Genomic DNA, 57671 nt, shown 5'->3' with positions numbered 1-57671 from the left:
GGCGCCAGGCGTGGGGATCCGGTTCCCGTCCGACGAAAAATCGCGCCAGCTCAAGGCACGCATCGAGGCCGCACTGGGCGGTTCGATGGCCTCCGACCGTCCCACGCAAACCATCTGAGTTTTCCGCCGTCCCCGTGACGCGGAACTCCGTCGACGGCACCACCTCCCACCAGGGAGTGCGCCGCGCACTTCACCATTTCCGATGTTCACCGATTCCCACTGCCACCTCACGTTCCCCGAGTTCGCGGACCAGATGCCGCAGATTCGTGCCGCCATGGCCGCCGCGCAGGTCGACCGGGCGCTTTGCATCTGCACCAAGCTCGAGGAGTTCGACGACGTGCAGGCGCTGGCCGCCAGCTACGACAACTTCTGGGCCAGCGTCGGCGTGCACCCCGACAACGAGGACATCGCCGAGCCCAGCGTCGAAGACCTGGTGCGGCTGTCGGCCCGGCCCCGCGTGGTCGCCATCGGCGAGACCGGCCTCGACTATTACCAGATGGAGGAACGCAAGGGCGGGCGCAGCATCTCCGACATGGAATGGCAGCGCGACCGCTTTCGCGTGCACATCCGCGCCGCTCAACAGACCCGCAAGCCGCTGATCATCCACACCCGCGAGGCCTCGGCCGATACGCTGGCGATCCTCAAGGAGGAGGGCGAGGACGGCGCCAGCAGGGCGGCCGGCGGCGTGTTCCATTGCTTCACCGAAACCGCCGAGGTGGCGCGCGCGGCGCTCGATCTGGGTTTCTACATCTCGTTCTCCGGCATCCTGACCTTCAAGAAGGCCCAGGATCTGCGCGACGTAGCCGCTTTTGTGCCGCTGGACCGCATGCTGATCGAGACCGACAGCCCTTATCTCGCGCCCGTGCCGTACCGCGGCAAGACCAACAATCCGTCGTACGTGCCGTTCGTGGCACGGCAGATCGCCGAGCTGCGAAAAGTGCCCGTGGAGGCCATCGCCAAGGCCACGAGCGACAACTTCGAAACGTTGTTCAGGGATGTTAAATCATGAAGAACTACATCAAAAAATCGCTTTACCTTATTGTTTTTGCTGCATCTTTTTCAGTGCATGCCGGTTCGTTCGAAGACTTCTTCCGGGCCGTGCGTGGAGACAACGCCAGCGGCGTGCGCACGCTGCTGCAGCGCGGTTTTGATCCGAACACGCGTGACGAGCACGGCCAGACGGGTTTGCTGATCGCATTGCGTGAGCCTTCGCCGAAAGTGATCCAGGTGCTGATCGAGTCGCCTCAGACCAATGTGGACCTGGCCAACGCCAAGGACGAAACCCCGCTGATGCTGGCCGCGATCAAGGGCCAGCAGGACCTGGTCACACAACTGCTGAAGCGCGACGCTGCGGTCAACAAGACGGGTTGGACGCCGCTGCACTACGCCGCGACCAGCGGCCAGTTGACCATCATGAAGGTGCTGCTCGACAACTACGCATTCATCGATGCGCAATCGCCCAATGGCACCACGCCGCTGATGATGGCTGCGATGTACGGCTCGAGCGAGGCGGTGAAGTTGCTGCTGGCCGAAGGCGCGGATACGACGATGAAGAACCAGCTGGGCATGACGGCCGTCGACTTTGCCAACAAGGCGAACCGTCCGGAAGCGGCGTCGTTGATCACTGCGGCGGCGGCAGCCAAAGCCAATGCGCCCAAGGCGATCCCGAAGGACGGCAAATGGTGAGGCCGGCGGGCGCCATGTTGCTGGCGTTTGGACTGGTGGGTTTCGCGTCTGGCGCGATGGCGCAGCATTCGATCTACAAGTGCGTCCAGGGCGGCAAGGTCGCTTATTCGAACGAGCCGTGCCCGGACGCGAAGAAGATCGAGGTCAAGCAGACGAAGGGCGTGAACTACGAAGGCCGGGGTTCGGGGGGCGCGCTGAAGCGTTGATACCGGCTGGGGGTGCCTCGTTGTGCTCATCTGAAATGAACACAATGTGCATTATGTTAAATTCAGAACGCGGAGAATCCTGCGCGAGATAGCCGCCCTGGCCTGCGGCTGCAAGCGGTGGCGGTGATCTGGCGAATGGTTCCGATCAGGACGTGGCCACGTAGTCCGGATATTGCCGGCAGATCTCGTCCACCGCGCTGAGCGTGCCCGACAGGTGCCTGCGCAATGCCGCTTGCGCGGCCGCCGGGTCCTTCGCCTCGATGCCGCGCACGATGGCGCGATGGTCGCGCAGGATCGCCTCGGTCTTGCCGGCGGTGGGCAGGTGCAGGCGGCGCAGCCTGTCGACGTGGCCCGAGACACGCCCTACCAGCTCCCACAGGCTGGCGACGCCGCCGGCCTCGTACATCAGGTGATGGAAGGCGCGGTCGGCGCCGACGAAATCGCCATAGCGCTGTGCTGTCGACAACGCCACCTGCTGCGCGATGACGGCCTTCATCTGCTCGACCAGCCCCGCTGGCGCCTCCAGCGCGAGCTGGTGCACCAGTTCCAGCTCGATCGAGCGGCGCAGGAAATGCGCCTCCCGCGCCGCCGCGATGTCGATGCGGCTGACCAGCGTGGCGTGCTGCGGGAACACGTCCACCAGTCCTTCCTCGTTGAGCCGCAGCAGCGCTTCTCGCACCGGGGTCTGGCTCACGCCGAAGCGATCGGCCAGTTCCTGCCGCGCCAGCACGGTACCCGGCACCAGGTCCAGCGAGAGGATGGCGTCGCGCAGCTTCTCCGTCACCTGCGGCGCGGCGAGGCGGGTGCGGTCGAGTCGAAATTTTGGAAGGGCACTCATCGGGCCGGATTGTGGCATTGACGTACTAATATATTAGTGTTTTAATCCCGCCGGCATTGCCCCGCCGCGCCTCGCGCCCACAGAGACACCCCCATGAAACGCCCCTACGAATCCCTGCGCAGCGCACGCTGGTTCGCACCCGACGACTTCCGCTCCTTCGGCCACCGCTCGCGTGTGCTGCAGATGGGCTACAGCCACGCCGACTGGATGGGTAAGCCGCTCATTGCCATCGTCAACACCTGGAGCGATGCCAACCAGTGCCACTCGCACTTCAAGCAGCGGGTGGACGACGTCAAGCGCGGCATCCTGCAGGCCGGCGGCTTCCCGCTCGAACTGCCGGCCATTTCGCTGTCGGAAAGCATGGTCAAGCCCACCACCATGCTCTATCGCAACTTCCTGGCCATGGAAACGGAAGAGCTGCTGCGCAGCCACCCGGTGGACGGCGCGGTGCTGATGGGCGGCTGCGACAAGACCACGCCCGGCCTCACGATGGGCGCGATCAGCATGGGCATCCCCTTCATCTACCTGCCCGCCGGCCCCATGCTGCGCGGCAACTGGAAGGGCAAGGTGCTGGGCTCGGGCTCCGACGCCTTCAAGTACTGGGACGAGCGCCGCGCCGGCCGGCTGAGCGACCAGGCCTGGGCGGAGATGGAAGCAGGCATCGCGCGCAGCCACGGCACCTGCATGACCATGGGCACCGCGGCCACCATGATGGGCATCGCCGAGGCCGTCGGACTCACCCTGCCGGGCGCCTCCAGCATTCCCGCGGCCGACGCCAACCACATCCGCATGAGCGCCGACTGCGGCCGCCGCATCGTCGACATGGTGTGGGAAGACTGGACGCCCGCGAAGATGCTCACGCGCGCCAGCTTCGAGAATGGCATCGCCTGCGCGATGGCCATGGGCTGCAGCACCAACGCCATCGTCCACCTGATCGCGATGTCGCGCCGCGCCGGCCATGCGGTGAGCCTGGACGCCTTCGACGACTTCAGCCGCCGCGTGCCCGTCATCGCCAACATCCGCCCCAGCGGCGACGCCTACCTGATGGAAGACTTCTTCTACGCCGGCGGCCTGTCGGCGATGCTGGAGCGCATCCGAGGCCACCTGAAGACCGAAGCGCTGACGGTCAACGGCCGCACGCTCGGCGAGAACATCGCGGGCGCCGAGGTCTACAACGACGACGTCATCCGTCCGCTCGCCAACCCCATCTACGCCGAAGGCGCGCTGGCCGTGCTGCGCGGCAACCTTGCGCCCGACGGCGTCGTGATCAAGCCCAGCGCCTGCGCGCCGCACCTGCTGCGGCACACCGGCCGCGCACTGGTGTTCGACGACTATCCGTCGCTCAAGAAGGCGGTCGACGACCCCGAACTCGACGTGACGGCCGACGACATCCTGGTGCTGCGCAACGCCGGCCCGCGCGGCGCCGGCATGCCCGAGTGGGGCATGCTGCCGATTCCCACCAAGCTGCTCAGGCAGGGCGTGACAGACATGCTGCGCCTGTCCGACGCGCGCATGAGCGGCACCAGCTACGGCGGCTGCCTGCTGCACTGCTCGCCCGAGGCGGCCATCGGCGGCCCGCTGGCGCTGGTGAAGACCGGCGACCGCATCACCGTGGACGTGCCCGCACGGCGCATCCACCTCGACGTCGACGACACGGAATTGGCCCGCCGCAAGGCCGCGTGGACGCCGCCGCCGCCCCGCTACGGGCGCGGCTACGGCTGGATGTTCGGCCGCCACATCAAGCAGGCCAACGAAGGCTGCGACTTCGACTTCCTCGAAACCAGCTTCGGCAAGCCGGTGGCCGAACCCGACATCTTCTGACGCGCCCGCCCTCCTCCCCTTTTTCTCATTCTTTCGACAACGGAGACAACACGTGAATCCCGCCACTCGCGACCTGCTCATGAAGGTGAGCACCGCCACCCTGTGCACCGCCCTGTTCAAGCGCGGCCTGCGCAACCAGTTCATCCAGGAGGTGCGACCGCTCGACGCCGGCCTGCCGAACATGGTGGGCGAAGCCTTCACGCTGCGCTACATGCCGGCGCGCGAAGACCTGAATCCGATCAGCGTCTTCCTCGATCGCGACCATCCGCAGCGCAAGGCAGTGGAGCAATGCCCCGAAGGCGCCGTGCTGGTGATCGACAGCCGAAAAGATGCGCGGGCCGCATCGGCCGGCGGCATCCTGGTCACGCGGCTGATGAAGCGCGGCGTGGCCGGGGTGGTGACCGACGGCGGCTTCCGCGACAGCCCCGACATCGCCAAGCTGGGCTTCCCGGCCTATCACCACCGCCCGAGCGCGCCGACCAACCTCACGCTGCACCAGGCCATCGACATCAACGTGCCCATCGGCTGCGGCGACGCGCCGGTGTTCCCTGGCGACGTGATCGTGGGCGACGCGGAAGGCGTGATCGTCATCCCGGCCCACATGGCCGACGAGATCGCCGCCGAGGCGACCGAGATGACCTCCTTCGAGGACTTCGTGCAGGAAAAGGTGCTCGAAGGCCGCTCCATCCTCGGCCTGTATCCGCCCACCGAGGAACAAAGCCGCGCCGACTTCGCGTCCTGGCGCAGCGCCCGTGGCCGCTGAAGCCCTTTCTCTTTCCCCCAATTCCCGAGGAGACAAATCCATGAGATTCATCCGTGGCGCCGCGGCGCTGTTCCTGGCTGCGCTCGTCCCCGTGGCCACCTGGGCCCAGGCCTCCGATTGGCCGGCCGCCAAGCCGATCGTCTACGTCGTGCCCTTCACCGCCGGCGGATCCACCGACATCGTGGCGCGCACGCTGGCCCAGAAGCTGGGCGACAGCCTCAAGCAGTCGGTGGTGGTCGACAACAAGCCCGGCCAGGCCGGCGGCATCGGAGCGGCCTACGTCGCCAAGGCCAAGCCCGATGGCTACACGCTGCTTGGCGGCACCATCAGCACGCACGCCATCAACGCGAGCCTGTACAAGAACCTGCCCTACGACCCAATGAAGGACTTCGAGCCCGTCTCGCTGGTCGCGCGCCTGCCCAACGTGCTGATCGTCAACAGCCAACTCGGCGTGAACTCGGTGGCCGAACTGGTGGCGCTGCTGAAGAAAGACGAGAGCAAGCGCACCTTTGCCTCTTCCGGCGCCGGGACCTCCACCCACCTGGCCGGCGAGATGTTCGGCGACCTCATCGGCGTGAAGCTCACCCACGTGCCGTACAAGGGCACGCCGCCGGCCATGACCGACGTGGCCGCTGGACTGGTGCCCTTCATGTTCGACCAGGTAACGGCCGCACTGCCGCTGGTGAAGAGCGGCAAGCTCAAGCTGCTGGCGGTGACCACGGGCAAGCGCATCGCCCTGGCGCCCGAGTTGCCGACCATGATCGAATCGGGCATTCCAGGCTTCGAGATGTCGTCGTGGCAGGCCGTGTACGCGCCCAAGGGCACACCCAAGCCGATCGTCCAGCGCCTGAATGCCGAGATCGTCAAGGCGCTCAAGCAGCCCGACGTGCAGGCCCGGCTCTCGGACCAGTTGGCGATGGAGATCGTGGGAAGTACGCCGGAAGAACTGCGTGATCACATGGCCAGGGAAATTCCGCGCTGGGCCGCGCTGGTGAAGAAATCGGGCGCCGTGGCCGACTGACGGACCACCCTCTTCCCTCCCCCTCGTGGCGGCCTGCGGCCACGAGCGGGCAACGCGCAAGGCCCTCGCGCACGCCGTGCTAGGCGGCCCCTCACGCTGGGTACCCCAATTGCGCGCGAAGTGCTCCGGACGACGGTTGGCCTGCGCTCACGCCAGTAGTCCTGGTCCTACGGCGTGCCCATCGCTATCGAACTGGACTTTGCCGCCTCTACGGGCCAATATCAATCCGTGGCAAGGAGAAGCAAGTTGCAACGTCCTCTGACACCCTTTGGCGCACCTGTTGCGCCCGTGCCGCGAATCGCGCTGGGAAAAAGGTTCACACATGCGTTTGATGTGATAAATTCACATTTATAACAATGTGAAACATTTCTAAACGCATCACGATGAACGAGCCTTCGCACGCGCGCAAAACCGGCGGCTTCACCCTGATCGAGTTGATGATCACGGTGGCGATCGTGGCCATCCTGGCGGCCATCGCGCTGCCCAGCTACCAGCAGTACGTCATCCGCTCGAAGCGATCGGCGGCGCAGGCGCAGATGATGGACATCGCCAACCGGCAGCAGCAGTTCCTCCTGGCGAACCGCAACTATGCCGACAAGGCTGCGCTGACAGCCAGCGGATACGCACTGCCGGCCGAGGTCAGCAGCAACTACAGCTACGACATCACTCTGTCTACGACCGGTGTCCCCGGCTACACGCTGACGCTGACACCGCTCGGCAGCCAGTCGGGCGACGGCGCGCTCACTCTCAACAGCGAAGGCGTGAAGACGCCGCTTGCGAAATGGTGAGAGGCGCCCGCGGCACCCGTCAGGCGCGCAACCAGCGTGGCGTGAGCTTGCTGGAAGTGATCGTCGCCATCGTCGTGGTGGCTTTCGGGCTGTTCGGCCTCGTGGGACTGCAGGCGCGGCTGCAGGCGTCGGAGATGGAGTCGTACCAGCGCTCGCAGGCGCTGGTCATGCTGAACGACATGGCCAACCGCATCGCGATCAATCGCCGGATGGCCTCGAGCTACGTCACCAGCACCCCGCTGGGCAGCGGCAGCACGTGCCCCGCTGCCACCGGCACGCGCCAGCAGGTAGACACCGCCGAATGGTGCAACGCGCTGCAGGGCGCGGCCGAAACCTCGGGGAGCAGCAAGCTCGGCACGGTGATCGGCGGGCGCGGCTGCGTGCAGGACATGGGCAACAACGAATACCTCGTCACCGTCGCATGGCAGGGCCTGGTGCCAATCTCCGCCCCATCCGCCGGCGTGGGCTGCGGCAAGGACCTGTACGACGCCACCGGCACGCGCTGCGTGAACGACCTGTGCCGCAGGACGGTCACCACGCTCGTACGCATCGGAGCCCTTTCATGACGGCCACCGCGTCGCGCCATCGGCAGCGCGGGCTGACGCTGATCGAACTGATGGTGTCGATCACCATCATGCTCATCGTGATGGCAGCCCTGCTCGCGCTGTTCCTCAACGTGAGCGGCACCCAGCGCGAAATGGAACGCGTAAACCGCCAGATCGAAAGCGGGCGGCTCAGCATCTTCGTCCTGGAGAACGAGCTCTCCCACGCCGGGTTCTGGGAAAACTACATGCCCCAGTTCGACGATCTCACGGTCAATGGCGTGCCGGAGAACGTGCCCACCGGTACACCTCCCGACCCTTGCCTGGCCTATTCCGTCGCCAACTGGACCGACGACTACAAGCGCAAGCTGCTCGACCTCGGGGTGCAGAGCTACGAGACCGTGCCCGCCACCTGCACCGACCTGCTCAAGAACAAGAAGGCCAACACCGACGTCCTGGTCGTGCGGCACGCCGAGACCTGCCTGCCCGGCACGCCCAACTGCGAGGCGGACATCGCCGGCAACCTGTATTTCCAGTCCTCGCTGTGCGGCACGCAGAAGCCCTCGTCATTCGACCTGTCCACCAGCGGCTTCGGCAACATGTTCATGAAGGACTGCACGACGCCTTCGCCCAAGCGCAAGTTCGTTGCCGACATCTACTATGTGCGCGACTACGCCGAGACGGTGGGCGACGGCGTACCGACGCTGGCGCGCTCGCGTTTCGACCTGGCAAGCGGCGTCCTGGCGCAGCAGCCGCCGGTCCCTCTGATAGAGGGAGTCGAGGGGTTCAGGGTGGAGTTCGGCTTGGACACGATCGGCAAGACCAGCGGCGCCGTGAACTACGCCGCAGCGATCAACTGGGCCGACGCCGCCGACCGGATGACCCCTTCCAACCGCGGCGACGGCAGCCCCGATGGCAGTTTCGTGCACTGCAGCGTCGCCGCGCCCTGCACTGCCGACCAACTGGTGAACGTGGTGGCGGTCAAGCTCCATGTGCTCGCGCGCAGCACCGAGGTTTCGCCGGGCCACACCGACACGCGCACCTACAACCTGGGCTCCGCCACGCTGGGCCCGTTCAACGACCACTACAAGCGCCACGCGTTCTCCACCACCGTGCGCCTGACCAACGTGACCGGTCGAAGGGAGACGCCATGACCCATACACCGGCCACGCGCCGCCAGCAGGGCGCGGCGCTGCTCATAGGAATGATCATGCTGCTGCTGATCACCCTCACGGTCACCGCAGCGTTCAACCTCAGCAGCGCCAACCTCAAATCGGTCGGCAACCTGCAGACCCGCAACGAAGCCGTTGCCGCAGCCAACCGCGCCATCGAGGAAGTCGCCACCAGCCTGCTGGCGCCGGGCTCCGACGGCACGCCCTCGCTGACGCCGCCCCAGCGCACCGAGAGCCTGGTCGACATCAACAACGACGGCACCCCCGACTACACGGTCGTGGTCGCCCCGCCGGTGTGCGTGCGCGCAACCAAGGCGGTCGACAGCGGCGGGGGCACGGTGACCGGGCCGAGCGGCATCACGGGCGGGGCTTCCAGCAGCGGCTCGGGCCTGTCCACCCTGCCCGACCAGTACAACTCGGTCTGGGACATCAGCACCACCGTGACCGATGCCGCCAGCGGCACTACCACCGCCGTGCGCCAAGGCGTGCGCGCGCTACTCAACAAGGCGCAGTTCGAGGCGCTGTGCAACGGGCCGACACCATGACAAAGAAATTCTTCGCGCCGCTGTGCGCAGCCGCCCTGCTGGCCTTGCCCCTGAGTGCGGCGCATGCCGAGGACATCGACCTCTTCGTGGGCTACAACCAGGCGGCCGCCCAGGCGCCCAATGTGCTGTTCGTGCTGGACAACACGGCCAACTGGAACCAGCCGTTCACGGCCGAGATCACCGCGCTCGCGAAGGCTTTCGAAAGCCTGCCGTCCAACAAGTTCAAGGTCGGCCTGATGATGTTCACCGAAACGGGCGGTGGCAACTCCAACTCCGACGGCGGCTACGTGCGCGCCGCGGTGCGCACGCTGGACGACGGCACCAAGGTCAAGTATGGCGCGCTCATCCGCAGCCTCGACAAGCTCGACGACAAGTCCAACGGCGGCAAGGCCGGCAAGACCATGGCCGAGGTCTACCGCTACCTGGCCAGCGGCACCCCGATCGCCGGCAACAACAAGCGGAAGGCCGACTACAGCGGCAATGTCTACGGCACCGACGCATCGAAGGCCGTGTACGCGCTGCCGCGCAACGCGCTGGCCGCGATGAGCAGCACCACCTACGTGGGCCCCAGCACCGAAAACTGCGTGGGCACGTACGTCATCTACATCAGCAACGGCGCCGCGCAGGACAACAACAGCGACAGCCAGACTTCCACCGACGCACTGCGCGCCGCGGGCGGCAGCACCACCCCCATCGTGCTGAGCCCCAGCGGCTCGCAAGACAACACGGCCGACGAGTGGGCGCGGTTCCTGCAGACCAGCATGGGCGTCAAGCTGTATACCGTCGAGGCGGCCAAGGCCTCCGGTGGCCAGGGCCCCGGCTGGAGCGCGCTGCTCAAGAGCATGGCCACCCAGAGCAAGGGCGAGTACTACGACATCTCGTCCGATCCCGACCTGGGCGCTTCGCTAGGCGCGGCAATCGACGACATCTTCAGCAAGATCCAGTCGGTCAACAGCGTGTTCTCTTCGGTGAGCCTTCCCGTGAGCGTGAACACGCAGGGCACCTACCTAAACCAGGTGTTCGTCGGCATGTTCCGCCCCGACCAGGACGCACTGCCGCGCTGGAATGGCAACCTCAAGCAATACAAGCTCGGCCTCGACAGCAGCAACCAGCTCGTCCTGCAGGACGCCGCCAGCGCCAACGCGGTGAACAACCAGACCGGCTTCGTCGCCCCTTGCGCCCGCAGCTACTGGACGCCGCTGCCGAGCAACACCGATGCCTACTGGAGCTTCCGTCCCTCCGGCGACTGCCTCGGCAAGGAGGCGGCCGATAGCCCCGACGGCAACGTGGTCGAGAAAGGTGCCCAGGGCTACATGCTGCGCCGCCTTGCGGTGGCCAACCGCAACGTGAAGACCTGCGCCCCCGGCGCCTGCTCGGCGCTCACCAGCTTCGACGACGGCAACAGCTCCATCACCCAGGCGGCCCTGGGCGTGGCGAGCACCACCGATCGCACCAACCTGATCAACTGGGTCCGGGGCGCCGACAACAAGGGCGACGAGCGCACCGACGCCAGCGGCAACCCCCTTACCTCCACCGCCATGCGCCCCTCGGTGCACGGCGACGTGGTGCACTCGCGACCGGTGGCCATCAACTACGGTACCGACGCACAGCCGCAGGTGGTGGTGTTCTACGGCGGCAACGACGGCGTGCTGCGCGCCATCAATGGCAACCGCAGCGCGGCCATCGGCTCGGCGCCAGCGGGCGACGAACTGTGGTCCTTCGTGCCCCCCGAGTTCTACGGCAGCCTCAAGCGGCTGTACGACAACAGCACCCGCATCAACTTCCCCGGCCTGCCGGTGAGCACGGGCTCGGTGGCGCCCAAGCCCTACGGCATGGACGGTGCGGTAGCGGCCTACCGGCAGAGCTCCACCGCCTGGCTGTTCGCAAGCATGCGCCGCGGCGGCCGGTTGATCTATGCATTCGACGTGTCCAATCCTGCGGCGCCCAGCCTCAAGTGGCGCAAGGGCTGCCCGAACCAGGACGACGACACCGGCTGCGACACCGGCATGTCCGGCATCGGCCAGACATGGTCGGCGCCCAAGATCGTCAAGTCGACCGGCTACGGCGGCGGCAACAGCCCGATGCTGGTGTTCGGCGGCGGCTACGACAAGTGCGAGGACGTCGACGCCGCCACGGCCGCCCAGGCCTGCGGCGCAGGCGCCAAGGGCAACCGGGTCTACGTGCTCGACGCCGGCACCGGAACGCAGCTCAACAGCTTCGTCACCGACCGCGCCGTGGTGGGTGAAGTCACTATCATCAACGACAGCCTCGGACTGGCGCGCATCGCCTACGCGGCCGACCTGGGCGGCAACGTCTACCGGATCACCATCGGTGACGCGACGCCCGGCAGCTGGAGCATGACGAAGATCGCCTCGCTCGGCTGCGACACCGTGACCACCTGCACGCCCAACCGCAAATTCATGTTCGGCCCCGACGTCGTCGAGGACAACGGCGTCTACGTGGTCCTGCTGGGCTCAGGCGACCGCGAGAAGCCGCTGCGCTACTACAGCGCCGCGCTCAGCGTGGCCAACCGCTTCTACATGCTGGTGGACAAGCCGTCCGACACCGCATGGCTGAGTTCCGAATCGACAAATTGCAGCAGTACCTCCGTGCTGTGCCACGCCTCCCTGCAGGCCATCGCCACCACGGCGACTCCCACGGCCACCGACCTCGCCAGCAAGAAGGGCTGGTACCTGGCCCTGGCCCCCGGCGAAAAGGTAGTGACCGCCTCGGTGACGGCCTACGGCATCACCACCTTCAACACCCACATACCCACCACGCCGAACACACAGTCCTGCAAGGCCGACCTCGGCACGGCGAATGTCTACAACGTGTCGTATGCCAATGCCGCGCCCCCCGATAGCAGCACCGGCCGCTTCCAGAACGTGGTGGGCGGCGGCCTGGCGCCCTCGCCGGTGGTGGGCCGGATCCAGCTGGACGACGGCAGCATCCGCGACGTGGTGATCGGCGCCCGGCCCGACTCTTTCCTGAGCCCCAAGGGCGCCACCCCGAAGGCGGCGTTCAAGCAGCCCAAGGGCCGGGTCTACTGGTTCATCCAGAAATAGGCGCGCCCGTGATTTCCAAGAGCAGGAGCAACCGCCCCGGCACGGGTTGCCGGGCACCCCGGCAGCGCGGCTTCACGCTGGTCGAGCTGATGGTCACGCTGGCCGTGATGGTGGTGCTGATCGCCATCGCCGTGCCTTCGTTCGACAGCGTGCGCCTGTCGACACGGCTGAATTCCTACGCCACGGCCCTGGTCGCCAGCGGCCAGCTTGCGCGCAGCGAGGCCATCAAGCGCAATGCCGCCGTTACCCTGTGCGTTTCGGCCGACGGCGCCAGCTGCAGCACTTCCGGCCAATGGGAAACCGGCTGGATCGTGCTGAGCGGCACGAAGGTGTTGCTGCAGCAACCCGCCGCCGCCGGCGGCTACCAGCTGCGCGACTCCGGGGGGACGAGTGCCCTTACCTTCCAGGCCACCGGCGTCGGCGCAAGCCCTGCAAGCATCACGATCTGCCGGGCCTCGCCCAGCGCCAGCCAGGCCCGCCAGGTCAACATCAGCGCCACGGGCCGGACCAGTGTCAAACGTTTGGCCGACGGCACTTGCGGCGGAAGCGGCTAAAAGTGGTCCAAAGCTTTCACACGGGTGCTGTTGCGCAGGACAATAGCGTGATACCCGTGGTCGGCGGCCAGCGCCGCTGCCCCTTTTCGAACCGCACCCTCAGGAATAAACGCTCGCCTCCATGGAACACCGGCTGGACTGGGCCCTTGCCGCCTGCGCTCGCATTCTTCGTCCGGTGGTCCGGCTGGCCCTCGCCATGGGGGTCAAGCATCCCCACCTCGAGGAACTGCTGCGCGACCTGCTGATCGAGGAAGCACAGCGAACCTGGCGCAGCCAGGGCGTGCCCAAGCCCAACCTGAGCCAGCTTTCGGTGACCACCGGCCTGAACCGCAAGGCGGTGACCGCCAAGGTCCGGGCCACCGTCGATCCCCTGCCCCACACCGAGCTGTCGGCAGCGGCCAAGACTTTCACGTTGTGGCTGCAGATGCTGACCCAGGACGACTCCTTCCGGCGCCTGCCCATCACCACCGGCAATGCCGCCCCCTCCTTCGAGGCCGTGGCGCGCATGAGCAGCCGCGGCAACGTGCACCATCGCACCATCCTCGACGAACTGGTGCGCCTGAACATGGTGACCGAGGACGAAGGCGTGGTCGAACTCACGACCGACGGCTTCGTGCCCGTGCAAAACCTCCAGTCCATGCTCGCCTTCCTCGGTGACAACGGCCGCGACCATCTGCTGGCAGCCGTGTCCAACACACTGGGCGAGGAGCCCAGGATGCTCGAGCGCGCGGTGTACGCGCGCGGGCTGACGCTGCAGGAATGCGAGCAGATCCAGCGCCTCGTGCGGGAGCGCTGGGCGACCCTGCACCACGAACTGGCGCAGGAAATGACGCGGGCGGTCGACAGCGCCCCCGCCGGTGCCAAGGCGCGCATCCGCGTCGGCATCTACACCTACTACGAAGACGAGAGCGCGCCTGCGCCGTCCCGTCCCCCTGAAAGCGAGCCCACGCCATGAGCACCATCAAGACACCTCGCCGGCTCATGCTCGGTCTTTTGTACGCCGGCCTCGTGGCCCTGCTGCTGTCCTGCGGCGGGGGCGGAGACGGTGCCAGCGGCGGCTCGGTGGCGGGCGTTGGCAGCGGTAGTGCGGCCGGCACGGCGACGGCGGGCGCAGACGCCACGGCCGGAACGGGCACCGGTGCCACCGGCGACGCATCCGGAACGGGCAGCGGCACCGGCGGCGACACAAGCACCGCCGGCAACGGCAGCACCGACGGCTCCGGCGTGGGTTCGGGCGGCACCGGCGTGACTGCCGACGCCGCTGGCATCGGCGCGGCGGACGGCCTGGGCAGCATCATCCTCAACGGGCTGCGCTACGACACCGACAGCGCCGCCATCACCATCGAGGACGCCACCGAACTGCAGATCGGCATCAGCGCACGGGTGGCCGGCAAGGTCGACGCCGACTTCACCAGCGGCGTCGCCACCCAGGTCGTGTCGGCCGCGGAACTGCGGGGTGCGGTCTCGGCCATCGACATCCCCGCCGGCAGCTTCGTCGTGATGGGCACCACCGTGAGCATCGACTCGGCCACCGTCTGGGCCGACGCGAGCGGGCTGGCCGACGTCGTCTCGGGCAACATCGTGCAGGTGTGGGGCCTGCCCGGTGCGCCGGGCACCCTGCGAGCCACCCGGATTCAGGTCGCTCCAACCCTGAGTGCTCCTCTGGTCACGGGCACCGTGGAGAACCTCGATAGCGCGCGCAAGACCTTCAAGCTCGGGCAGCTGACGATCGATTTCGGCGCGGCTGCGTTCACGGGCCTGGACGCATCGTCGCTCGCCAACGGGACCATCGTGCGCGTCCGGGGCACCGCCGCGCCGTTCGCGAACCTGCTCGTAGCCACGAAGGTAGAGGGCTGGTATGCCATTCCGGTGAACAATGGCGTCGCTGTCCAATTGGCGGGCGTCATCACCAACTTCGCCTCGCGCGGCTCGTTCAAGGTACTGGGCACGCCGGTCGACGCGACCAACGCCCTGGTCACGGGCGGGCCCGTGGGCTCGCTCGGCAATGGCGTGAAGGTCGAGGTCGATGGCTTCATGTCCGGCGGCGTGCTCGTGGTGAAGAAACTGCGCATCCGCAACATTCCGGGCACCGGCGGCCCGGCCTCTTTCACGCTGATCGGCGCCATCGGCACGTACAACTCGCCTGCAGATTTCAGGGTCCGCGGCCAGCCCGTGGATGCCAGCGGCCCCGGCACTGTCTTCGAGAACGGAATCGCTGCGAACCTGGCCAACGGCCAGCGCGTGACCGTCGTGGGAGACCGGGTGGTCAACGGTGTGCTGATCGCGCAGCGGGTGACGTTCACGCCTTGACACGCCGAGCGCCCGCGACGATGGGCGCTCTCGATTCATGCCCAGGCCGTCCTGCCTATCGACAAGGCCGGTCGGTTGCTGTACAACAAAACGCCTAAAGTGAAAAAATCACATTTAAGGCGCCAATGCCCTATCTCCGTCGTGACGAACGGCATCCATGCAGCCACGGCTTTCCGCCCGTGGTTTCGTCACGCGTCCTGAGGGGGTTTGCGGGAGGCGGCGCAGTCCAGGTGCTCAGACGGGGAAACCCGCTCGCACCCCATCCCCATGTCTCGAAGCGCACATCCAGTGCGGACAGGAGCATGTATGCCGCTCACCCTCCTCCTTCGGCTTCTTCACGAGAGATTTCCGGTGACGCTCACAGCCGAGCCGGACATCAGGCACGCCGCGGTCCTGCTTGCGACCGGACTTGTCGAAGCCGAATTCCATCTGGATGACCTCGGCTACCAGAAGTACGAGAGTGCCGTGGTGTTCACCATCACGGACGAAGGGCACGCGGAGATCGCCGGCCTTCGCTCAAGCGGGGCTGCAGCGGCCGACGGTCCGAAGTGGCCCCTCATGCCGCTCGACTACCTGCGCAAGATCGGAAACTCGGTCTTCCCGCTGCGCACCGACGATCCGGCCGAAATCAACTCGGTGGCCGTACTGAATGCGGCGGGCATGGTGGAAGCCACGCTTCCCCCGCCCTGCCGCGCCAGGCAGACCCAGCAGAAGTTCAGGCAGGCGGTCATCCTGCGGGTGACTCCCCTGGGGCAGACAGCGCTGGTCGCGCGGCGGACCTGAATCCGCGCGCTCGATAGCGGCTTCGCTGTTTCGCACGGGAGAGGTACCTGCAATCAGCGCGCTTTTTGCTGATCGGTGGGGGCGGCTCCCTCGGCAGTGGTCTGAAAAACCCTCAAGATCCACAATTGAAACCATGCGTAACAAATGTCACGATGTGACTAAAGGTATCAATTTGCATTGTCTTCGACTACGAAAGTAGTAATGTGAAACCTTCACACACATCGCTTGCCCCCTTTTTCCATGCTCACACGCACCACTGCCCCCGACGTCGACGCGAGCGTCGCTGCGGATGCTCTCATGGTGGCCCGCATGCGCCTCGTGCTGTCTTTTGCGGCGCTGCTCGCCGTCGCCGTCGACGCGGGTGACCACCGGCAGCAGGTTTCGGGTGCGGTCTGGCTGGCCTTTTCCGGTTACATCCTGCATAGCCTGCTGGTTTACGTGTGCACCCGCATTGGCCGCCCGTATTTCCAGGGCAAGGCCATCCATTGGTCCGACGTGCTGTGGTTCACGCTGATCGTCTCCGTGACCGACGGCGTCCAGAGCCTTTTCTTCCTGTTCTACTTCTTCGCGATCCTGACCTCCTCGTTCCGCTGGGGCTTCGAGGAAGGCGCCCGTGTAACAGTTGCATCGGTCGCCTCCTTTGCTGCCTGCGGCCTGGCCACCAGCACTGGCGACGAAACGCCGCAGCTGCTGATGCGCGCGACGTTCCTTCTGGCCCTGGGGCACATGATCGTGCACTGGGGCGGCTCCAAGCTGGCCCTGCAGCGGCGCCTGGCACTCCTGGGCGATGTCAGCCAGTTGTCCAACCCGCGGTTCGGCGCGGGCCGCACCATCGCCCGCACGATGGAAAAGACGCTGGCCTTCTTCCGGGCGAGCCACTGCATCCTCCTGACGCGCGACACCTCCACCGGCGACTGGATCCTGCGCACGCTGCGCAAGAACGACGCCTGCGAACACGTCAGCGTCGAGACGATCGGCCGCATCGCCGAGTCGCCGCTCATGGCGCTGGCACCGGACCTCACCGTGGTCAGCAACCGCATGCCCTGGCCCCTGAGCCGCCTGTGGCCACAAAGCCATGCCCTCGAAGCCGGCGCGAGCGGCTGGCGCATCGAGGACGAGGAAGGCGCGCAGCGCTGCGCCGCCGTGGCCGCCATGCTGGAGGCCCGTGGCTTCATCAGCGCTCCGCTGCCGATGCGGCTGGGCGAGGGCCGGGTCTTCGTGTCGTCCAGCGACGGGCTGTTCAACAAGTCCGACGCCCTGTTCCTGGCACACCTCATGGAGCAGATCTTCCCGGTCATCGAGACCATCGAAGTGCTCGACCGGATGGCCTCCGAAGCCGCCTCCGCGGAGCGCCTGAAGATCGCGCTGGACCTGCACGACACGGCCGTACAGCCCTACATCGGCCTGCGGATGGGCCTGTGCGCACTGCTCAAGAAGGCCACCACCGACAACCCGCTGCGCGAGGATCTCGACAAGCTCGCAAGCGTGGCCGACGGCGTAATCGCCGATCTGCGCCGCTATGCCGGCGCGGTCAAGCACGGCGCGAACAGCCCCTGCGGGCTCGTGCTGCCCCACCTGCATCGCCAGGCCGAGCGCATCAAGGGGCTCTACGGCATAGACATCGCCGTCGCCGTCGACGGCCAGGTCCTGCTGGACGACCGCATGACCGCGGAAGTCCTGCAAATGGTCGGCGAAGGGCTGAACAACATTTGCAAGCACACCCACGCGCACCACGGCAGCATCCGCCTCGGCTGCAAGAACGGGCGGCTGCACCTGCGCATCGAGAACGAAGCCTGCGAAGAGGGTTTCACCAAATTCCGCCCCCGTTCCATCACCGAACGCGCCACCGCCCTCGGCGGGCGGGCGCAGGTCCGCCAGTGCGTCAGCGGCGGCACCGCGGTGGTGGTGGAAATTCCCATTTGAAAAAAGACAAGACCAGGAGTCCGTCATGCAACCTGCTGCCCATTCCATCGGCGTTCTGCTCGTTGACGACCACCAGACGATGCTGTGGGGCCTGTCCAGGCTGATCGAGGGGGAGCAACCTCGCATGAAGGTGGTCGGCACCGCCAGCAGCTGCGAAGACGCCGTGGCGACGGCAGCAAGCCTCGCGCCCGACGTCGTTGTGCTCGACCTGGACCTGGACGGCCATTGCGCCATCGACATCCTGCCCAGCCTACTGTCGAACGAGGTGTCGCGCGTCTTCGTGCTCACTGCAGAGCGCGAACAGCGCATGCTCGACCTTGCCGTGCTGCACGGCGCGCGCGGCGTCATGCGCAAGGACGCTTCGGCACAGCAGGTTCTCGAGACCATCGAACGCGTCCACAACGGTGAGCTTTGCGTCGATCCGCAGACCATGGGCCGCGTCTTCTCCCAGCTGACCTCAGCGAAGAAGCCGCCGAAGGCCGACCCCGAAGCCGCCAAGCTGGCCAGCCTGACGCAGAAGGAGCGCGAGATCATCCGCATCGTCGTGGCGGGCAGTGGCGCCTCGAACAAGGCGCTGGCCGCAAAGCTCTTCGTCACCGAGCACACGCTGCGCAACCATCTCACCTCGATCTACCAGAAGCTCGGCGTGACGAACCGCCTCGAGCTGTACATCCACGCGGTGAAGCATCAGCTCGATGCGGCGGCTGTCGCGCACTGAGCCACCGCCGCGCCGGGTTGCCCCCCGGCGCTCAAGACCCGCTCAACATCGGCCCGATCATCCGGATGATGCGGATAACCGCTGGCGTGAGGATGACCATCGAGATGCAGGGGAAAATGCACAGCACCAGCGGGACCAGCATCTTGGTCGGCACCTTGGCCGCCAGTTCTTCCGCGCGCACCTGCCGCTTGTGGCGCAGGTCCTCGGAGAACACGCGCAGCGACTCACCGATGCTGGTGCCGAAGCGGTCCGACTGGGCCAGCATGGTCGCGAAGGTGCCAATCTCCTCCACGCCTGTGCGCAGCGCCAGGTTGCGCAGCGACTTCTCGCGCGTGCTGCCGGCGCGCATTTCGAGGTTGGTCCAGTGCAGTTCCTGTGCGAGGGCCGCGCTCTTGACCTGGATTTCCTCCGTGACCTTGGTCAGGCCGGCGTCCAGGCCTAGCCCGGCCTCGACGCACACGAGCATCAGGTCGGCGGCATCGGGAAAGTTCTCGAATATCTCGCGGCGGCGCGCGCGGATGAGCAGGCGCAGCACCAGGTTGGGCAGGTAGCAGCCGGTCAGCGCCGCCACCGCGAGCCACAGCATCATCACCGTGTCGTCCGCCGAACCCGCCGCCCGCATTCCCAGAAAGGCGAGCGCGGCAAAGCCCAGCGGCAGCAGCGTCTTCATGCCGAAGTAGACGAGATAGGCGTCCGGGTAGCGAATGCCGGCGTTCAGGAACCGCACGCGCAACGGCGACAGGTCGGCGTCGCTGGTGGGCGATGACAACTGAGCGAAGGGACCGACCAGCCGGACGGCGGTTTCGGTCCATGCCGACTTGCCGGCCGACGGCGCCACCGCCTGCAGGCGCTGCTCCGTGCGCGTTGGAGACAACCAGGCCGCCAAGCCGACGATGGCCAGCGACACGGCGAGGAAGACGAGGATGGGAAACAGCATGGTCATGGCTCTTCTCCTTCAGACGCGAATCTTCACGATCTTGCGCAGGATCACGATGCCCACGAGCATCAGTGCCAGCATGTACTTGACGACCGTCTGCCCGATCGGGTCCGTCCACAGCGGTGCCATGAATTCGGGGTTGAACATGTTCATGAGCCCGCCCAGGGCGAAGGGCATGAGGCCCAGGATCCAGGCCGACAGGCGCCCTTCGGACGACAGCACCCGCACCCGCGCGAGCAGCTTGAGCCGGTCGCGGATGAGCCGGCTCAGGTTGCTCAGCACCTCCGTCAGGTTGCCGCCGGAGTCGCGCTGGATCAGCACCGCCACCACGAAGTAGCGCAGGTCGGTGAGCGGCACACGCTCGCTGAGATTGGTCAGCGCCTGCTGCAGCGAGACGCCGAAGTTGACCTCATCGGCAACCATGCGGAACTCGCTGGCGATCGGGTCGGCCATTTCGTCGCCGATCATCTGCACGCCGCTCGCGAACGAGTGCCCGGCGCGCAGGGCGCGTGTCACAAGGTCCAGCGCTTCAGGAAGCTGTTTCTCCATGCGGGCCAGCCTGCGGCTGCGCTGGCGCTGCAGATACATCGCCGGAAGCATCGCCGCGCCGCTCCCGACGACGAGTGCCGGCAGTACCGGCTGGCGAGCCATCCACATCGTCAGGACGAACGCGAACACGCCCAGTGCTCCGCACGCCAGCAGGAAGCTGGAGACCGTCCATTCCAGCCCCGCCTGCAGGATGAAGCGGTCCAGCCGGTGCGCCCGCGGCAGCGTCAGCAGCATGCGCTGCATCCACGGCACCTCGCTGAGCATGCGCTCCTTGGCCAGATGGGCCTGCGACGTGCGGTCGATTGCCGCGGAAAACGCCTGCAGCCGCTTCTCGATCTTGCGCGCCTCGGGCCCCTTGTAGGAGCGCCACAGCAGGTACAGGCCCTCGATCATCATCAGCACGGTCACGAAGACCAGCACGGTGATGGTGATGAGCGTATTGCCGCCCAGGTTGTTGAACATGGCAGTCTCCTTATTCGTAATGCTTGCCCGGCTCGAACATGGTGTCGGGCAGGTCCACGCCGTAGGCATGCAGCCGTTCCGCGAATTTCGGCCTGACACCGGTCGCCTGGAAATGGCCGCGCACCTGGCCGTCGGGGCCCATGCCGGTCTGCTGGAAGGTAAAGATCTCCTGCATGGTGACCACCTCCCCTTCCATGCCGGTGATCTCCTGGATGCTGGTGACCTTGCGCCGCCCGTCGACCAGCCGCAGGACCTGGACGACCACCGTGATGGCCGAGGCGATCTGCTGGCGCACGGTGCGGTGCGGCAGGTTCAGGTTCGCCATGCCGATCATGTTCTCCAGCCGAGCCAGCGCGTCGCGCGGCGTGTTGGCGTGGATGGTGGTGAGCGAGCCTTCATGGCCGGTGTTCATCGCCTGCAGCATGTCGACCGCCTCTGCGCCGCGCACCTCACCGATCACGATGCGGTCGGGCCGCATGCGCAGCGCGTTGCGCACCAGCGCGCGCTGCGTGATCTCGCCCTTGCCCTCGATGTTCATCGGCCGCGTCTCCATGCGCGCCACGTGCGGCTGCTGCAGCTGGAGTTCCGCGGCGTCCTCGATCGTGATGATGCGCTCGGTCGGCGGAATGAACCCCGAGAGGATGTTCAGCAGCGTGGTCTTGCCCGCACCGGTGCCGCCGGAGATGAGCATGTTGACCTTCGCCTGGGCCAGCCCCTCGAGCATCTGCGCCATCGGCGGCGTCAGCGTCTTGAGCTCGTTCACGAGGTTCTCCATGCGCAGCGGAATCTTCGCGAAGCGGCGAATCGACATCATCGGCCCATCGAGCGCCACCGGCGCGATGACCGCGTTGACGCGTGAGCCGTCGGGCAGCCGCGCATCCACCATCGGGCTCGATTCGTCGATGCGCCGCCCCACCAGCGAGACGATCTTGTCGATGATGCGCAGCAGGTGCTTCTCGTCGGTGAAGCTCACGTTGGTCAGCTCCAGCCGGCCCCGCCGTTCGACGTAGACCTTCTCGTGCGAATTGACCAGGATGTCCGAGACCGATGGGTCGGCCATCAGCAGCTCGATCGGCCCGAAGCCGAGCATCTCGTGCTGGATGTCGCGGATCAGCGTGCGCCGCTCGATGTCGTTGAGCGCCTCGGGCTCCTCCTGCAGCAGCCGCCCGACCATGGTCGAGATTTCCTGGCGCAGCACGTCGGGCTTCAGGGTTTCGAGCGCCGCGAGGTCGAAGCGGTCGAGCAGCTTCAGGTGCATGCGCTCCTTCAGCAGCTTGTAGGCGTCCGATGCAAAGGGCGAGGCGGTCAGGTCGGCGGCATGCGCTGCCTGCCCGGGGTCGGTCTCGACCGCATTGAGCTGTTCTCTGAATGACATGGGAACCTGCCTTGCTGTTGAAGAATGAATCGGAACTCAGGCGCGGCGGAAGAGTCGCCCGATGAAACCAGGCGCCGCTTCCTGCCGCGGGCTGAGCGTGTGAGCGATTTCGGCGAGCCGCTTGGCGAGCACGCTGCCGCGCGACATCTCCACCAGCGGTACGCCCCGGTTGATGGACGCATCCACGTCCTTGCCACCGTCCGGAACGATCGTGAGCGTCGCCCCGACGAGCGAGCGGCGCATGTCCGACAGCCCGATCTCCCCGCCCCCGGCGCTGCGGTTCACGAGCAGCTCGACCTTGCCGGGAGCGTAGCCCAGCGACTTGAACACCTGCATCAGGCGCGTCACGTTGCGGATGTGCGGCAGGCTCGGCTGCAGCACCGGAAAGATGCGGTCCGCGCGGTCCAGCACCCGGATTGAGAGCGTGTCGATGCGCGGTCCGAGGTCGAACAGCACGAAGTCGTACATCGTCAGCGCGACCTGCAAGATCGCATCGACGTGCTCGGCCTTGACGTCCATCGCTCGCGAGAGGTCGTCGGGAGCCGGCAGGATACTGAAGCCCGGCGCCACGCGCACTACGCTGGCTGCGAGCAGCGAGGCGTCGAGGCGGCCGATGTCGCGCGCGACGTCGGCCATCGTGGAACTCGGGCGCATGTCGCTCACGTACGACAGCGCATCGCCGAACTGCAGGTTCAGGTCGATCAGCAGCACTGAGCGCTCCCGCGAGAGTTGGTAGGCGATGTTGGTCGCGAGAAAGGTCGATCCGCTGCCGCCCTTGCAGGGCATGAATGCCACCACCTGGCCGGGGCTGCGCGCTTGCGTGCTGGCCATCTTGAGCGCAATGCGCTCGACGGCGGCCTCGAGCGCGGCGGTGTCGGAGGGCGACGGCAGCACCTCGCGCACCCCCGCGCGCATCGCATGGATCAGGAACTCCGGGGTCTGCATGGCACACAGCAGCACCACCGCGATCGCCGGGTACTGCAGCGTGAGCTTCTCTACCAGCGCCAGCTCCTGGAGGTCGCAGCACATGCCGTCGACCAGCAAAAGCTCCGGAGCTGCCTTCTCGACGACCCACTGCATGCGGCTCTTGCCGCCCTCGAACAGCGACACCTGATGGGAGCGCGCCTCGAGGACCTTGCGCATGTCCTGGAGATGGTTCGGATTGGGGGAAATGATGGCGATCTTCATGGTCGTGTCCAGTAGGTTGCTAGGAGCAGATGGCAGCGCTGTTCGGGTCCTTGCGCATCACCTCGCGCGGCAGGTAGGTGGAGAAGCCCGGCATCGGGATCAGCGGCGCGGTAGCGCCCACGATGGGAGAGATCCATTGATAGTTCAGGCCGGTGATGCTCACGGTGACGCCCTCGCAAGTCGAGGCCGTGCAGCCCGATGGCGCCCACGTCACCGACACGGTGTTGATCTGCGGCAGCAGCGCCTTCATACGGGCGAGCACGAGCGCCTGCTGGGCCGTGTCGTCGCACACCACCGCATACCTGGCCCCTGCGCGCGTTGCCTCCTGGGCCGCGCTCCACGTGAACAGCATGCGCGAGAAGTCGACGATGCCCAGAACGAGCATGAGGAAGATGAGCAGGCCGAGGGCGAATTCGACCGTGGTCGCACCGTTGACGTGGTGTCTCATGATGGCGCCCTCATGGTGGCAGTGATGTCGCTGAAGACGATGTTGCCGTTCGCACCCGTGAGAACGACACCCATCACCGAAGGGAATAGCGACTGAAAGGAGTAGCTGCTGACGCGCACCGTGACCGTGGTGACGATCGGGCCTGCACCGGCCGACTGCCAGGTGCAGCAACTGCCGGCCGGCACGTTCGAAAGGCTTAGCCCGCGCGCCAGCGGCGTCCCGGTGCCGGCGGTGTTGCCGTACACGATCAGGTTGCGCGCCTCGTCGATGTGCGTGTTGGGTGTCTGTACCGACAGGTAGCGCACCGCATCGCGGGTCGACTTGACGACCGCGTTGTACTCATACACCGCACGGCCGAACTCGGTGGTGATGAAGGTCAGCAGCAGCAGCAGCGGCATGATGAGCGCCAGCTCGATCAGCGCGGCGCCATGCTGGGTGCGATGGGACTTTTTCATGATGCTCACCTCATCTCACCAGGACCGGAACCAACGGGCCTGCCGATCCACCCGCCAGCCCGCTGGTGGTGCAGGGACTGCCCGCGGCTCCCGCGTTGCCGAGGAATTCCAGCTGCGTGTCGGTCATCGGAATACTCAGCGGCTGCAGCATCAGCATGCAGAGGTAGTCGGTAACGCGGTTGCCGCCGTCGATGACTGGCACCGTGACGAAGCGACGGTCCAGTCCGTATTGCATGTGGCCTCCGGCAACGTTGCCGGGATTGGCCAGCTTCTGGAAACTGTTGAGCGACAGCCCGGTGATCGACTCGCAGCTGTTCGCACCCTTCACTTTGGTGCCGGTGTCTGCGCAGGAAGCGAAGGCGGCTCGCTTGGTCACGAAGTTCTGAGCGGTCGGGTCTGCTCCGGCGCCTGGCGCGCCGTTGTAGGCATTGAACCGCGCGGGCCAGTTGAGCGAGGTGTAGGCATAGCCGGTGTAGTCGGGCCGATCCACGCTCGGGTCGCTAGTGTTCTTATAGATGCCGAAGCGCTGGTTCCAGACGTCGGCCACCGAGGTCTGCACGCCGGGGGTGCCGATCGTGTCGCCCACCTTGGCGCCACAGCGGCCGTTGAGTTCGGCTTCGGTTTCCGAGGCGCTGTTGCTGCCGTCGAGATTGGCCCAGCCGATCTGGCCGCCCACGGCAGCGTTCTGCGCCATGATGAGCGTCACCCATTCGCCGACGGCAAAGCCGTAGTTCGGTGCCGTGCCGCCCGGCTTCGGCTTCGCCGCGACCGGAATGGGGCACGCGGACTGTGCGCTCGCGCGGGTGGCGACTGCGCTCGCCGCTACGCTGCGTGTCGCGGGGTTGCCGGCGGTATCGCCCGAGAAGGCGCCCACGGCCTGCATCAGCCACATCCTGATGTTGGGCTGGGTGTGCGCGCACTGCGCGTAGACGGCCGCGGTGGGAACGGTCGTGGGCGCATAGGAAGCATCGCGGAACGTGACTTCAGTGGCGACGATCTGGCCCTGTCCGCCCCAGGTGGCCGACTGCATGTTCACCCGGTTCGCGTTGCCGGCCGTCTGACCGGCGCTCTTGCCTCGCGTGATCGCCGAGCTCGTTTTGTCGAGCTCGCGCGCCGCGGCCAGCGCGCAACTGTCCACTGCCGTCTGCAGCTCGGTCCTGACGACGAACAAGTGGCCGAAATCGAGCGCGATGCCCATGAAACCCAGCATGAACAACAGGAACAGCGCGGCGGTGACGATCATCGCGCCACGCTGGCGGCGATGGGAGCGGTTGGCTTTCATGATCGGTCTTCCTGTTGGACGATGGAGAAGACGTCGTCTGCTCTACACGCAGCCGGAGCCGCCCAAGCAGACGACGACCCGGGCGATGACGGATCCGAAACCCGCCGCAATCAACAACGGTTGCAGCGCGAGCACCAGTGCAATGGAGACGATGGCGATGATCAGCGCGTACTCCACGACGTGGGCACCGCTTTTGTCTTTCAGGAGTCTCTTGAACATGGTGATGACCTCGGCTCTTGTGGAGAAACAGTCACGTGGAAGCGAATGAAGGGGTAGAGCGAAGCGGACCAGAGAGCCCAATCCGCTCCCCTCCCCGAACGCCATTTAGACGCAGGGGCCCGGCCCGTTCAGGCACACGTTCAGGCGACTGATGAAGTTCGTGAAGGGCGCCCCGCTGGCGAGCAGCTGAAGCGCAATAACCAGCGCAATGGAAACGACGGCGATGATCAGCGCGTACTCCACGACCTGAGCACCGCTTTCGTCTTTCAGGAATTTCTTGAACATGGTAATGACCTCGATTCGTTGTACAAAAAGAGTGACGCGGAAGCGGATGAAAAGGTAGAGCGAAGCGAGTCGGAGGACCCGCTCCCCTCCTCGAACGCCACTTAGACGCAGGGCCCCGGCCCGTTCAGGCACACGTTGACGCGATTGATGAAGTTCGTGAAGGTGGCCCCTGTGGTGAGTGCCCTCAATGCGATGACCAGCGCGATGGAGACGACCGCGATGATCAGCGCGTACTCGACGACCTGTGCGCCCTCTTCCTCGAGCAAGAAACCGCGTGTCGATTGGCCGATGGCCTGGAGAAAGTTCTTCATGGTTCTTTCCTTTCAAGGTTTGAACAGTTGGAAATCAGGTTTGAAAAAATGACGTGATAGGGAAGAAATTTCATTGCGATTCGTGGTGCTCTCCTTTCCATGTAAAGACTCTGTGGAACAAATCCGCGAAAGGCAGCCTGTCACTTCCCCGAGCTACCAATGCCGCCGCCGATGTTGATGACATTGACCGCCGGTGGCGGCGCCTTGTACGACTCGTGGTACTGCACCATCGACTCCCTCGCCGAGCGGCCGTCCATGCCCGCGACCGGATTGCCGTCCCTGCCGGCATCGGGATTGATCGTCATCCTCTTTTTCGCGTCGCGCACCGCATCGCCAAAGCGCGCGTCGTAGTTGGGTGTGACGTGGGAGCATCCGGTGCCCAGGAGCAGCGTCAGCGCGAGAGTGGTCGACTTGATGAACATGGTGTTGCTCCTCACTGGATATCGGGGGCCGGTGCCGGGGTGGCGCTTTCGAGGCTGCCGTTCAGATAGACCTCCGCACGGCTGGGAACGACGTGGTTGTCGGTCGGCAGGCGGGGCGAATCGACCAGCGGCCGGACCATGCGGGGCGTGATCACGAACATCAGCTCGGTCTGGTCGTTCTGGAACTCGGTGCTGCGGAACAACGCCCCCATCACCGGCACTTCGCCCAATCCGGGATAGCGCTTGATGGACTCAGTGACGTTGCTCTTGATGAGCCCCGCGATCACGAAGCTCTGCCCGTCGTTGAGCTGCACGGTGGTGTCGGCGCGGCGCACCGTCAGCGACGGCAGCACGGCAGTCACGCCGCCGATGGTGGTGAAAGGCGAACCGGTTTGCGACAGGTCCGACACCTCCGAGACCATCTTGAGGTTGACGCGGCCGCCGTTGAGCACGGTCGGGGTGAACTTGACCCCGATCCCGAACTCCTTTTCTTCCAGCGTGATGTTGGTGCCGCTGCCGCTAGCGGAACTCTGCGCCACCGGAATGAAGATTTTCCCCCCCGACAGGAAGCTCGCCTGCTGGCCGCTGATGGCCATGATGTTGGGCTCCGCCAGGATGCGCACCAGGCCGTCGTCCTTCTGGCCGTCGAGGCCGATCGACGTGCGGCCGATCCTCAGCGCCTCGATCAGGCCGCCACCGCCGCTCAGGAAATTGGAGATCAGCGAATAGTTGTTGAGGCCGCCGTTGCCGGAGCGGTTCAAGTTGACGCGTCCGCCCAGCCTGTCCAGCAGGGTCTTGCTGATTTCGGCGATCTTCACTTCGAGCATGACCTGCTGCGGCGCCGTCACACGCAGCAGGTTCACAACCTTCTTGCCGTCGGCACCATAGGCCGACGCCAGGCTCATCACGTCGTCGAGCTTGAGCGCATCGCTGATCTCGCCAGTGAGCACGATGGATTTCTCCGCGCTGCGCACGCGGATGCGGCTTTCTTCCGGCATCAGCTCGGCCAACTTGGACTGCAGCGCTCCCGGATCGATGGTGACGAATACGTCCTTGATGTAGCAGGTGCCGTCGGCGCTCTGCAGCACGACGTTCATCGAGCCGGCCTGGCGGCCGCGGAAGAACAGGTCGGTCGGGCTCAGCAGCGTGACGTCGACATCGGCAAGGCGGTCGCCGGCATTCGCAGCCGCGGCCGGTGCAGGCGGCGCCATGCCCGCCGGCATGGCAGCCGCAGCGGGCGCCCGGCTCGGAGGCTGCCCGCTGACCACGATGCGAACGACGCGCGCCTTCAGCGGAATGACCACCGACTTGCCGAGCACCGCCTGGGTAGGCTGGTCGTCCGGGATGATGGCGGTGCAGCGCCGGGTGGCGGGCGCGGCTGCGGCCGAGGCTGCTGCCGGTGCCGCGACGGCGGCTGTGGCGGCCGCGGCGGCGGCAGGCACCGCGAGTTCGGCAGAGATGGCGGGAGCCGCCATCATCGTGAGTGCCGCCAGCAACCAGGCGGGGGTGGGAGAGAGATATTGCACTTGGTGTTCCTCCTGGAGGTTTGAATCAGAAGCAGGTGAGAGAGCGAGCGGCGTTCTGGATCACTTCCACGCACTGGGACGCAGGCACCGCGACGGCGCCGGTGCGCACCACATGCGGCCGGGCCGGCGGCGTCGCCGCCACCGTGGTGGCGATCGGCAGGATTTCCTTCTCACCGAACAACTGGCCCTTGGTGATGCCGGCCGTTGCGACGGTGGTCTTGTCCATCTGGTTGCGCAGCACGAGCGACAGGGTTCCCACGCTGCGTGCCAGGTCGAGCTTTTCGGAATCCTCGAGCGAGAGCTCCAGCGTCACGGCGCTCACCACCTTCGGCTTGGTGTCGTCGCGATTGGCCTCCTGTGCGACCGCCAGCACCAGGACCTTCTCCAGCACGGTCTTGCTGATCTGGCTGTTCTGCTCGCCCTTGGCCTTGTCCTTGTCCTGCTGGGCGTTGACCATCACGTCGACGTAGTTGCCCGGCAGTGCGAAGCCGGCGACGCCGACCACGTCGTTGACGCGCACCGTCATGGCCCGCTTGCCGCTGGCGATCACCGCCGACAGCCCGCCCTGGGTACCCACCGGCGCCAACTTGCCCTCCATGATCGCTTCGCCGCGCAGCACGCCGACCTTCACCACGCGGTCGTTCAGTGCCTTGATGTCGCTGAACGAACCGCTCGGTATGGAGCCGGCGGGCCAGTCGACCGTGGAGAGCATCTGCGCGTTGACGCGGCTGCCCAGTTCGATGTCGACGGCGGCCACGACCACCTTGTTGGAGGCGATTCCGCCTTGCCGCGATATCCACCCGGTCGCATAGACCGCGGCGGCCAGCCCTGTGAGCAAGGCCAGAAAGATCAGCCCGAGCGCCTTGATGTTCTTCATGTGAACCTCGCGTTGGATGAGAAATTGGTGAATGAATGAAAGGGCTAGACGTAGCCCAGCTGGTGCGCAAGCACGTTGATCACCGTGCCCGCCGCAATGCAGATTCCGTAGGGCAGCTTCCCGACGGACTGCTCCGCCGGAACGTGCCCGCTGGGACGAATTCCCACGATGCTGGAGACCGCCATGCCCTGTGCCACAGCCTTGACATTGGCCAGCATGTGCCCGAGGCGGCGCCGATGGATCGCGAAGGCCAGGGCCACCACGCCGCCGGCGATGAAGGTACAGAGCACGGCCATCAGCGTCTGCTGGGGCCCGAGGAAGGCACCTGCCATCGCCATCAGCTTGACGTCGCCGGCGCCCATGATCCCGATCACGTAGAACGTCAGCATTGCGCCGAAGCCGACGGCCAGTCCGCCGAATGCGCTCAATGCGCCCACGGTGGGCGTGCGGGCCGCAAGCGTTCCGGCGATGAGCGCGAAGAGCGCGCCACCGAAGGTCAGCCAGTTGGGGATGCGGTAGAAGCGCCAGTCGCTGACGGCGGCCACGCCGAGCAGCGCGAATAGCACGAGCATGCGAACGTCGGTAGCCAGCATCGCCAGCAGTTCGAGGACGGCGTTGAATTCCTGCATGGTGGGCTCCGTGGTTTCAGGCGCTGCGCCGAATGGCGAGCCACAGGAGGAGGCACACAACCACCACGAGCGCACCGATCAGCGCGAACTCCATGAATGACATGCCTGCGTCTTCGCGCAGCAGGTTCATGAAGAGTCTCGGCGGCAGTGCGAGCGTTTGCATGTGTGTTCCCCGGTTGTCGTGACCGGCCTGAACTGTCTGTTTGCCCGGTATGGGCAGAAGCGTTCGGCCTGGGGATGACTTTAGGAATCACGCCGCCTTCGCACATGAGCGAAGCGCCCTTTCTTGGGGGAGTCAAGCGCCCTGCCCGTGCGGGGCGGGAGCATGACAAAACGCTCTGGTGCAGCGTGACAACCAGCCGATGGCCGGATGGCCAGTTGGCCGGAACTGGCGCCATTGGCTACCGTGTTGCGAAGGTTCAGCGAGCTCAGGGATGCCGCCGAGGGCGCGCCGAGCTCCTCCAGGCGTAGACACGGGAGACATCGACGGCGGGCAGCAGATTCGATTACTTCGCTTTCATCCGGTTTCCATCTACCTGACCGGTCGTCGAATGCCGTAATTTCCCCCGCGGCCACCGTATGGCGGCAGCATTTTTCCGCCCCACCGGCAAGGGACTCACCCATGCCTTTCGCCATAGCCTTGTGCTAACCAGCACAGGGCATTCTTCGTTGCTTCCCCGACGCTGAAACTGCACCCCGGTCGTCACGCATCCATTCCGTTCCGCGTCACCGACCGTCAGCTGATGGCCGGGTTCCGGCGATCAGGTTTGTTTCACACCATTCGAGGAAGCATCATGAAGAAGACTCTCATCGCCATCGCGGTAGTCCTGGTCGGCGGCGTCGCGTCGGCAACCGTCGGCAGCACCGCAATCGCAGCCACCTCCACGACGACCGGCTCCTCCAGCTCCGCCGGATCGGTCGCTGCCAGTTCCGGCACGGGAAGCGCACTGAGCTACAACTCGGCCACGTCCAGCTCGGCGGCCAATGCCAATGCTTCGGGCGGCGCATTCGCGGTTCCTGGCTTCGCCGTGGGCGGTGCGACGGCAGGCGGCTCGGCGACGACCACCGGTCGCGTGACCAGCGTGGCAGCAACAACCGGCAACGGCCTGGCCACGGGCGGTGCCAATGCCTCCGCCAACGCGACCTCGGCAGGCATGGCCAACTACTCCGCTGGCGGCGCCACGCACGTGAGCGGCAGCGCAGGCGGTGCAGCCTCTTCCACCACCAACAACACCGCAGCGACGGCAGCAGGCCCTGGCGGCGGGCTCGCCGTGGTAACCCGCACTTCCACCACGACCTCGGGCTACAACGCCTCGTCGGGCGCCATCAACGGCCCGATCAACGGCACGAGCACCTCGGCCACGGCCGGCTCCACCGGCGGCTCCTTCGGTGTCACCAACCTCGCCTTCGGCAATGCCGCCGGCTTCACCAACGGTGGCGGCACCAGCGGCACGGCTGGCGCGGGCGCAACCGCATCGGCTCCCTGAGCTTCGCGCAGACCGGTTGCTGAACCTGGAAATGGGGAGAGGCCCGTGCCTCTCCCCAGTCCTCAAAGGAGTCGAGAAAATGAAAAAACTGCTTTTCCTCGCGTTGCTGACCGTGTCCGCAGCGGCCGTTGCCCAGCAGACCAACACCAACACCGGTGCGAACAACGGATCTTCGAGCTCGGCCACGACATCGGCCCAGGGCAACAGCCAGTCGGTGACGTTCGCGAGTCCCGCGAGCGTGACCACCCAGTCGACGATGACCAGCAACCAGAACGTCAACAACACGGGTGCGACGACGAACACCGTCGATTACCGCGGCAGCTACACGATCAAGAACGTGCCGTCGGTCAACGGACCCAACCTGACGACGAGCAACGACACCTGCATGGGCAGCTCGAGCGCCAGCGCGAACGGCCCGGGCGTAGGGCTCAGTTTCGGCACCACCTGGACGGACGAGCACTGCAAGCGCCTGAAGATGAGCCGCGAGCTCTGGAACAAGGGCATGAAGGCGGCGTCGCTCGCCATGGATTGCATGGACCCGGCGGCCATGGCAGCGCTGGAAATGACCGGGACCAAGTGCCCGCAGTCAATGACAGCAGACGAGCGCGTGACGGCCTACGGGCCGCAGGCATCGGCAAGCGGGGCACCAGCCGCACCGCCGCGGCCGGTGGCTGTCGTGGCACCAGCACCCGCGCCGGCCCCGATGCCGGTGGCTTCACAGCCCGTGGCTGTCATTCCTCCAGCCGCCCCGGCAACGCTGCCCGCGCCCGTTGCGGAAGTCGCGCCTGCCCCGCAGCAACCGCAGCAGCAGCAAGCTGCGGCTGCGCCGGAAGAGTCCACCGCGGTGGTCACGATGCCCGTCGTCAGCGCCACGGTAACGCCGATCGAACCGGGCGAAGTGGCGTCCATCCGTGCCGCGTCGCTCATGCTGGACCAGCGGGTGGACGACATCGCGGCCGCACCGCGTCCGGCATCCGCCGCGCAATGACCGCACGGAGCGCCAAATGACCAGGACCGTACTCCTCCTCTGGCTGGCGGCCTGCTGCGCGGCAACTTCAGCGGCGGCCGCGGCCGTGCAGCCCACGCTGCGCGTCGAGCGGATGAATATGGGCAGCGGCCTGCAGAACGCACGGGGCACCGAGAACGCGCTGCCGGTCGGCTCCCTCGGCGTGTGGCACGTGCCGCAGTACCTGCCAGGCTTTCCCACGGCCGCGACCATCTGGCCGCGCGTGATCGTCATCCAGTGCACGGAGGACCTGTGCGCGGGCTACACGATCACGCCCGAACTGGGGCGCGGCGAATATCTGTTCTTCGTGCCGGCGAACAAGTAGCCGGGAGCGTATTCACTGCGTGCCGCCCTTTCCCAGGCCGGCGCGCAGTGATTGCGCCGTGGCGTCCGCCGCTTCGATTCGCCGTTGCAGTTCCTCGTTGACCACGCCCACCAGCGCCGCGAGTTCGGCCCGGCTCGGATAGACCTCCGGCGTATCGCTCACCCCTTGCTGGACGATGAGCTTTTCGAGGCACGCATACGCGCGCTGCATCGCCTGAAGGCCGCCGATGTCGTCGCACAGCTGCAGCGCGAGCAGCTCGGCGCTCTGTGAGGCGGAAGATTCGGAAGGGGAAGAGACGCGCGCGGATGCGCGAGCGGATGCAGCCATGAATGGCCTCCAAGGGTTTCGGTTTGCAGAAACCGACGCACCCGAGTCCAAGCGGAGGCGGCGGCTCGACGGGTTGGACTACCGGGAAACCACTTGCGTGAAACCGGCCGGGCTTGCGCCCGCCCATCGAGCCGCCAAAACTGGAAGCACGAACGACGAAGCCGCAGACCCTGCGGGGTGACTGCGGCTTGCGACGCAGTGGTTTCAACGGGAGTCCAATCCCGATCACGCCTCTTTTTGACGTGACCGGCGCAGTATAGCCACGCCCAAACGGGGCGGCGGCTCGACGAGTTGGACTACCGGGCAATCACTGTGGAAACCGGCCGGGCTCTCGCCCGCTCGTCGAGCCGCCAAAACTGGAAGACGGCTTCAGGGAATGCTTCGCGCCACCACGCCCAGATCGCGCCAGGCCTCGGGATGGCAGCTGAAGATCAGGATCTGGTGCCGCTGTGCCGCGTCGTACAGCACGCGCTTCATCTGCCGCAGGCGCTCTTCGTCGGTGTTCACCAGCGCGTCGTCAAGGATGAGCAGCGTCGGCTTGTTCGCTTCCTTCAGCAGGTCCGCGTAGGCCAGCCGGGCGACCACGCCCATTTGCTCGCGTGCGCCCACGCTGAGTTCCTCGAACTCGCCGCTCTGGGCGCCGCGCAGGCCCTGGCGCGTGATGCGGCCGGGCGAGAGATCGTCGCCGACTTCGATCTGCGCACCGGGAAAAAGAATCTGCAGATAGTGGTCGAGGTGCTTCTGCAGCGGCGCGCGCAGGCGCCGCGCCAGGGCCGAGCGCTTATAGCCCAACAGCTTAAGAAGGTGGTCGAGCGCCCTCGCCCGGCGTTCGAGTTCGGTGCAGCGGCGCTTGGCGTGGTCGAGTTCGCGCTGCTTCTCCGAGGCGGCTTCTTCCTGGCCCATCGCGCCCTTGGTTTCCAGTTCGACTTCGAGCCGGGTGATTTCGTTGGCGCGCTGGCTGTGCGCGGCCTCGGCCTGCCTTGCGCTGCGCTCCAGCCGCTCCACGTCCTGCGCGAGCACCGGCAGGTTGACGGTCTGCAGCCGCTGGGCCAACTCCGCGAGCCTGTCCTGCATCGCCGACTGCTGCGCCAGCGCGTCGGTCAGCGCGCCGCCGGCTTCGGTCTTTCTGCCGGCGCGGGCGGGATCGCTCAAGGTGGCCTTGACGGCGGCGAGCTCGTCTTCGGCGGCCTTTACCTGTTCGCGTGCATTGCCCGCCGCGACTTTCGCGTCGTTGAGGCCGGCGACGGCCACCTCCAATGTGGCGCGCGCGGCGCCCTCCTCCGATTCGGCCGAAGGCACAGCGATGCCTGCAGCCGGCACGGATGGCATCGCCTGCAACACCTGCCGGGCTTCCGCGAGGCGGGCTTCGCGCGTCGCCACGTCGGCAGCGAGCGTGCCGAGTCCCTTGGGGGCCAGCGCCGCCAGCACGGCTTCAGCGGCACCGGCTTCGCCCTTGCGCAGAACCTGCTGCCGCGCGCGCTCCTCGACCGCCGCCACGCTTTCCGCGCGCAGGCCTTGCAGCAGCGCCGCGAGTTCGTCACGCGCGCGGTCGCGCTCGATGGCGAGGCTTTCCAGGTCGGTGCCGCCCGGCAGCACGCTGATGCGGCCCACGCCTTCGATCTCGATGTCGGTGCGGGCGATGACGGTCTGGCGCTTCGAGCCCGACAGTTCCACGCCGGCCACACGGACCTTGGCTGTGGGCTGCAGTTCGAACTCCAGGGCTGTTGCCACTGCATCGAGCTTCGTCTGAGCCGTGCGAAGCGCGTCCGCGCAATGCCGCAGGCGCTTGAGCTCGCCATCCGGCACCGCGAGCGCCTGCGCCTCAGCCTGAAGGCGCGTGACCTTTTCCTGCTCGGCCTTCGCCTTCTCGTGGCTCTGCGAAAGCGTGGCGAGCTGCTCGGCCAGGCTTTCGACGGTTTTCTCCTGCGCGATGCGTGAGGCAGCCTGTCGCGCCAGACGGAGGTTTTCACGTGCCTCGGCATCGGCCTTCGTCGCGGCCGCGTGGCGCGGCTCCCAGGCCTGCAGTTCGCCGAGCGCCTTGGCCAAGGCTTCCTGCGTCCTCTGCAGATTCGTCTCCCGCTGGGCGAGCGAGCCTTCCTCGCGCTCCATCGCCTGGAGCTGGGTGCGCCATGAATTCACCTGCGCGGCGATCTGCCTGAGCGCGGCCTCCTGCGCGGTCTTCTTCTCGTCCAGCCCCCGGGCTTCGTCGAGCCGCTGCTGCGCGACGACGAGCTGTTCCCGCAATACCGCCCACGGCCGCGCGGCTTCGTCGCGCTGGTGGTCGCGTCGTAGCGCGGAGAGGCGGTCGACGCCTGATTGGTACGACTCGATGTCGGCGTTCAGCCGTTCGAGATCGGCTTCGAGTTTTATGCGCAACTTGAGGGCTTCGTCGAAGGCGCCGCGCGGAACACCGGTGCTTTGTGTGAGCAGCTCGTTGCGCTCAACATCCACAGCCTTCAACACCGCATCGCCGTTGCTGGAGGCCAGTTCGCCCAGTGACTCACCAAGCGCGCTGCGTAGGTGATCGCTCGCAAAGCCCACTGATTCAGCTATGTCTTGCGATGTGCCCTGCTTGATCCACAGCAATCCTGGAATCCCCATGTGCTTTGGTGCACTGACGCCCTTTTCTGGGAAGCTAAAGCCAAGCAATGCCGCGAGATGATCTTCTGCTGCTGCGCCATCCATGTGCGCTCCATCGATCACCAGCTCGCAGCGTTTCTTCCCGAGGAAGCCTTTGGCGAGCCGGCATGGCTTTCCATCGAGTTCGAAATCAACTTCCACTGTTGGAGTTACCGAGCTCTCGCCCCAAGGCCGCAGATGACCAACCACGTTCGAGCGATGCCGCTCGAAGAAGGCGGCGCGTATCGCCTCCGCGACGGTCGATTTGCCCGACTCGTTGGGTGCGGCGAAAAGATTGAGCCCGTCCGTCAGGCCGTCGATTTCGAGCGGCGCGCGGAACAGCTTGAAGTTCTCGATGCGTAGACGCTGCAGCTTCATGCGCCGGCTCCCGCCTGCGAAGAACTGCCCTGCTGCGCGCCGAGGATTCGCGCCAGCGTGAGCAGTGCGTCTCGGGCCAGCTCGGCATCGGTGCCGCCCTGCTGCTCGCGCAATGCCTGCAGCGCCTCGCCGACGAAGCCATCGGCGTGCAGCGCCTGGATGTCGTCTTCGGTCGGCTCCAGCCGCAGCGCCTCGCCTTCCCACACCAGCGCGCGGGCGCGGGCACGCGCGGCGTCGAGGGCGTCGTTCAGCCGGTTGTGGCCGGCGAGGTCGCAGCTGCCCTGGGCGCGCAGCTGCAGCACGTCGCTGCTGCCGATCTGCTCCAGCTTCTGCACCAGCTCGTCGATGTCGGAAGCCACAGCGAGCCGTGGCTCCCACTGCTGCCAGTCGAACTGGCCGGTGCGGATGGGCTCGACCACCGGCACCGCGCCAACTCCGGCGATGCCGACCAGCAGCGCCTGGCCCGAATCGTTGGCCCTGAAGCGGTCGGTCTCGGGCGTGCCCGCGTACCAGGTGCGCTCGTCGATCTGCCGGGTGCCGTGCCAGTCGCCGAGCGCGAGGTAGTCGAGCCGTGCCTGCATCGCGCGGCCAGCGGCGATGGGGTTGGTCGAGTCGATGTCTTCCGAGAGGATGCCCTGCACGCTGCCATGCGCGAGGCCGATGCGGGGCAGGCCTTCTTCTTCGTCGGGCTCGGCGGTGGCGAACCACTCGGTGAGGTCGCCATAGGTGTGGCGCTGCGTGAGCGGCGCCGGCAGCAGCGTGAACTTGCCGGCCACGGTGTGCGGCTTGGGCTCCAGGCAGCAGACGACGTTCGGCGCGATGGCGCCCAGCCGCTGCGCCCTGCTCCAGACCGATTCGCTCAGCGCGGAGTCGTGGTTGCCCGGAATCAGCAGCCAGGGGCCGGCAAAGCCCTGCATGGCATTGAACATGCGGCGGATGGTCTTGTCGGACACGGTCTGCAGATCGAACACGTCGCCCGCGACCAGTACGGCGTCGACCTTGCGTTCGGCGGCGATGCCGGCCAGCAGCTCGACCGCCTTGAAGCGCGCCTCGAACAGCGCCGCGGCGTCGTCGGGTTCGAACTGCGAGAACACGCGGCCAATCTGCCAGTCCGCGGTGTGGAGCAAAGAAATCATGCGCGGCCCTCCCCTTGCCTCTCGCGTCTTCAGGTCATCTAAAAAACAGCGAGCATCTTAGAGGGGCCGGGGACGCGTCGAGCTTGGCGCGGCCCTCGCGGCAGGCGGACGGCTAGAACCTGGAGTCGATCGCCGACGCGCACTCTTCCAGCAGCGCGGCCGATTGGGTGACCTGTTCGGCAATCCGGGCACGCAGCGGCTGCCAGTCGAGACTGAAGGGGGCAAGAAGGAACCATTGCGTGGTCAGCGCCAGCGCGATGCCAAGAATGACGAACATCCAGTGCACGAGTTCCATAGCCGCTCCAGTACAGAGTGAGGGCGAGAGTCTGCGCATTCCGCCGGCGCCGCGATATCACCAATTCGGGGGATGCCTTTCGCCAGAGGCCGCGCCGCCGCGGTCACCTCGCAGGCAGGTACTGCCGCGGATCGACCGCATTGCCGCGGTGGCGGATCTCGAAGTGGAGCATCGCGCGCCCGCCGTCGGCGCCGCCGATCTCGGCGATCTTCTGGCCTCTTTGCACCTGCTGGCCCTGCTTCACCAGCATCGAGCGCACATTGGTATAGACCGACATGTAGGAGCCGCCGTGATCGACCATGAGCACGCTGCCGTAGCCGCGCAGCGTTTCGGTCACGGCCACCTTGCCCGCGCCGATGGACATCACCGGCTCGCCGAGGCTGCCGCCGATGTCGATGCCCTTGTTGCTGCTGCCGTTGAAGCCCGCGATCACCTGGCCCTGCGCGGGCCAACTCCAGTCGCTTCGCCGCGATGCGGGTGGTGCGGCCGGTTCCGGCTCCGGCACCGCGGCCCGGGGCGGCCTCGAACGCTCCGGGCGCTCGGCGCCTGCGCTCCTTGCGTGGGGCGGCTCGGACGACGCGCCGCCCGGCGGGACCACGCGCAGCACCTGCCCTGCCTCGAGCCGATCGGGGTCCTGCAGGTTGTTCCAGCGCGCAACCTCGCCCGGCGAACGCCCCGCCTTTGACGCAATGCGATAGAGCGTGTCGCCCGGCTGGACGACGTACTCGCCCGGTCCCGCCACCGGCGCCTTGGGTGAGGTGGAGCACGCTGCCACCATCAATGCCGCGGTCAGCGCAATGCCCGCGCGCCAGTTCCTTCCTGTCACAACCACTAGCGGATTCCTTCCTTGATGACCTGAATCTCGCGCTCCCCGGTGCTCCGGGGACCGCGTTCGAAGAATCCGGGAAGGCTACCAGCAGTCGCGGGGTGTTCAACCCGCCTCCGGTTCTCCCCCTGCCGTGCGCCTTGCGATGCACATCAACGACAGCGCGCTCGCAGGGGAAGCCGGGTCGCGGCCGGACAGCACGTTGCCCATGCGGTATTTCCATTGGGCCCGCCCGACCTCGCCGGCGAGCGCCTCGGCGCCTATCCGGTGGTTGTGCGGATGCACGCGGACATCGAAGCCCAGCGGCCGCAGCGTGGATTCGAAGAATTCCTTCGTCACGCCGTCGCCGGGCCGGTGATGGACCTCGGTCCTCAGCCCCCACGACTGCTGGCTGCCGGTCTTGTGGAAACCGCGCCCTGTCATGCGGTAGACCCACAGCCGCGCGTCCCACAGCATCCTGGCCAGACCCTTGTAGTCCCATGCCGTCAGTTGGGGATCGTGATCGGTGATCAGGATGCCGTCAGGCTTCACCAGGCGGGCGCCCTCGCGCAGCACGGCCGTCATGTCGTCGCAGTGGTGCAGCGCGGCATTGATGGCCACGATGTCCGCCACGCGCGAGCGGAACGGCGTATGCGCCGCATCCGCCAGCACCGTGGTGTAGCCGAGGCCCGCGGCCAGTTCCAGCGAGCCCGGGGCCACGTCCACGCCGATGAGCAGCCTGGGCTTTCCGCCCAGCGTGGCGAAGACATTGCCCGGCCCGCAACCCAGGTCGATGACGACCTTGTCCGTCCAATCGCCCCCGGCGGCGAGCCAGCGGCTGCGGAAGTGGGCATCGCGGTGACAGAAATCCAGATATTCCTGCGCCCAGGCCGCATTGCCGAAATATGTGGCATTGGCGGTCAATGCATCTGAATTGTTCTGGAGAATTGATTTCAGATAGTGATCGCAAGGCGTCAGAACAACATCGGGCAATAGGATTTCGCAAATCATTTTCGACCTTGGAAAGGATTGATTCGCACGGAAGCGGGCGCTTCTTTCAGTCTTTTCAAATCCAAGGTTTTGTACAGATATTTTTTATCCAGTTACAGACGGGGCGAATTGATAACAGCCACCGCCGGGAGGATGTTTCATTTTTCGACAGCAAAATGCCCCGTTTTTCGCATGACTACAGAGAGCGGACCCAAGACCCACGGGCTCACGCCAGGCCGCCCCATGCAAGGCGCTTTCCTCCGGAATTTCGGCATTTCTCCCCAGGAGTACCCCGCTTCAGCCCCGACTTTCGACCCTCGAAAGTGGCTCGCGCACGGGCTTGCCTCCTCCAAATCGCGCATCAGCTACCTCAAACTGGATGATTCGGGTAGTACGTTTTAGAAATAACCTTATCCATTTGTAACCTAGGCCTAAAGTGCGCACATTGGCCCCGGGAAAGCTCCTAGGATGAAGTCACGAAAAGAACACAACAAATGCTCCCCCATTAATTGGGCAAATGGAATTTCCATTTGCCCAATTGCTTCCATTGTATTTCTTTTGGGATATTTAGATGGAAATTCAAAGTGTTTCGCAGCCGCAGGAAAGCTCTCCGGGCCTCGCCCTGGAAGACCTGTTCGTGCCGCGATGCAAGCCGGAAGGAACAGCCGGCGGCTGCGCCGGTTCGCTGGCGCTCGAGCCCGGCTTTGCCCGGCGCTGGAGCCAATGGCTCGCCGCCACCGGCCAGCTGCCGGACGCCCTCTTCGCGGGCGCATGGCTGCTGCTGCAGTCGCGCTGGCTCGGAAGCCTCTGGCCCGTGCTCCACGAGGCGGGCGTTGCCCCGGCGCGCTGCTCGACCACCGTCGCGTTCGACGCCACCAAGGCCGCGGGTACCTGGCTGGCTGAACTGGACCTGGCCCGCCGCGCAGCGTCGCAATCACCGCAGGCCATTGCGCCACCGGACTCGCTCTGGCTGCGCGAAGAGGTCCACGCCGACGCCCCCGTGCGGCTGCGCTTCGACGCCGCTTCGGCACTGCTTCATATAGATGCAGCCACGGGCTCGATGGACGCCGCCGCAATCGAACAGCTGCTCGCTGCCCTTGCCGACACCGCCCAAGATCTGTTGGAGCGCCCCGATGCCGCCCTCGACGACATCCGCACGCTGCCGCGCACCGATCGCGCCGATCAGCTCACAGCCTGGAACACCCCCCTCGCCCCGGTGGACCCGGCAACCACGGTAACCGGCGTGTTCAGCCGCCAGGCCGCGGCCGCCCCCGATGCCATTGCCATCGCGCAAGGCGATGCGCAAATGAGCTATGGCGAACTCGACCGGCGCTCCGACGAACTCGCGCGGCGCCTCCAGTGCCTGGGCGTTCGCAGCGGCGACGGCGTCGGCCTGCTGCTCGACCGTTCGAAGGCCGCCATCGTGGCCCAGCTCGGCATCCTCAAGGCTGGCGGCGCCTACGTGCCGGTGCCCACCGATTTCCCGCCCGAACGGATCGCCTACATGCTCGGCGAGGCGCGTGCGCACCACGTGCTCACCATGCAGGCGCACCACCACCTGATCCCCCCCCACCACGGCGTTTTGCTGCTCGACGAGTACGAAGACAAGACAAATCGAAGTGCATGGAACCCGCCGGCGATCGACGCCGAATCGGTGGCCTACGTCATGTACACCTCGGGCTCGACGGGCACGCCCAAGGGCATCGAGATCTGCCACCGCTCGATCCTGCGGCTGGTGGTGGGCGTGGACTACGTCGCGCTCGCTCCGGGCCGCACCATGCTGCACGCGGCGCCGCTGGGCTTCGACGCGGCCACGCTCGAAATATGGGGTCCGCTGCTCAACGGCGGCTGCTGCGTGGTGCACGAAGAGCCCGTGCCCACGGGTGCCGGCCTCGCGCGCACCATCGCGCGCCACGACGTGCACACGGCATGGCTCACCGCCGCGCTGTTCAACGCCGTGGTCGACGACGACCCGGCCCATCTTTCTGGCCTGCGGCACCTGTTCACCGGCGGCGAAGCGCTGTCGGTGCCGCACGTGCGGCGCGCGCTGGCCGCCCTGCCCGGCCTCACGCTGAGCAACGGCTACGGCCCCACCGAGTGCACGACCTTCGCGGCCACGCACCGCATCGCGTTGCCGCTGCCGGAAGACCTGCGTTCGATTCCGCTCGGGCGTCCCATCAAGGACACCGTGCTGCGCGTGCTGAGCCCCTCGATGGCACTGCTGCCGACGGGCTTCGTGGGAGAACTCTGCATCGGCGGCCACGGCCTGGCCCGCGGCTACCTGCGGCAGCCCGCGCTCGATGCCGAACGCTTCGTGCCCGACCCCTTCGGCGGTGCGGACGAGCGGCTCTACCGCACCGGCGACCTCGCGCGCTGGCTGCCCGACGGCACCGTCGAGTTCATCGGACGTCGTGACGGCCAGGTGAAGATCCACGGCCACCGCATCGAGACCGGCGAGGTCGAGGCCGCGATCCTCGCCCACCCGGACATCCAGTCCTGCGCCGTGGTCGCGCGGCCCGACGGCAGCGGCCAGCTGCGCCTTGTGGCCTATCTCGTCGCGCGCTCGCAGAAGGTTTCGTGGGACGCCCTGCGCACGCACCTCGCGGCCCGGCTGCCCGCGGCGCTGATTCCTGCTGCCCAGGTATGGCTCGCGCAGTTGCCCGTCACGCCGAATGGCAAGCTCGACCGCAGGGCGCTGCCCGAGCCGGCCGGCGAACGCCCCGAACTCGCCCAGCCCTTCGAGGAAGCGCGCGACACCGTTGAACAGCAGGTGTGCGAGGCCTTCGCCCGCGCACTGCGCATCTCGAAGGTCGGGCGCAACGACAACTTCTTCGACCTCGGCGGCGATTCGCTGCTGGTGCTGCAGGTGCTCGCCGACCTGCAGCGCGGCACCGGCCTGCCGTTGTCGACCAACCTTTTTTTCCGCAATCCCACGCCAAAAGCGATCGGTGCGCGGATGCAGCAGGCGGGTGATCTGCCCGCCTCGGCCGCTGTGGTCGTCTCGGAGGATCGACCGACCACAGCGGCCACCCTTGCAGCGCGGCCGGACGCCGGCATTCACGACGCCATCGCCCTGGTCGCCACCGCCGGACGCTTTCCCGGCGCGGCCGACGTCGAGCAGTTCTGGGACAACCTCGTTGCCGGGCGCGACACCATCAGCTTCTTCGACGACGCCACGCTCGACGCCGGCGTGAGCGAGGCCCTGCGCAGCGACCCGTCCTACGTTCGCGCACGCGGCGTGATCGACGGCATCGAGGACTTCGACGCCGCCTTCTTCGGCATCAGCCCGAAGGAAGCACAGCTGATGGACCCGCAGCAGCGCGTGTTCCTCGAGATTTGCTGGGAATGCCTGGAACGCGCCGGCTACGTGCCCGATGCCGCGCCGGGCCCGGTCGGCGTGTATGCCGGCATGTACAACGCGACCTACTTCCAGCGCCACGTGAGCACCCGGCCCGACCTCGTGGAGCCGGTCGGCGAGTTCCAGGTGATGCTGGCCAACGAGAAGGACTACATCACCACGCGGGTGGCGAACCGGCTCAACCTCACAGGCCCGGCCGTCAGCGTGCATACCGCCTGCTCGACCTCGCTGGTGGCCGTGGCCCACGCCTTCCATGCGCTGCGCACGGGCCAGTGCTACATGGCGCTCGCTGGCGGCGCCTCGGTCACCTGCCCGCCGCGCAGCGGCTATCTCTACAACGAGGGCTCGATGCTCTCGCCCGACGGCCGCACGCGCAGCTTCGATGCGCAGGCGCGGGGCACGGTCTTCAGCGACGGCGCGGCCGTGGTGCTGCTCAAGCGGCTGGCCGACGCGCAGGCCGATGGCGACACCATCTACGCCGTGCTGCGCAGCGCCTGCGTGAACAACGACGGCGGCTCCAAGGCCAGCTTCACGGCGCCCAGCGTCGACGGGCAAGCGGCGGTGATCCGGGCCGCGCTCGCGGCGGCCGACGTCGATGCGCGCAGCATCTCGTACGTGGAGGCTCACGGCACCGCCACGCCGATGGGCGACCCGATCGAGGTCGAGGCGCTGGCCTGTGCCTATGCCGAGCACACCGATGCGCTCGGCTACTGCACGCTCGGCTCGCTCAAGAGCAACGTCGGCCACATGGTCACGGCGGCCGGTGCGGCCGGCCTCATCAAGACGGCGCTGGCGCTGCATCACGAACAGATTCCGCCGACCGTGCATTTCAGCGCGCCGAACCCGGCGATCGACTTCGCGCGCACACCCTTCCACGTCACGGCGAGCCTGCAGCCGTGGCCGCGCGCCGACCAGCCGCGCCGCGCAGGCGTCAGTTCCTTCGGCGTCGGCGGCACCAACGCGCACGTCATCGTCGAAGAAGCGCCACCGCGGCAGGCCTCGCCGGCGGCGACAGGCGACCACGTGCTGCCGCTGTCGGCGCGCTCCGAGGCCGCGCTCGACACGGCCACCGAGCAGCTCGCGGCGCACCTCGAGGCGCACCCCGAACTGTCGCTGGCCGACGTGGCGCACACCCTCGCGGTCGGTCGCAAGGCCCACACCTTCCGCCGAGCGGTGGTCGCCAGCGGAACGGCCGAAGCCGTCGCGGCCCTGCGCAGCGCCGACTCGCCCAGCCGCGCCAGCGGCCGCACCGCCTCGCGCGCACCGCAGCTCGTGCTGATGTTCCCCGGGCAGGGCGCGCAGTACGCAGGCATGGGCAAGAACCTCCGCGCGAACGACCCGGTGTTCGCCGCCGCGTTCGACGACTGCATGGCCGCTTTCGACGGCGCGACCGACTTCAACCTGCGCGAGCGCATGTTCTCCGGCGACGCGCAGTCGCTGGTGCCCACGGCCGTCACGCAGCCCGCGATCTTCACGCTCGAATACGCACTCGCGCGGCGGCTGCTGGCACTGGGCGCTCGGCCGCATGCGCTGATCGGCCACAGCGTCGGCGAATTCGTTGCGGCCGTGCTCGCGGGCGTGATGCGGCTCGAAGACGCCGCCCGGCTCGTGGCCCGCCGCGGCGCGCTCATGCAGGCCCAGCCAGCGGGCGCGATGCTGTCGGTGCGCCTGGGCGCGGCCGAACTGGCCGGCCGGCTCGGCCCGCAGCTGTCGCTCGCCGCCGAGAACGGCCCCACGGCCTGCGTCGCCGCCGGCCCCTTCGACGCCATCGCGGCGCTGCAGGCGGCACTGGAAGCAGACGGCATTCCGGCCCGCCCGCTGCAGACCTCGCACGCCTTCCACTCCGCCATGATGGACGCGGCTGTCGCGCCCTTCGAGGCACTGGTCGGCAAGGTTGCGCTGCGTGCGCCGCAGACGCCGATCTACTCGACGCTGACCGGCCAGCCGCTCGAAGACGCCGAAGCCACCAGCCCGGCCTACTGGGCCCGGCACCTGCGCGAAACCGTGCGCTTCTCGCCGGCCGTGCGCTGCGCGATGGCGCAGACGGCAAACCCGCTGTTCGTGGAAGCCGGCCCGCGCAACATGCTCTCCACGCTGGTGCGCCAGCACGGCGCGAGCAGCGTCGTGCCGCTGCTGCACGGCGAGCCGGCCGAAGAGGCTCGCACCCTGCGGCTGGCGCTGGGCCGCCTGTGGACCTGCGGCGCCGAGGTCGAGCTGTCGCGCCTCGCTGCACGCAACGGCGCCCAGCGCGTGTGCCTGCCCACCACGCCGTTCGAGCGCAAGCGCTTCTGGGTCGACATCGCCGCACCCACCCTTCTCCCCCTTTCCACCGCGACCGCATCCGTCAGCGCTGCGGTCGCGGCCCCTGCCTCTTTCATTCCACCCATTTCCCTGGAGCCGATCGTGACCGCAGCAGCAACGCCCTCGCCTCTTCCCCCTCCCGCCTCGTCCATGGACGCACGCCTGCGCACCCTGTTCGAGGACATCTCCGGCCTCGACATGGCACAGGCGGAGGGACACGCGCCCTTCGGCGAGCTGGGCCTGGATTCGCTCACGCTGACCCAGGCGGCCACGCAGATCAAGAAGCACTTCAAGGTCAACCTCAGCTTCCGCCAGCTGATGGAGAAATACCGCTGCTTCGACTCGCTCTCGGCTTTCCTGCGCGAGAGCCTGCCGCCTGAGGCAGCGCCTGCGCCGGCCGTTGCACCCGCCGTCGCGGCAGCGCCGGTGGAAAGTGCCGTTGCCGTGCCGCAGGCCGCGCCGCGCCAGCCGGTGCCCGTGTACATGCCGATGCAAGGCGGTACCGCGGGCGACGCGCAGCTGTCGCAGCTGATTTCGCAGCAGATGGAACTGATGCGCCAGCAGCTCGCACTGCTGTCGGGTGCAGCGCCGGCCGCGCCGCTGATGACGCTGCAGGCCGTGCCGGCCCAGCCGGTGGCTGCAGTTCCGTCCGAGGAGCCCGCGCAGAAGGAGCCGGTGCGCTACGACGTGTCCAAGGCCTTCGGCGCCATCGCGCGCATCCACACCCAGCGCATGGCCGAACCCAGCGGCCGCCAGAAGGCACGCCTCGCCGCCTTCATCCGGCGCTATGTCGAGCGCACGCGCAAGAGCAAGGAGTTCACCGCCGCCAACCGCCCCCACATGGCCGACCCGCGCGTGGTCAACGGCTTCCGCCCGATCACGAAGGAGATCACCTACCAGATCGTCATCGAGCGCTCCAAGGGTTCGAAGATGTGGGATCTCGACGGCAACGAATACGTCGACGCGCTCAACGGCTTCGGCATGAACATGTTCGGCTGGCAGCCCGACTTCGTGCAAGAGGCCGTGCGCAGGCAGCTCGACCAGGGCTACGAGATCGGCCCGCAGCATCCGCTGGCGGCCGAAGTCACGGCGCTCATCTGCGAGCTCACGGGCAGCGACCGCGCCGGCCTGTGCAACACGGGCTCCGAAGCCGTGATGGCCGCGTTGCGCATCGCGCGCACCGTCACCGGCCGCAGCACGGTGGTGGTGTTCACCGTCTCCTACCACGGCACCTTCGACGAGGTGCTGGTGCTCGCCGGCAAGGGCGGCAAGGGCCTGTCGGCAGCGCCGGGCGTGATGAGCGGCATGTTCGGCGACATCCGCGTGCTCGACTACGGCACGCCCGAGGCGCTGGCGTTCATCCGCGAGAACGCCGACGACCTCGCCGCCGTGCTGGCCGAGCCGGTGCAGAGCCGCCGCCCCGACTTCCAGCCGCGCGAGTTCCTGCACGAGGTGCGCGACATCACCGCGAAGAGCGGCTGCTGCCTGATCTTCGACGAGGTCATCACCGGTTTTCGCACCGCGCTGGGCGGTGCACAGGAGCTGTTCGGCGTGCGCGCCGACCTCGCCACCTACGGCAAGGTGATCGGCGGCGGCTTCCCGGTCGGCGTGATCGCCGGCAAGCGCGAGTTCATGGACGCGCTCGACGGCGGCGCCTGGCAGTACGGCGACGACTCGATTCCGGGCGTCGGCGTGACCTACTTCGCCGGCACCTTCGTGCGCCATCCGCTCGCGCTCGCCGCGGCCAAGGCCTCGCTCACCCACCTGAAGGAAGCCGGCCCCGCGCTGCAGGCCGGACTCAACAGCAGCACCGCCACCATGGCCGCCGAGCTTTCGGGCTGGTGCAAGGAAGTCGGCGCGCCTATCGAGATCCGCCACTTCGCGTCGCTGTGGCGCGTGAGCTGGCTCGAGGACCACCCGCTGCAAGACCTGCTGTTCGCAATGATGCGCAGCCGCGGCGTGCACATCCTGGACAACTTCCCGTGCTTCCTCACGAGCGCGCACAGCGCCGAGGACATCGCATTCATCCAGAACGCATTCAAGGAATCGGTCGCAGAGATGCAGGAGTCCGGGTTCCTGCCGCGCCGCGCCGTGGCCGTCGCCGGCTTCGACGCGCACAAGCCGACCGAGGAAGGCTCGGTGCTGGCCCGCGACATCGACGGCCAGCCCTTCTGGTACGTGCCCGGCGCGCCCACCCCCAGCCAGCACATCTTCAATGGAAAGGCCGCAGCATGAACGCCGTTTTCAAGCCCATCGTCAGCGACGGTGCCATCGAATGCATCATTCCCACGACGGAATCGCAACGCGAAGTCTGGCTCGGCGCAACCCTCAGCACCGAGGCCTCGATGGCCTACAACGAATCGGTCCTGCTGCGCCTGCGCGGCGCGCTGGACGAGGAGGCCCTGGCGCGTGCCATGGACCGGCTGCTCGAACGCCACCAGGCGTTGCGCGCCACGATCTCGCCGGACGGCACCTGCATGCTGGTCAGCCATCCAAGCGGAAACGTCCTGACCCGGCAAGACTTGAGCGGACTCGAGCCTGAAGCCCGCGCGCAGGCGCTGCGCTCGGCCCATGGCCAAGCGGTGTGCACGCCCTTCTCGCTCGAACATGGCCCGCTGTTCCGCGCCGTGCTGTACCGCCTCGGCAATGCCGAGCACGAACTCGTGATGTCGGCGCACCACGTGGTCTGCGACGGCTGGTCCTGGGGTGTCATCACCGAGCAGCTGGGCCACCTGTATGCCGAGCAGAACGGCACCGGGCTGAAGCTCAGGGCTGCGCCGCTCTTCGCCGACTTCGCCGCCGAGGAAGCCGCCGCGGCCGCGCATCCCGACATGCAGGCGCACGTGGACTACTGGCTCGGGCGCTTCCCCGGCAGCGTGCAGCCGGTGCTCGACCTGCCGCTGGACCGTCCGCGTCCGGCCGCACGCACCTTCAATTCGCGCCGCACCGAGCACCTGCTCGACAAGCGCCTCGTCAGCGCCCTGCGCGTGACCAGCACCAAGGCCGGCGCCAGCCTGTTCACCGGCCTGCTCAGCGGCTTCGTCGCGACGCTGCATCGCCTCACGGGCCAGGAAGACATCGTCGTGGGCGTGCCGGCGTCGGCCCTGCTCGCCCACGACATGCCCGGGCTGGTCGGCCATTGCGTGAACCTGCTGCCGCTGCGCATCGCCACGCATGCCGGCATGCGCTTCGACGCGCTGATGGACGAATGCAACACCGCCGTGCTCGACGCCTTCGATCACCAGGCGCTCACCTATGGCGCGCTGCTGGGCCAGTTGTCGCTCGAGCGCGACCCGAGCCGGCTGCCGCTGGTGAGCGTGGCGTTCAACGTCGACCCCGACGTGGCGAGCAGCGCCGAGGCGTTCACGAGCCTCGACGTGGCGCAGGACACCATCCCCCGCCGCTACGAGAACTTCGAACTGTTCCTGAACCTGCGCCCGCTCGATGGCGGCCTGATGGTGGAGGCGCAGTACAACACCGACCTGTTCGACGACGTCAGCGTGCAGCGCTGGCTGGACATGTTCGAGTGCGTGCTGCAGTCGAGCTCGCACAAGCCGGACGAAACGGTCAGCCGGCTCGAAGTGTTGTCCGTTGGCGCCGCGCGTTCGCTGATCGAGCTGCAGCCCGCGCGCGTTCCGCTGGTCGGCATGCCGCTGGCACATGCCGGCTTTGTCGCGCGCGTGCCTCGGCAACCCGATCGCCCGGCCGTGCGCGACGGCGCGCGAAGCTGCAGCTACGGCGAACTCGATGCGCTGTCGAACCGCATGGCGCGTGCATTGCACGCGCGCGGCGTGGGCCGCGGTCAGCGCGTGGGGCTGTGCCTGGAGCGCAGCCTGGAAATGGTCGTCGCGATGCTGGGCATCCTGAAGGCGGGCGCGTCCTACGTGCCGCTCGATCCGGCTTTTCCGCATGCGCGGCTCGACCACTACGCCAGCGACGCCCGGCTCAGCCTGATGCTGACCACGTCGGACATCGCCGCGACGCCGCGCGACTGGTGCGCCGACGCGGGCCAGCGGATCTTCGAGATCGACCGCGACACCACCTGGCGGCAGCTGTCCGGCGAAACCCTGCCGCCGAGCACGGACGACCCGGGGCCCGAAGACGCCTCGTATGTGATCTACACCTCCGGCTCGACCGGCTTGCCCAAGGGCGTCATTGCCCATCACCGCGGCGTGGCGCACCTGCTGCAGTGGATGCAGCGCGAATCGGGCATCGGCCCGGCCGACCGGATCGCCGCCGTCACCACCCTGTCGTTCGACATGGCGGTGCCCGACCTGCTGCTGCCGCTGGCGGCGGGCGCAGAGCTGGTGATGGTGCAGCGCGAGGTCGCCATGGACGGCAACCGCCTGTCTCAGGCGCTCGACCAGGAGCAGATCACGCTCCTGCAGGCCACGCCCGGCATGTGGCAGCTCCTGCTGGATGCCCAGTGGGCCGGCGGCGCCCCCGGCTTTCGCGGCTGGACCGGCGGCGAGGCGCTGCGTCCGAGCATGGCGCTGGCGCTGTGCGAACGCATGGAGGGCCTGTGGAACGGCTATGGGCCGACCGAGACCACGGTGTACTCCACGGCCTGGCACGTGCGCCCCGAAGAGATCGCGTCGCGCGGCGTGTCGATCGGCAGGCCCGTCGACAACACGGAGATCTGGATTCTCGATGCCGAACTGCAGCCCTGCCCCATCGGCGTGCCGGGCGAGATCTGCATCGCCGGCGAAGGTGTCTCGCTGGGCTACCTCGATCGTCCAGAGCTGACCGCCGAGCGCTTCGTCACGGTGCGCATCTTCGGCACCGCGAAGAGGGTGTACCGCTCGGGCGACCGCGGCCGCTGGCGCAACGACGGGCTGCTCGACCACCTCGGCCGGCTCGACTTCCAGGTCAAGGTGCGCGGCTATCGCATCGAGCCCGGCGAGATCGAGGTGCGCTGCTGCGAGGTTGCGGGCGTCTCCCGCAGCGTGGTCGTGGCGCGCGAGGACAACCCCGGCGACGTGCGCCTGGTGGCCTACCTCGCGCTGATGCCGGGCGCCGGCTTCGACCTCGATGCACTCATGGTGCACCTGCGCAAGCACCTGCCGGCCTTCATGCTGCCGCAGCACGTGGTGACGCTCGATGCCCTGCCCACGCTGGCCAACGGCAAGATCGACCGCGTCTCGCTGCCGCCGCCGCAGGCGGCCGCGCGCGAAGAGGTGCGGCGCGGCGCCGGCCCGCGCAACGACCACGAGCGCAAGGTGCTCGCGATCATGGAGAAGGTGCTGAGCCTGCCGGGCCTCGACATGCACGACAACTTCTTCACCGTGGGCGGCCATTCGCTGCTGGCCGCGCGGCTCACCACGCTGCTGAGCCGCGAGTTCCAGGTCACGCTGCCGCTGCGCTCGCTGTTCGAGTCGCCCACGGCCGAGAAGCTGGCCGCGGCCATCCAGGGCCTGCAGGGCGCGGGCGTCGGGCTGCAGGCTCCCATTGCATGCCGCCCGGAGCGCCGCAGCGCGCCGCTGACGCTTTCGCAGGAGCGCATCCGCTTCATGGAGCAGCTGCACCCGGGCCGCTCGGTCTACAACGCGCCTTCGGCGCAGCGGCTGATCGGGCAGCTCGATGCAACGCGCTTCGAAGGCGTGCTGCGCGAAGTGATCCGGCGCCAGCCCTCGCTGCGCACCCGCATGGACATCGACCAGCAAAGCGGCAAGCCGGTGCAACTGATCGCTGAGTCCGTGGAATTCGCCCTGCCGCTGGTCGACCTGCGCGGCCTGCCAGCCGACCAGCGCGAGGCCGAACTGGCCGAGCGCATGCAGGAGCTGGCGGACCGGCCGATCGACATCCACAGCGCGCCGATGATGCACGCGACCCTGTTCCAGATCGACGACAACGAGCACGTCTTCATGTTCGTGCCGCACCACCTGATCTGGGACGGCTGGTCCTTCGACCTGATGCAGCGCGAACTGGCCGCGCTCTACGACGCCGCCGAGCGCGGCCGTCCGCACAACCTGCCCGCGCTCGCCACCACCCACGGCGACTATGCCGAGTGGCTGGAGAAGTGGATGACCGAGCCCGCCTGCGAGGAACAGCTCGCGTTCTGGCGCGGCCGGCTCGAAGGCGCGAAGGCCGTGCGGCCGCCCGTGACCGACATGCCGCGCCGCGCGGGCAAGAGCGGCCAGGGCGGCGCGCACTGGATCAGCATCGACCTGCAAAGCACGCAGCGGCTGCGCGAGGTCGCGCGCGAAATGGACGTGACGCTCAGCATGCTGACCTTCGGCGTCTACGCGCTGACCATGGCCCAGGTGACCGGCAACGACGCCATCGTCATCGCCAACCCCGTGCGCGGCCGCCAGCAGGCCGAGACGGAAGACGTCATGGGCTTCTTCAACAACGTGCTGCCGGTTTCGCTCGCGGTGGACATGGCGTTGCCACTGCCCAGCTTCATGCACTACGTGAAGCAGGAGCTGCTGTCGATGATGAACAACCAGCAGGTGCCGTTCGAGCGCCTGATGGCCGAGCCGGGCTATGCGGGGCAGATCAAGACTTCCGGCCCCTACCAGTCGATGTTCTCGTTCCAGGACGCGCGCGAACGCTCGCGCTCCATCGGCAGCCTGCAGACCCGCCAGATGCACGTGATGCAGCATGGCGCCACCGACGACATCGGCGTGTGGCTGATGGACAAGCCGCACGGCCTGGAAGGCGCGCTGATCTACAACGCCGACGTGTACCTGCGCGAGACCGGCGCCCAGATGCGCGAGCGCTACCTCGAGGTGCTGCGCCGCGTCGCGGACAACCCGGGCGCCACGCTCGCGGAGATCGCCAGTACCGAAGGCTCGGCCAGCGCGCGCTACCTGCACAAGCTGGCCGGCGACACGGACAAGGGCGCGCCGGCCGGCGCCGCCAACGGCGACGAGCGCAAGGCCAGGCAGGGCCTGCTCAGCCCCGAGCACGCGCAGCTCGCCCAGATCTGGGCCGACGTGATCGGCATCGACGTGAGCGAGATCCGCGCCAGCGACAACTTCTTCGACCTCGGCGGCGACTCGCTGCTGGTGCTGCGCGCCGTGCAGCAGGCGGCACAGACGCTGGGGCACCGCGTGGAGCCGCGGCGCTACCTGTTCGAGAACCTCGGGCAGATCGCCTCGTCGGCGCAGGCCGCGCCGCAGGGCGTGCCGTCCGACCTCGCGGAACTGGCCGCCGACACGGCCGCACACGCGCAGCGCGGCTTGTTGGGCGCCCTCGGCAGCTGGCTGCGCAAGGGGTGATCATGGACAACTCCGACTACGCACTTTCCATCGACGCGCCGATCTGCCGGTATGTCGACCTGGACAGCTTCCCTGCGCTTCCTCCCGCGCAGATCCTGTCGGAGGAGGAGTGCGCGCGCGCCGCCGGCTTGCGGTTTCCCATCGACCGCCAGCGTTTCGTGGCCGCGCACGTCGCCCTGCGGCAAGCGCTCTGCGAGTACACCGGCCTGCACCACGCTGCACTGCACCTGGCCACCGGCTCGTTCGGCAAGCCCTCGCTGTCGGGCCATACGCGCACCCAGTTCTCGCTGAGCCACAGCCAGGGCCTGGCGCTGTTGGCCATCGGCGGGCGCGGCCCTTTGGGCGCGGACGTCGAACTGCTGCGCTCGGTGCCCGACGCGGCGGTGCTTGCGGCGGAATATTTCACGCAGCGCGAACAGGAAGCGCTGGCCGCCCTGCCCGCGCACGAGCGCGACAAGGCCTTCCTGACCTGCTGGACCCGCAAGGAAGCCTGCCTGAAGGCCATTGGCGTCGGCCTGCTGGTGTCGTCGCAGAGCTTCGAGGTGGGCATTGAGCCGGACTGCCGCAGCGTCGAGCTGCTGGTGGCCGGCCGCATCCTCTGGCTGGTTCTGGGGCCGGCGCCCGCGCGGCTCGACTGCGTGGGCTCGCTCGCCGAATGGCGCCAGACCGAAGCCCGCGCCAGCCGTTCGGGGCAGCTGCTGGAGGCGCATGCATGACTCGGTTCGCGCCACTCATGTTCGGGCCGGCCTCGCGCCAGCTCTTCGGCGTGTTCCATCCGGCCGAGGAAGACCGGGCCGAGAACACCGCCGTGCTCCTGTGTCCACCGTTCGGGCAGGAGGGCCTGCGCACCCATCGCTTCTTCAAGGTGCTGGCCGAGCGCCTCTCGCGGGCCGGCATCGCCACGCTGCGCTTCGACTTCTATGGCTCGGGCGATTCGCCGGGCGACGAGAACGAGGGCGAATTCGACGGCTGGCGCCGCGACCTGTGCTCGGCGCACGAGGAACTGCGACGTCGCGCGCCGGGCGCTGCCATCGTGTGGGTCGGCGCGCGGCTGGGCGCCACCCTGGCCGTGCTGGCCGCGCGCGGCGGACGCTGCGACCCGGTGCGGCTGGTGCTGTGGGAGCCGGTGATCGACGGGCGCCGCTATGCGCGGCTGCTGCGCGAACAGCACGTGACCGCCATCGACACCACCTTCTGCATCCCCGACCGGGCCTGGCACCGCAGCCTGGCGCAGGAGCCCGATGCAGTGCCCGAGGAAGCCCTCGGCACGGTGCTCTCGCCCGCGCTGCGCGCGCAGCTGGCGGCGCTGGTTCCCGAATCGCTGCCGCTCACGGCGCTGCACGACACGCTGGTGCTGGCCGAGCCGGACGACGAACGCACCGCGCAATGGGCCGCCGACCAGCAGTCGCGCCACATGCCGGTTCGTCTTGCGTACTTCCGGCACCAGCTCGACTGGACCGCCGACCCCTACCCCAACAGCGCGATGGTGCCGGCCGACGCGCTCAACCGCCTCCAGGGGGCTCTCCATGAATGACGCGACACAGACACCGGTGTGCTTCGGCCCCGACGACGCGCTGATGGGCATGCTCACCGCGCCCGCGCAGCAGGCGCCGGGCGACGTCGCCTGCCTCATGTTCAACATGGGCGTCAACCACCGCGTCGGGCCGCGCCGCATCAACGTGAAGCTGGCGCATGTGCTGGCCGCGCGCGGCGTGAGCAGCCTGCGCTTCGACCTCGGCGGCGTCGGCGACAGCGATGCGCTCGACACCTCGCCCGACCTTCAGGCCCGTGCCGTGCACAGCCTGCAGGCCGCCATGGACGCCTGCGAACGCATGCTGGGCGCGCGGCAGTTCGTGATCGTCGGCATGTGCTCGGGTGTCGAGCATGCGATGTTGGCAGCCGCGGCCGACCCGCGCGTGGTGGCGCTTTCGCTGTTCGACGGCTTCGCCTTCCCGGAGCGGCGCGCCCGCTGGGAGCGCAACGTGCGCCGCGCGCTGGCCGCGCCCGCGCACCCGTCCTTCCCCGGCAAGGCCAAACGCTGGCTCCAGCGCCACTTCCTGCCCAGCCATTCGACGACGCCGCTGCCGGGCTTCTTCGCGGAGAAGCGCACACCCGAAGTCAATGCGGCCTGGTTCGGCGCCACCCTCCGGCGCCTCGTCGAACGCCAGGTGGCGGTGCAGTTGCTGTATTCGGGGTCGCTGCACGTCTGCGACCACGGCCGCGACCAGCTCGGCGCCTTCGCCCGCCAGCCCTTCACGCAGTCGCTGCAGTACGAATTCATCGCCGAAGCCGACCACACCGTCTGCACGGAACAGGGACAGCGACTGTTCCTCCAGTCCGTCGGCGACTGGGTCGCCGACCGCTGCTTCGGTGCAAGCACCGAGCGCCGCAGCCAGAACCGTCCGATGGCGGCTGGCGCCGATCGGGCCATGCCCGCCACCTTGGCCGCGCCCTGACGCACGGCCCAGCCCCTTTCACCAGTCGTTCCCCATCCACCCACCGTCAACCGGCCGTCAAGGAGATCACCATGCAACGCCCCGATCCAGCGACGCAGACACGCGGCACACGCGCCCTTCCAGCCAGAGCCCGCGCCCTGGCACCGGCACAGGTCGATGCCCGGCTGCGATGGCTGGGCCTGTGCCTGCTGCTGTCGCTGGGACTGGTCCTGCTCTCCGGCTGCGCGCCGGGCTTCGGCGGCGTGGGACCGCTCGGCTTCACCAGCACCACGGGCGACAGCACCGCCTCGGCCGACAGCGGCAAGGTCATTCCGATCACGCCCGACCTGATCCGCTCGCAGATGGCGCAAAGGCCCAAGACCACGCCCGACGGCATGAAGCGCCTGCTGGCCGCGCCGCCGGTCTACACCATCGGGCCCGGAGACGTGGTCGGCATCATCGTCTACAACCACCCGGAACTGCTGCCCAACGCCGGCGCGGTGATCGCGCAGCAGACCGACCCGACCGGCGTTGCCGTAGCGCCCGGCTTCATCGTCGACGCCAAGGGTGAGATCAGCTTTCCGTTCATCGGGCGCGTCAAGCTGCAGGGCCTGACCGAAAGCGGCGCGTCCGAGCTGGTCGCTCGGCGCATCGGCACCTACATCAAGGAGCCGCAGGTATCGGTGCGCATCCAGTCGTTCCGCAGCCAGCGCGCCTACGTGCAGGGCGAGGTGCGCACGCCCGGCCTGCAGATCTTGACCGACGTGCCGATGACGCTGGCCGAAGCCATCGGCCGCGCCGGCAGTTTCACGCAGAGCGGCGACCGCTCGCGGGTCACGCTGACGCGCGGCGGCGTCTCGACGGTGATCGACCTGCCGATGCTCCAGTCCATGGGCCTGGACGGCAACAGCATCGCGCTGCGCAACGGCGACGTGGTGAATGTCGGCTCCCGCGACGACAGCCGGGTCTTCGTGATGGGCGAGGTGCGCGGCCCCGGCGCGCTGCTGATGCGCAACAACGGCCGCCTGAGCCTCAACGAGGCGCTGGGCGATGCCGGCGGCCCCGACTTGCTGTCGGCCAGCACGGGGCAAATCTACGTGGTGCGCAACGCGCCCGACAACCTCGACAAGCAGCAGATCTTCAACCTCAACGCGAGGAACCCGGCAGCGCTGGCGCTGGCCGACCGCTTCGAGCTGCAGCCGCGCGACGTGGTGTACGTCGACCACGTGCCGCTGGTCACCTGGAACCGCGTCATCAGCCTGATCCTGCCGTCCGCCCAGGTCGTCAACCTCGGCCGCGATACCGCCCGCCGGTAAGCACGCAGCCTCGCCCCGCAACACGAAAAGGTGAACCCCATGAACGCGCGCTGGCAACCTTCGCTTCCCGCACCTGCGGCCTCCCCCATGACGGTGATCGAGACCACGGCCTGGCCCCGGGAGTCCCGGTTCCACGAGTACCTCGACGTCCTGATCGACAGCCGCTGGCTGATTGCCTCCATCGCCGCGTTGGCGCTGCTGGTGGGCGTGGGCTACGCGCTGTTCGGCCCGCGCATGTACGAGGCCAACATCCTGATCCAGGTGGAAGACCCCGACCGCTCGGGCGGCAACTTTCCCGGTGACTCCAACGGCGGCGGGGGCATCAGCGTGAAGACGCCGACCGCCGGCGAGACCGAGATCCTGAGGTCGCGCATGGTGCTGGGACAGGCGATGGAGAACACGCGGCTGTACATCAGCGCGAAGCCGCGCTACATACCGGTGGTGGGCGAGTTCATCGCTCGGCATTCGAGCCAGCTCTCCAGCCCCGGCGTGTTCGGATATGGCAATTTCGTCTCGGGCACCGAGCGGATCGCCGTCGCGCAGATGGATGTGCCGAGCGCGTTCGAGGGCAAGAAGTTCACGCTGATCGCGGGCAGCGAAGGCAACTACACGCTGACCAACCCGGACCTGGACACACCGCTGAAGGGCACGGCCGGCGTGCCGCTGGAGGCCTCCGTGCCCGGCGGCACCCTGCACCTGCTGGTGGGCTCCTTCGAAGCCCGGCCCGGCGGCGCCTTCGAGCTGGTGCGCTACTCGAAGCAGCTCACCCTGCTGGGCCTTCAGAAAGACCTGCGCGTGGTCGAGAAAGGCAAGCAGTCCGGCGTGATCGACGTCAGCCTGCAGGCCCCGAACCGCGCCCAGCTGGCCGACGTGCTCAACGAGATCTCGCGCCTCTACCTGCGCCAGAACATCGACCAGAAGACGGTGCAGGCCGAACGCGCGCTGGCCTTCCTGGGCACCGAACTGCCCAAGTTCAAGCAGCAGCTGGAGCAGTCGGAAGACGCCTACAACCAGTACCGCAACCAGAACGGCACCATCAGCCTGGACGACGAGGCCCGCAATGCCCTGTCGCAGAACGTGGACCTGCAGGCCAAGCTGCTCGATGCGAAGCAGAAGCGGCTGGACCTGGCAAGCCGCTTCACCGCCGCGCACCCCGACCTGAAGACGCTGGACGCGCAGATCGCCTCGCTCAAGAAGGAGCTCGGTTCGGTTGACGGCCGCATCCGCCGCATGCCCATGCTGCAGCAGAACTCGCTGCGCATGCAGCGCGACATCAAGGTCAACACCGACCTCTACGCCACGCTGCTGAACAGCTCGCTGCAGATGCGGCTGGCCAAGGAAGGCAAGGTCGCCAACGTGCGCGTGCTCGACCTGGCGCTGCTGGCCGAGAAGCCGGTGCGGCCGAAGCCGCTGATCGTCGTCGCGCTGGCGCTGGCGGGCGGCTTGTTCCTCGGCGGCGCTGCGGCGCTGGCGCGCAAGAACCTGAAGCGCTCCATCGGCAAACCCGAGGACATCGAGGCCGTTACCGGCCTGCAGGTGTACACCTCGATCCCGATGAGCACCCAGCAGCGCGTGCTCGACCGCGCCGTTCGCAAGGGCAAGCCCGGCATCAAGGTGCTGGCGGCGCTGCACGTCGAAGACCCTGCGCTCGAGGGCCTGCGCCGGCTGCGCACCGCGCTGAAGTTCGTGATGATGGGCGCACCCAATAACCGGGTGCTGATTTCGAGCGCCACGGCGGGTGCAGGCAAGACCTTCGTGTCGTCGAACTTCGCCACGCTGCTGGCCACATCGGGCCAGCGCGTGCTGCTGATCGACGCCGACCTGCGCCGCGGCAAGCTGAGCCAGGAGTTCGGCCTGCAGAGCAAGGAGGGCCTGGCCGACGTCATCGCCGGCGGCGTGCCGCTCGAGGACGCCATTCACCAACATGTGCTGCCGCACCTGGATGTGTTGGCCGCGGGCACCCTGCATCC

The 57671-nt window shown here is 67.4% G+C and carries 50 protein-coding genes (2 of these 50 running past the window's edge); 28 read left to right on the top strand and 22 right to left on the bottom strand.

Annotation, left to right across the window (positions count from 1 at the left end; genetic code table 11):
- From ACEOAB_RS14485 to ACEOAB_RS14470, 4 genes are all read left to right on the top strand, one after another.
- Positions 1–118, top strand: partial view of a PilZ domain-containing protein gene (locus ACEOAB_RS14485; protein ID WP_007827708.1) — the 3' end only. 263 nt of this gene lie to the left of the window's left edge; the window shows 118 of its 381 coding nt (coding positions 264–381); the start codon falls outside the window, past its left edge; the stop codon is at positions 116–118.
- Between the two features lie 84 nt (positions 119–202).
- Positions 203–1009, top strand: coding sequence for a TatD family hydrolase (locus ACEOAB_RS14480; protein ID WP_056597039.1), 807 nt, complete (start codon positions 203–205; stop codon positions 1007–1009).
- Complete coding sequence (locus tag ACEOAB_RS14475; RefSeq protein ID WP_007827713.1) at positions 1006–1686, top strand: ankyrin repeat domain-containing protein; 681 nt, start codon at positions 1006–1008, stop codon at positions 1684–1686. The genes ACEOAB_RS14480 and ACEOAB_RS14475 overlap by 4 nt, the downstream gene beginning before the upstream one ends.
- 14 nt (positions 1687–1700) lie before the next feature.
- Complete coding sequence (locus ACEOAB_RS14470; RefSeq protein ID WP_235508055.1) at positions 1701–1892, top strand: DUF4124 domain-containing protein; 192 nt, start codon at positions 1701–1703, stop codon at positions 1890–1892.
- A gap of 145 nt (positions 1893–2037) precedes the next feature.
- On the opposite strand, the gene ACEOAB_RS14465 is transcribed toward ACEOAB_RS14470, so the two are convergent.
- Positions 2038–2730, bottom strand: coding sequence for a GntR family transcriptional regulator (locus tag ACEOAB_RS14465; protein WP_056597035.1), 693 nt, complete (start codon positions 2728–2730; stop codon positions 2038–2040).
- Positions 2731–2823: 93 nt separating this feature from the next.
- Here ACEOAB_RS14465 and araD point away from each other — a divergent pair, with 93 nt between their 5' ends.
- The 14 genes from araD (at position 2824) to ACEOAB_RS14395 (ending at position 18735) form a co-directional block, all read left to right on the top strand.
- Positions 2824–4551, top strand: a complete 1728-nt coding sequence (araD, locus tag ACEOAB_RS14460) for an L-arabinonate dehydratase (RefSeq protein ID WP_056597034.1) — start codon at positions 2824–2826, stop codon at positions 4549–4551.
- A gap of 52 nt (positions 4552–4603) precedes the next feature.
- A complete protein-coding gene (locus ACEOAB_RS14455; protein ID WP_056597032.1) occupies positions 4604–5314 on the top strand; it encodes a ribonuclease activity regulator RraA in 711 nt (236 codons plus the stop codon).
- A 40-nt stretch (positions 5315–5354) separates the two neighbouring features.
- Positions 5355–6335 carry a Bug family tripartite tricarboxylate transporter substrate binding protein gene (locus tag ACEOAB_RS14450; protein WP_056597029.1) on the top strand — a complete coding sequence of 327 codons (981 nt, stop codon included), beginning with the start codon at positions 5355–5357 and terminating at the stop codon, positions 6333–6335.
- Between the two features lie 383 nt (positions 6336–6718).
- Complete coding sequence (locus ACEOAB_RS14445) at positions 6719–7123, top strand: type IV pilin protein (protein WP_056597027.1); 405 nt, start codon at positions 6719–6721, stop codon at positions 7121–7123.
- Positions 7117–7689, top strand: coding sequence for a prepilin-type N-terminal cleavage/methylation domain-containing protein (locus ACEOAB_RS14440; RefSeq protein ID WP_056597025.1), 573 nt, complete (start codon positions 7117–7119; stop codon positions 7687–7689). The genes ACEOAB_RS14445 and ACEOAB_RS14440 overlap by 7 nt, the downstream gene beginning before the upstream one ends.
- Complete coding sequence (locus tag ACEOAB_RS14435) at positions 7686–8819, top strand: PilW family protein (RefSeq protein ID WP_056597022.1); 1134 nt, start codon at positions 7686–7688, stop codon at positions 8817–8819. The genes ACEOAB_RS14440 and ACEOAB_RS14435 overlap by 4 nt, the downstream gene beginning before the upstream one ends.
- The gene (locus ACEOAB_RS14430; protein ID WP_056597020.1) at positions 8816–9382 is read left to right on the top strand and encodes a hypothetical protein; all 567 of its coding nucleotides are present in this window, start codon (positions 8816–8818) and stop codon (positions 9380–9382) included. Before ACEOAB_RS14435 ends, ACEOAB_RS14430 begins: the two co-directional genes overlap by 4 nt.
- On the top strand, positions 9379–12447 hold the full coding sequence (locus ACEOAB_RS14425; protein WP_056597018.1) for a pilus assembly protein: 3069 nt from the start codon (positions 9379–9381) through the stop codon (positions 12445–12447). Before ACEOAB_RS14430 ends, ACEOAB_RS14425 begins: the two co-directional genes overlap by 4 nt.
- Before the next feature lie 8 nt (positions 12448–12455).
- A complete protein-coding gene (locus ACEOAB_RS14420) occupies positions 12456–13001 on the top strand; it encodes a GspH/FimT family pseudopilin (protein ID WP_082572229.1) in 546 nt (181 codons plus the stop codon).
- Positions 13002–13122: 121 nt separating this feature from the next.
- On the top strand, positions 13123–13956 hold the full coding sequence (locus tag ACEOAB_RS14415; RefSeq protein ID WP_056597016.1) for a DUF6502 family protein: 834 nt from the start codon (positions 13123–13125) through the stop codon (positions 13954–13956).
- Complete coding sequence (locus ACEOAB_RS14410) at positions 13953–15311, top strand: DUF5666 domain-containing protein (RefSeq protein WP_413748729.1); 1359 nt, start codon at positions 13953–13955, stop codon at positions 15309–15311. The genes ACEOAB_RS14415 and ACEOAB_RS14410 overlap by 4 nt, the downstream gene beginning before the upstream one ends.
- A gap of 306 nt (positions 15312–15617) precedes the next feature.
- Complete coding sequence (locus tag ACEOAB_RS14405; protein ID WP_056597006.1) at positions 15618–16094, top strand: hypothetical protein; 477 nt, start codon at positions 15618–15620, stop codon at positions 16092–16094.
- Between the two features lie 240 nt (positions 16095–16334).
- Positions 16335–18017: a sensor histidine kinase gene (locus ACEOAB_RS14400; protein ID WP_056597004.1), complete on the top strand. Its 1683-nt coding sequence runs from the start codon at positions 16335–16337 to the stop codon at positions 18015–18017.
- A 25-nt stretch (positions 18018–18042) separates the two neighbouring features.
- Positions 18043–18735, top strand: a complete 693-nt coding sequence (locus ACEOAB_RS14395) for a response regulator (RefSeq protein ID WP_056597001.1) — start codon at positions 18043–18045, stop codon at positions 18733–18735.
- 31 nt (positions 18736–18766) lie between these two features.
- Here ACEOAB_RS14395 and ACEOAB_RS14390 read toward each other — a convergent pair whose 3' ends face one another.
- The 15 genes from ACEOAB_RS14390 to ACEOAB_RS14320 form a co-directional block, all read right to left on the bottom strand.
- Complete coding sequence (locus ACEOAB_RS14390) at positions 18767–19678, bottom strand: type II secretion system F family protein (protein WP_056597000.1); 912 nt, start codon at positions 19676–19678, stop codon at positions 18767–18769.
- A gap of 12 nt (positions 19679–19690) precedes the next feature.
- Entirely contained in the window at positions 19691–20683 is a 993-nt protein-coding gene (locus tag ACEOAB_RS14385) for a type II secretion system F family protein (RefSeq protein ID WP_056596998.1), read from the bottom strand.
- 10 nt (positions 20684–20693) lie between these two features.
- Entirely contained in the window at positions 20694–22058 is a 1365-nt protein-coding gene (locus ACEOAB_RS14380; RefSeq protein ID WP_056596996.1) for a TadA family conjugal transfer-associated ATPase, read from the bottom strand.
- A 36-nt stretch (positions 22059–22094) separates the two neighbouring features.
- On the bottom strand, positions 22095–23246 hold the full coding sequence (locus tag ACEOAB_RS14375) for a CpaE/TadZ family protein (RefSeq protein ID WP_056596994.1): 1152 nt from the start codon (positions 23244–23246) through the stop codon (positions 22095–22097).
- 19 nt (positions 23247–23265) lie between these two features.
- On the bottom strand, positions 23266–23694 hold the full coding sequence (locus tag ACEOAB_RS14370) for a TadE/TadG family type IV pilus assembly protein (protein ID WP_056596992.1): 429 nt from the start codon (positions 23692–23694) through the stop codon (positions 23266–23268).
- Positions 23691–24149, bottom strand: a complete 459-nt coding sequence (locus ACEOAB_RS14365; protein ID WP_056597919.1) for a TadE/TadG family type IV pilus assembly protein — start codon at positions 24147–24149, stop codon at positions 23691–23693. The genes ACEOAB_RS14370 and ACEOAB_RS14365 overlap by 4 nt, the downstream gene beginning before the upstream one ends.
- A 10-nt stretch (positions 24150–24159) precedes the next feature.
- A complete protein-coding gene (locus ACEOAB_RS14360) occupies positions 24160–25431 on the bottom strand; it encodes a pilus assembly protein TadG-related protein (protein WP_495653804.1) in 1272 nt (423 codons plus the stop codon).
- A 42-nt stretch (positions 25432–25473) separates the two neighbouring features.
- Entirely contained in the window at positions 25474–25650 is a 177-nt protein-coding gene (locus ACEOAB_RS14355) for a Flp family type IVb pilin (protein WP_056596988.1), read from the bottom strand.
- Between the two features lie 105 nt (positions 25651–25755).
- Positions 25756–25935 carry a Flp family type IVb pilin gene (locus ACEOAB_RS14350; protein WP_056596986.1) on the bottom strand — a complete coding sequence of 60 codons (180 nt, stop codon included), beginning with the start codon at positions 25933–25935 and terminating at the stop codon, positions 25756–25758.
- 101 nt (positions 25936–26036) lie between these two features.
- On the bottom strand, positions 26037–26246 hold the full coding sequence (locus ACEOAB_RS14345; RefSeq protein WP_056596984.1) for a Flp family type IVb pilin: 210 nt from the start codon (positions 26244–26246) through the stop codon (positions 26037–26039).
- A gap of 140 nt (positions 26247–26386) precedes the next feature.
- A complete protein-coding gene (locus ACEOAB_RS14340) occupies positions 26387–26668 on the bottom strand; it encodes a hypothetical protein (RefSeq protein WP_056596982.1) in 282 nt (93 codons plus the stop codon).
- A gap of 11 nt (positions 26669–26679) precedes the next feature.
- Positions 26680–28146, bottom strand: coding sequence for a type II and III secretion system protein family protein (locus ACEOAB_RS14335; protein WP_495653839.1), 1467 nt, complete (start codon positions 28144–28146; stop codon positions 26680–26682).
- Positions 28147–28219: 73 nt separating this feature from the next.
- The gene (gene cpaB, locus ACEOAB_RS14330; protein ID WP_056596978.1) at positions 28220–29071 is read right to left on the bottom strand and encodes a Flp pilus assembly protein CpaB; all 852 of its coding nucleotides are present in this window, start codon (positions 29069–29071) and stop codon (positions 28220–28222) included.
- A 44-nt stretch (positions 29072–29115) separates the two neighbouring features.
- Positions 29116–29700 carry an A24 family peptidase gene (locus tag ACEOAB_RS14325; RefSeq protein ID WP_056596976.1) on the bottom strand — a complete coding sequence of 195 codons (585 nt, stop codon included), beginning with the start codon at positions 29698–29700 and terminating at the stop codon, positions 29116–29118.
- Between the two features lie 16 nt (positions 29701–29716).
- Entirely contained in the window at positions 29717–29863 is a 147-nt protein-coding gene (locus ACEOAB_RS14320) for a hypothetical protein (RefSeq protein WP_200955468.1), read from the bottom strand.
- Between the two features lie 631 nt (positions 29864–30494).
- Here ACEOAB_RS14320 and ACEOAB_RS14315 point away from each other — a divergent pair.
- The 3 genes from ACEOAB_RS14315 (at position 30495) to ACEOAB_RS14305 (ending at position 32518) form a co-directional block, all read left to right on the top strand.
- Positions 30495–31187 (top strand): hypothetical protein, encoded by a 693-nt coding sequence (locus ACEOAB_RS14315; RefSeq protein WP_056596975.1) that lies wholly within the window; start codon positions 30495–30497, stop codon positions 31185–31187.
- Positions 31188–31266: 79 nt separating this feature from the next.
- Positions 31267–32175 carry a hypothetical protein gene (locus tag ACEOAB_RS14310; RefSeq protein WP_056596974.1) on the top strand — a complete coding sequence of 303 codons (909 nt, stop codon included), beginning with the start codon at positions 31267–31269 and terminating at the stop codon, positions 32173–32175.
- Between the two features lie 16 nt (positions 32176–32191).
- On the top strand, positions 32192–32518 hold the full coding sequence (locus ACEOAB_RS14305; RefSeq protein ID WP_056596973.1) for a hypothetical protein: 327 nt from the start codon (positions 32192–32194) through the stop codon (positions 32516–32518).
- Positions 32519–32530: 12 nt separating this feature from the next.
- Here ACEOAB_RS14305 and ACEOAB_RS14300 read toward each other — a convergent pair whose 3' ends face one another.
- The 6 genes from ACEOAB_RS14300 to ACEOAB_RS14275 all read right to left on the bottom strand — a co-directional run bounded on the left by ACEOAB_RS14300 (position 32531) and on the right by ACEOAB_RS14275 (position 39002).
- Positions 32531–32845: a hypothetical protein gene (locus tag ACEOAB_RS14300; protein ID WP_056596971.1), complete on the bottom strand. Its 315-nt coding sequence runs from the start codon at positions 32843–32845 to the stop codon at positions 32531–32533.
- Between the two features lie 369 nt (positions 32846–33214).
- Positions 33215–35842 (bottom strand): AAA family ATPase, encoded by a 2628-nt coding sequence (locus ACEOAB_RS14295; protein ID WP_495653803.1) that lies wholly within the window; start codon positions 35840–35842, stop codon positions 33215–33217.
- Entirely contained in the window at positions 35839–36978 is a 1140-nt protein-coding gene (locus tag ACEOAB_RS14290; RefSeq protein ID WP_056596967.1) for a metallophosphoesterase family protein, read from the bottom strand. The genes ACEOAB_RS14295 and ACEOAB_RS14290 overlap by 4 nt, the downstream gene beginning before the upstream one ends.
- 112 nt (positions 36979–37090) lie before the next feature.
- On the bottom strand, positions 37091–37273 hold the full coding sequence (locus ACEOAB_RS14285) for a hypothetical protein (protein WP_056596966.1): 183 nt from the start codon (positions 37271–37273) through the stop codon (positions 37091–37093).
- Between the two features lie 103 nt (positions 37274–37376).
- Entirely contained in the window at positions 37377–38105 is a 729-nt protein-coding gene (locus ACEOAB_RS14280) for a peptidoglycan DD-metalloendopeptidase family protein (protein WP_082572227.1), read from the bottom strand.
- Positions 38106–38204: 99 nt separating this feature from the next.
- Entirely contained in the window at positions 38205–39002 is a 798-nt protein-coding gene (locus ACEOAB_RS14275; protein WP_413749677.1) for a class I SAM-dependent methyltransferase, read from the bottom strand.
- Between the two features lie 637 nt (positions 39003–39639).
- Here ACEOAB_RS14275 and ACEOAB_RS14270 point away from each other — a divergent pair.
- The 7 genes from ACEOAB_RS14270 to ACEOAB_RS14240 all read left to right on the top strand — a co-directional run.
- The gene (locus ACEOAB_RS14270) at positions 39640–46962 is read left to right on the top strand and encodes an amino acid adenylation domain-containing protein (RefSeq protein WP_495653802.1); all 7323 of its coding nucleotides are present in this window, start codon (positions 39640–39642) and stop codon (positions 46960–46962) included.
- The gene (locus tag ACEOAB_RS14265) at positions 46959–51950 is read left to right on the top strand and encodes an amino acid adenylation domain-containing protein (RefSeq protein WP_495653801.1); all 4992 of its coding nucleotides are present in this window, start codon (positions 46959–46961) and stop codon (positions 51948–51950) included. Before ACEOAB_RS14270 ends, ACEOAB_RS14265 begins: the two co-directional genes overlap by 4 nt.
- A 2-nt stretch (positions 51951–51952) precedes the next feature.
- Positions 51953–52666 carry a 4'-phosphopantetheinyl transferase family protein gene (locus ACEOAB_RS14260; RefSeq protein ID WP_056596956.1) on the top strand — a complete coding sequence of 238 codons (714 nt, stop codon included), beginning with the start codon at positions 51953–51955 and terminating at the stop codon, positions 52664–52666.
- Positions 52663–53484: a serine aminopeptidase domain-containing protein gene (locus ACEOAB_RS14255; RefSeq protein WP_495653800.1), complete on the top strand. Its 822-nt coding sequence runs from the start codon at positions 52663–52665 to the stop codon at positions 53482–53484. Before ACEOAB_RS14260 ends, ACEOAB_RS14255 begins: the two co-directional genes overlap by 4 nt.
- The gene (locus ACEOAB_RS14250) at positions 53477–54406 is read left to right on the top strand and encodes an alpha/beta hydrolase family protein (RefSeq protein WP_413750022.1); all 930 of its coding nucleotides are present in this window, start codon (positions 53477–53479) and stop codon (positions 54404–54406) included. Before ACEOAB_RS14255 ends, ACEOAB_RS14250 begins: the two co-directional genes overlap by 8 nt.
- 71 nt (positions 54407–54477) lie before the next feature.
- Positions 54478–55701 carry a polysaccharide biosynthesis/export family protein gene (locus ACEOAB_RS14245; protein WP_495653799.1) on the top strand — a complete coding sequence of 408 codons (1224 nt, stop codon included), beginning with the start codon at positions 54478–54480 and terminating at the stop codon, positions 55699–55701.
- 39 nt (positions 55702–55740) lie between these two features.
- Positions 55741–57671 carry the 5' portion of a polysaccharide biosynthesis tyrosine autokinase gene (locus tag ACEOAB_RS14240; RefSeq protein WP_413750024.1) on the top strand. It continues 394 nt past the right edge of the window, so the window shows 1931 of its 2325 coding nt (coding positions 1–1931); its start codon is at positions 55741–55743; the stop codon falls past the right edge of the window.

The sequence above is a fragment of the Variovorax sp. Varisp53 genome, assembly GCF_059491555.1.
This window is presented reverse-complemented; position numbering and strand designations above follow the sequence as displayed.

What these genes read in the sequence shown, in the direction of transcription:
- ACEOAB_RS14390 (WP_056597000.1), bottom strand. Translation starts at nt 19,678, where the DNA reads ATGACCATGCTGTTTCCCATCCTCGTCTTCCTCGCCGTGTCGCTGGCC.
- ACEOAB_RS14410 (WP_413748729.1), top strand. Translation starts at nt 13,953, where the DNA reads ATGAGCACCATCAAGACACCTCGCCGGCTCATGCTCGGTCTTTTGTAC.
- ACEOAB_RS14430 (WP_056597020.1), top strand. Translation starts at nt 8,816, where the DNA reads ATGACCCATACACCGGCCACGCGCCGCCAGCAGGGCGCGGCGCTGCTC.
- ACEOAB_RS14435 (WP_056597022.1), top strand. Translation starts at nt 7,686, where the DNA reads ATGACGGCCACCGCGTCGCGCCATCGGCAGCGCGGGCTGACGCTGATC.
- ACEOAB_RS14245 (WP_495653799.1), top strand. Translation starts at nt 54,478, where the DNA reads ATGCAACGCCCCGATCCAGCGACGCAGACACGCGGCACACGCGCCCTT.
- ACEOAB_RS14350 (WP_056596986.1), bottom strand. Translation starts at nt 25,935, where the DNA reads ATGTTCAAGAAATTCCTGAAAGACGAAAGCGGTGCTCAGGTCGTGGAG.
- ACEOAB_RS14470 (WP_235508055.1), top strand. Translation starts at nt 1,701, where the DNA reads ATGTTGCTGGCGTTTGGACTGGTGGGTTTCGCGTCTGGCGCGATGGCG.
- ACEOAB_RS14335 (WP_495653839.1), bottom strand. Translation starts at nt 28,146, where the DNA reads ATGATGGCGGCTCCCGCCATCTCTGCCGAACTCGCGGTGCCTGCCGCC.
- ACEOAB_RS14405 (WP_056597006.1), top strand. Translation starts at nt 15,618, where the DNA reads ATGCCGCTCACCCTCCTCCTTCGGCTTCTTCACGAGAGATTTCCGGTG.
- ACEOAB_RS14400 (WP_056597004.1), top strand. Translation starts at nt 16,335, where the DNA reads ATGCTCACACGCACCACTGCCCCCGACGTCGACGCGAGCGTCGCTGCG.
- cpaB (WP_056596978.1), bottom strand. Translation starts at nt 29,071, where the DNA reads ATGAAGAACATCAAGGCGCTCGGGCTGATCTTTCTGGCCTTGCTCACA.
- ACEOAB_RS14345 (WP_056596984.1), bottom strand. Translation starts at nt 26,246, where the DNA reads ATGAAGAACTTTCTCCAGGCCATCGGCCAATCGACACGCGGTTTCTTG.
- ACEOAB_RS14440 (WP_056597025.1), top strand. Translation starts at nt 7,117, where the DNA reads ATGGTGAGAGGCGCCCGCGGCACCCGTCAGGCGCGCAACCAGCGTGGC.
- ACEOAB_RS14315 (WP_056596975.1), top strand. Translation starts at nt 30,495, where the DNA reads ATGAAGAAGACTCTCATCGCCATCGCGGTAGTCCTGGTCGGCGGCGTC.
- ACEOAB_RS14450 (WP_056597029.1), top strand. Translation starts at nt 5,355, where the DNA reads ATGAGATTCATCCGTGGCGCCGCGGCGCTGTTCCTGGCTGCGCTCGTC.
- ACEOAB_RS14340 (WP_056596982.1), bottom strand. Translation starts at nt 26,668, where the DNA reads ATGTTCATCAAGTCGACCACTCTCGCGCTGACGCTGCTCCTGGGCACC.
- ACEOAB_RS14325 (WP_056596976.1), bottom strand. Translation starts at nt 29,700, where the DNA reads ATGCAGGAATTCAACGCCGTCCTCGAACTGCTGGCGATGCTGGCTACC.
- ACEOAB_RS14415 (WP_056597016.1), top strand. Translation starts at nt 13,123, where the DNA reads ATGGAACACCGGCTGGACTGGGCCCTTGCCGCCTGCGCTCGCATTCTT.
- ACEOAB_RS14265 (WP_495653801.1), top strand. Translation starts at nt 46,959, where the DNA reads ATGAACGCCGTTTTCAAGCCCATCGTCAGCGACGGTGCCATCGAATGC.
- ACEOAB_RS14465 (WP_056597035.1), bottom strand. Translation starts at nt 2,730, where the DNA reads ATGAGTGCCCTTCCAAAATTTCGACTCGACCGCACCCGCCTCGCCGCG.
- ACEOAB_RS14305 (WP_056596973.1), top strand. Translation starts at nt 32,192, where the DNA reads ATGACCAGGACCGTACTCCTCCTCTGGCTGGCGGCCTGCTGCGCGGCA.
- ACEOAB_RS14295 (WP_495653803.1), bottom strand. Translation starts at nt 35,842, where the DNA reads ATGAAGCTGCAGCGTCTACGCATCGAGAACTTCAAGCTGTTCCGCGCG.
- araD (WP_056597034.1), top strand. Translation starts at nt 2,824, where the DNA reads ATGAAACGCCCCTACGAATCCCTGCGCAGCGCACGCTGGTTCGCACCC.
- ACEOAB_RS14300 (WP_056596971.1), bottom strand. Translation starts at nt 32,845, where the DNA reads ATGGCTGCATCCGCTCGCGCATCCGCGCGCGTCTCTTCCCCTTCCGAA.
- ACEOAB_RS14360 (WP_495653804.1), bottom strand. Translation starts at nt 25,431, where the DNA reads ATGAAAGCCAACCGCTCCCATCGCCGCCAGCGTGGCGCGATGATCGTC.
- ACEOAB_RS14375 (WP_056596994.1), bottom strand. Translation starts at nt 23,246, where the DNA reads ATGAAGATCGCCATCATTTCCCCCAATCCGAACCATCTCCAGGACATG.
- ACEOAB_RS14425 (WP_056597018.1), top strand. Translation starts at nt 9,379, where the DNA reads ATGACAAAGAAATTCTTCGCGCCGCTGTGCGCAGCCGCCCTGCTGGCC.
- ACEOAB_RS14290 (WP_056596967.1), bottom strand. Translation starts at nt 36,978, where the DNA reads ATGATTTCTTTGCTCCACACCGCGGACTGGCAGATTGGCCGCGTGTTC.
- ACEOAB_RS14480 (WP_056597039.1), top strand. Translation starts at nt 203, where the DNA reads ATGTTCACCGATTCCCACTGCCACCTCACGTTCCCCGAGTTCGCGGAC.
- ACEOAB_RS14320 (WP_200955468.1), bottom strand. Translation starts at nt 29,863, where the DNA reads ATGCAAACGCTCGCACTGCCGCCGAGACTCTTCATGAACCTGCTGCGC.
- ACEOAB_RS14355 (WP_056596988.1), bottom strand. Translation starts at nt 25,650, where the DNA reads ATGTTCAAGAGACTCCTGAAAGACAAAAGCGGTGCCCACGTCGTGGAG.
- ACEOAB_RS14380 (WP_056596996.1), bottom strand. Translation starts at nt 22,058, where the DNA reads ATGTCATTCAGAGAACAGCTCAATGCGGTCGAGACCGACCCCGGGCAG.
- ACEOAB_RS14365 (WP_056597919.1), bottom strand. Translation starts at nt 24,149, where the DNA reads ATGAAAAAGTCCCATCGCACCCAGCATGGCGCCGCGCTGATCGAGCTG.
- ACEOAB_RS14395 (WP_056597001.1), top strand. Translation starts at nt 18,043, where the DNA reads ATGCAACCTGCTGCCCATTCCATCGGCGTTCTGCTCGTTGACGACCAC.
- ACEOAB_RS14260 (WP_056596956.1), top strand. Translation starts at nt 51,953, where the DNA reads ATGGACAACTCCGACTACGCACTTTCCATCGACGCGCCGATCTGCCGG.
- ACEOAB_RS14255 (WP_495653800.1), top strand. Translation starts at nt 52,663, where the DNA reads ATGACTCGGTTCGCGCCACTCATGTTCGGGCCGGCCTCGCGCCAGCTC.
- ACEOAB_RS14285 (WP_056596966.1), bottom strand. Translation starts at nt 37,273, where the DNA reads ATGGAACTCGTGCACTGGATGTTCGTCATTCTTGGCATCGCGCTGGCG.
- ACEOAB_RS14475 (WP_007827713.1), top strand. Translation starts at nt 1,006, where the DNA reads ATGAAGAACTACATCAAAAAATCGCTTTACCTTATTGTTTTTGCTGCA.
- ACEOAB_RS14250 (WP_413750022.1), top strand. Translation starts at nt 53,477, where the DNA reads ATGAATGACGCGACACAGACACCGGTGTGCTTCGGCCCCGACGACGCG.
- ACEOAB_RS14445 (WP_056597027.1), top strand. Translation starts at nt 6,719, where the DNA reads ATGAACGAGCCTTCGCACGCGCGCAAAACCGGCGGCTTCACCCTGATC.
- ACEOAB_RS14270 (WP_495653802.1), top strand. Translation starts at nt 39,640, where the DNA reads ATGGAAATTCAAAGTGTTTCGCAGCCGCAGGAAAGCTCTCCGGGCCTC.
- ACEOAB_RS14370 (WP_056596992.1), bottom strand. Translation starts at nt 23,694, where the DNA reads ATGAGACACCACGTCAACGGTGCGACCACGGTCGAATTCGCCCTCGGC.
- ACEOAB_RS14310 (WP_056596974.1), top strand. Translation starts at nt 31,267, where the DNA reads ATGAAAAAACTGCTTTTCCTCGCGTTGCTGACCGTGTCCGCAGCGGCC.
- ACEOAB_RS14385 (WP_056596998.1), bottom strand. Translation starts at nt 20,683, where the DNA reads ATGTTCAACAACCTGGGCGGCAATACGCTCATCACCATCACCGTGCTG.